Source organism: Exiguobacterium sp. s149, from assembly GCF_018618395.1.
GTDB lineage: Bacteria > Bacillota > Bacilli > Exiguobacteriales > Exiguobacteriaceae > Exiguobacterium > Exiguobacterium chiriqhucha.
This window is the reverse complement of the sequence record NZ_JACSLZ010000005.1, coordinates 1-57,671: the sequence shown is the minus strand read 5'-3', so window position 1 is coordinate 57,671 and position 57,671 is coordinate 1. Positions and strand designations below refer to the sequence as shown.

Below are 57,671 nucleotides of genomic sequence, written 5' to 3'. Positions count from 1 at the left end.
GTCGCTGAATGTATGAGAGGCGTGCAGTAATGAGGGAGGGATCAGCATGATGAATAAGAAAGTAAGTATAGGCCTTGTTATTCTTTTATTTGTAATTTGGATGGTTGTCTCATTGACCCTTCCGCCCAAGCTTATTGCGAGTTCAAGTGACGGGAAGTTTGATGCGGTTTATACGGTTTCTCATTCCTTAAAAGAGACGTGGGCGGGTCAGGTGGAATGGGAGGAGTCAGACGGTGTCATCGTCAATCTATCTTTTTATGAGAACGACATCCAACTGACGGGGGATATTATGACCCATCCAATTGAGATGGATCAAAGCAACTCGTATGAATTTGCATTTTTAGGTACTGAACCGAATCCGACCAGTGTCTACACGCTACGAATTTCTGTAGAAGAAGAAGGGAAAACTCATGAGGAAATTCTGACGTTCAAACCAAGAAAACGTCTCTTTGTCCTACCCGCACTTGACTGAACTCATATATCATTCTGGAGGTTTTGATGAAAACGTACCTACAACACACCAAGAAGTTTTGGAACATCGCGTCGGTTCCGACGAGTTCGCCGTCCATTACGGAAAACTCGGGACGATTGGTAAAGTTCAAATTAAGTATTTTGAATCCGACGGTATCTGCCGCAAAGAAGCGGACAAGCTGATTCGTCAGAAACTCCGGAAAGGGTACGTCGAGACCGATACCGATTGGGACGACTTGATTTATGTCGACGACCCGGAAGTCGGTCCCGACCAACTCACCGCACATCCTCGGTTCAATGCTCATTTTCAGGAAGACTTCTACTTGGATTGTACGGATGAGTACAGTCCGTTCGGCAGTGATGAAGGCGCCGACGTGCTCGTGATGTTCGAGGACGCAATCCGAAAAGAACGGGACATCGATTTCCTCGTCGGTGCGTACGACATCGTTTCGGGCTGGATGGAGCGGGATGTATCGAGCCCTGACGACTGGGTGACATATGAATACGGATTCGACTGTGACGTCGCCGTCATGTCGAGTGCGTTCGCATCGATTAAACTGACCGGTCATCTGGACGTTTCGCTACAGGAGGAAGGCGTTGCCGCACTCGACCGTCTTATCCAGCAAGTCGAACCAGAAGACAGACCGCGGTTTAAATTGATGAGCGTGCAGTTGAGCAGTTTCCCGACCTCAATTTGAAACTTTTTTAGGGAGTGCGCCGTATACTAGAGGTAGAACGGACATATGCTCCGAATCGTTAGGGGGAAACACCAATGTCAGACATAGAAACAACACCGACAACATTCAGCGGCACATTGCCAATCGAGGCACGCACCGTGTTCCGACTGTCGAGCGCCATCTTTTATCTCATCGGGCTCGTCATCACAGGCGGCCTCGTCGCTGCCGCGCTCTATTTTGACTGGCCGACATGGTTGCAATATACGATGTACGCCTTACTCGCCATCGACCTCATTTATAGTGTGATTGATATCGTCGTCTTCCAAAAATGGAAGCAAGAGCGGTTCACGTATGATGTGAAACCACTCGAGATTCGCTTGCATCACGGCGTCATCACGACAAACGACGTGTTAATCCCGATGACGAAAGTACAATACGTCCACGCCCAACAAGGACCGCTGCTTCGAAAGTACGGTCTGCAGACGATCACCATCGGGACGGCCGCCGGGTCACATGACATCTTCGCGATTGAAGAATCGTTCGCGAAGTCGCTCCGGGAACAGATTGCGGTGTATGCCCGCATCGAGGAGGAGGATGTCATATGACAGAAGCCGCCCTCACGTGGCATCGGCTGCCGAGTCGCGTCTTGCTGTTGCGTGTCTTAGAGGTCATCAAGTCGTTCATCATCCCGCTCGTGTTGTTGTTCGTCATCAACAATGACTGGAGTTCGACGTTCGGCATCATCCTGCGCGTCGGGATTCTGCTGTTCCTCTTGCTTGATATTTTGCAGAAGTTCTTCGGCTGGCTCAACTTCCGTTATGCGCTCGACGAGAAGACGGTATATGTCATCGACGGTAACTGGATCAAGAAAGAAAAGTCATTGCCGCTCTATAAGATTCAGAGCGTCCACTCGAACAGCCCATTTTTGTACCGGCTGCTCGGTGTCGTCGAATTGACGTTCGATACGAACGCGAACAGTGACGACGCCTCGTTCAAATTGGCTGGCGTCTTCCCGAATGAGGCAAAACGGCTCGAAGACATCCTCGACCAGGTCCGTCACCGCAAGACCGAGACCGACGTACCGGTAGAAGGGGAGACGGACGTGACCGAAACACCGGTGACGATTGAAAAACCGACGAGTCGTTTATTGTACGCCCTCTCGACCCGAGAGATCATCATCGCCTCGTTGACGTCACTGTCGGTGTTCGCCATCTTCCCGGTCGCCTCGACGATCATCTCGTCCATCGATGACTTCATCAATCTCGACGGGACGTTCGATACGATCGGCGATTGGGTCGTCCACGCGTCCATCATCGCCATCGGCCTGCTCGTCCTGACGGTCCTGATATTGTCGGTCGTCATCGGCATGGTCATCAACTTCTTGAAATACGGGAACTTCCGGCTCGAACGACGCGGGGACCGCATCCGCGTTGAGAAAGGACTGCTCAACCGTTCCGCTAAAGAGATCCCATACGAGAAGATTCAAGCGGTCCGGGTCAAAGAGACGTTCATTCGGCGCTGGTTCAACATCGTCGGTGTCGAACTCGTCGCGGCCGGGACGATGGACGAGTTGAAAGACGAATCGTCAACCATCCTCCCGTTCGTGAAACGGGAGCGGGCGATGACCGTGTTGAACGAGCACTTCGACCAGTTCGTCTGGTCTGACACGCTATATCGTTTGCCGAAGCGTTCCCTCTGGGTCAAACTGCTACGCATCAGCTGGGTCGGACTTATCGTCTCGGGTGTCGTGCTGTATTTCTTCCGCGATTACGCTTGGTGGCTCATTCTGCTGTGGGCCATCATCATCGGCGGCCGCCTGTTGAGCTATATGACGACACGCTACGCCCGGAACGGTCGCTTCATCGAATTACGGACCGGTGCCTTCAACGTCACGTCGTTCTTGACGGACAAGCCGCGAATCGAACAGATTCAAGTGACGCAGACGCCGCTTCAACGCCGTTTCGATGTGTGTAACGTATTATTTTCGACTCGCGGTGTTCTAGCGTATGAGTTGATTGAAGATATCCCGAAACAAGAGGCGGAGGCCATGCTGAACTGGTTCTCCCGCTATACGGTACAGGAAGATATGAAAACACCGGGCTAACGGATAACCCAGTCAGGTGATCGACGAGCCCCCTCGCGTGTTGCGAGTGGCTCGTCTTTTTTAATCGGCTTGAGGGATCGCTCCGACATAAGCTTGAAGTTGATTCTCTTTTGTGTTCATGAAAAATCATGGCGCGTGTAGGTCACACGAGCCATGATTTTTCATGAACAGCATTGGAAGAGACTTTAGGGAGAATGATTGTGAACGTCGTTTCTCTTGGTTGACTCGTCACGTGAATCTCGCCCTCATGTAAATCGATGATGGACTTGGCGATGGCGAGACCGAGACCTGATCCGCCGGTGTAATGTGCGCGTGACTTTTCCACTCTAAAAAATCGTTCAAACACATATGGGATGTCACGTGAGGGGATGGCCTCCTCGCCGTAATTCGTCATGTTGATAAGAACCACTTCATCCGTATCTTCAATGAACGTATCGATATACGTTCCGTCACGCCCGTAACGAATCGCATTCTCGAGTATGTTTTCGAATACGCGCACGAGCTTCAACGCATCACCCTCAACGATGGGTCGTTTGGCTGAGGAACTGAATCGAGCTTCCATTTCAACTTCCGAGAGTCGTAACGTCGACTGCATGATGAGCTGATTGAGCAATTCATCGAGACGGACCTCACTTGTTTGCAGCGCGATTCGGTCGTTTTGCAGAAATGTATAGTCAAAGATATCGTTAATCAAGCCTTTCAGATGGGTCGCATTCTCATGAATGACTTGGATGTAATGACGCAACTCCACCTCGTCCCGGTAACGGTCGCTGTGAATCAAGTCAAGATAACCCGTGATTGACGTGAGCGGGGAGCGCAAATCGTGGGCGACGTTGGCCACGAGCTCGTGCTTCAAACGATCCGCTTGAACCAATTCCTGCTCCGCCTTTGCTGCACTGTCCGAGATGGCGCGAACAGTCGCCATCAACTGCTCTAGCTCTGGCGGGACAGATGGTTCAACCAAATCACGATTGGCATGGAGTTCTTCGACAAGTGAAGTCATCCGCTCAATGTGAAACTGTAAATACCGTTTACGCTCATATTGATAAATCAACACGAGACAAACGATGACCATCAGACTGTAAAACATGACGATGACACCTTCCCGGAAATACGACAACACGATGATCAGACTCTCCATAAATCGTGATGACTCCTCGAAGTACCACACGGCAGGCAGTAACAGAGCACCGCTCAGTGTGGCGACCCCAAACGCAATCAATACATACAGCAGACGTTTCCACATCGGGATGAACGTTATGACGCGCCATATATTATGTCTCAATTTTATATCCCACTCCCCACACCGTATGAATGATGACCTCATGTGGCACGACGGCATGTAATTTCTCACGGATGTTACTGATATGAACCATCACCGTCTGATTCGACCCGACGCCATGCTCTTGCCAGACAGCCTCAAATATTTCTTCAGAGCTATACACCCGGCCTTTATGTTTCGCTAGTAAATACAAAATCTCAAATTCACGTGCTGTCAATCGAATCGTCTGCTCTTGCATCATGACGGTGTGGCTGGCTCGATCGATGAGGAAGGGGCCAGCTTGTACACTTGAGGACTTGCTTGGTCGGTTATAGTTTGAACGGCGTAGCAATGCTTTAATACGTGCCATCAACTCGAGCGGATTGAACGGTTTGATGATGTAGTCATCGACTCCCGTCGTCAATCCCAATATCTTATCCATATCACCTACTTTGGCACTGACCATTAAGATCGGAATTTGGCTCGTCTGGCGCACACGCTTACAAAATTCAAGCCCATCCATCCGAGGCATCATCCAATCTAAAATGATTAAGTCAAACGATTCTTGGTTGAACAAGTCAAGCGCCATTTCCCCATCGGTTGCCATCGTCGTGTGATACCCGTCATTTTTTACATACACATCAATCAGTTCTGCGATTTGGACATCATCATCCACTAACAAGATTTTTGTCATGCTTGAAACTCCCTCGCGAATTAAAGTTGGAAATTCTGATACAAACGTCGGAACGGAGCGTATTGGACGACGAAGCGAACGAGTAAGAACCCTAAGAGCGCGCCGAACGCATTTGCCAATAAATCATTCACATCCGTGCTTCGTCCACTGCCTAGTGTCGTACGCACCAATAATTGAATCAGTTCAAGAATCAGACTAAACTGAAATCCTAATTTAAGTACTTCTTTTTTCGTGATCGACGGTTTCAAAAATGGAAGATAACAGCCGAACGGGAGGAGCATCACGATATTCAACACAAACGAATACAAGTCGATGGTCAAAATCGGAATAAAATTAATCGTTTTCCACCATGGTACTTGGTTCGCATATTTTCCTAAGTTAACGTCAATCGGGAAAAAAACGAAGTGAAGGACACCTAATAAGTATATCCCGAATGATAGAAGTAAAATGGTTTGTGTGACTTTTACATGTTTCTTGCGAAACGACCAGACGAGTAACGTGATGAGTCCGAGGATGGCGAGTGGGATGAGAACGACTCCTGATTCGATTGTGAACATAACTGAATAATTCTGATTATACATGGGAATAAACCTCCTAAGAATTTGAACTGTCTTCAGTGTAGATGGCAGATTTAAAGAATTCTTAAAGGAGTCATAAATGAAATCTAAAAAAGGCAAAGCGCTTTGCGTTGCCTCGAACTGTAGAACAATCAATCAAGAAGCTTGCTCTCGGAATAATGTCGGGCGTCCCGATATCATTCGTCACGTCAACTTCACCGTTTTCGCGTTTCTGTTGCTGAAAAATGGGAACAAGTATGGTATGATGCAAGTAGAAAGAGACCGGTGCTGGACACACCGGCCTCTGGCTTACAGGCTACCACTTTAAGAGTGGTCCCAGCCGCCACAATGGTTAGAGAATCAGAAAGTGACCCATCTCATTGCGCCGAGGGGGTCATTTTTTTGTGCGTTCAGACGTTGCACGATCGGATGTTTGGTGTAAAACCAAGTGAACGATGATCGGAGCGAGGATCGGGACGATCACATAGTCGCCGACCCAGGTCCATAGTTGTTCCATCCGCACCACCGCCTTCCTCCATTGTGGACTTGGCGGCTGACCCCACTATTGCTGCGTTAACCTGCCTCTTCATTATAGCAGATTCTCGTCAAAAAAGATGCTAAAAACAGGAACGTTTGTTCTTGTTTTATAAAATGAACCTTTCGTCCGAATAGGTCTCATGACTGGGTCCAAAGATGGATTTGAACCAATAATAGCTTGTATGTCAGAGGTCAGACAGGATATAATCAATCTCGTGTGTATAACCACATGGGTGGGTGAGGGTGCCAATAAAGGATTGATTCCTATGGCAAAACAAACAGAATGGAAAACAGAAACATACGGGGGCGTGCTAAACTTTCTGGCGACAGCATACATCCCGGCCGTTCACGCGGCAATCTTGACACAAGCCGGACTCCCGTTCGAGGGAGCGCTCGTCGGAGCGATTTTGACAAGCATCATCGGAACGTTCATTGCAGGGCTGTTCAACTTGCCGCTGCTCCTGTTACCCGGGATGGGCATCAACGCGCTATTTACGTACACGCTCGTCCTGCAGATGGGGCTGAGCTGGCAAGGTGCGCTCGCCGTCTCGTTCGTCTCAGGGGCGCTCGTCGTCCTGTTGACGGTGACGAAAGTGGCAAGGAAACTCGCGAACGCGTTCCCGCCGATCATTCATGACGGATTGACGGTCGGGCTCGGCCTGTTCCTCATCTTGATTGGGCTCGAGGCGGCGGGGATCGTCTCGGGCGGTGGCGGGGCACTGCTTCACATCGGAGACCTTGGGGAACGACCGGTACAGGTCGCGTTCCTGTCGCTCTTCGTCGCCATCCTGCTCTTCTTGAAGATGGGACCGAGCAGCTTCCTCTGGACGATCGCGTTCGGGGTCGGTTTGAGTGCCGTCATGGGAACGCTCGACTGGACCGGTGAGTTCGCGCTCACGCCGTTCTTCGAGTCGTTCGGTACCGTGTTCGGCAACGTCTCGTTCGCCGAGTCGGCGTCACCGATCTTCCTTGTCGCCGTCGGCGTGTTGACGCTCGTCTTGCTGATCGAGAACATCAGCCTGATTCAGAATCAGACGCGCGCCATCGGCAAGGATGCGGACGCACCGAAAGGGCTCGTCGCCCAAGGGTTGTCGACGATGGCCGGTGCCATGTTCGGCTCGAGCCCGACCGTCTCGACGGTCGAGGTCGCGGCCGGCATCTCGGTCGGCGCACGGGGCGGCATCGCCTCGTTCGTGACATCTGGCCTGTACGTCGTCTCACTCTTGTTGCTGCCGCTGTTCGCCATCATTCCGGTGACGGCGATCGCGCCGGTGTTGATTATCATCGGCATGATGATGTTCCAGAACGTGAAGCATCTCCCGCTCGACAATTGGGAGCATGCCTTCCCGGCGATTCTCGTCATCATCATGATTCCGTTCACGTATTCCATCGTCGATGGCATCGGGCTCGGATTCATCGCCTATACGATGATCGTCTTGTTCAAGAAGGGCTATCGGTCGCTCAGTCCGGTCGTCGGTGTCTTGACCGTATTGTTCTTAGTTTTCTTTTCTTTACCAGTCTGGCTATAAGATAGGGCGCTACCGTGTATACGGTACCGCTTTTTTTGTATGATGAAACAAAGGAGGTGTTTGAATGGATCAAGCAGGCGGATTCATTTCCATCGGGATGGCTTATCCGAGCCATTATCCGTTACCTGAACTTGCTCAAAATGTATGTGCGGAACTGTTAAGTAGCGGTGGCGAAATCATAAACGTGACATACAGTCAGGATAAGGCGGGCACTAGTTGGACGACAACGACAGGTACCGACTTTGCTCAGGTTGGGCATTACGGATCTATCCATTTACGAAGCAACTATTTTGGAGACGTGGACATGACGATGACCGTGTCCCTTCAAGAGATGGACACCTATGTCGGGATTCTCATCGATATAAAGTGGAATGATATCGTCTCACACCCTGCATCGAGACCCGTCTTCACACAGAAAATCGAACGACTGCTCGTTGACGTGTATCGCCATATGCCATTCTCGTACGCGCTTGCCGGGCACGAACTTGAGCTCGACTGGGCACCTGATGCGTTTCCGACATCAGCGGACTGGTTGGATACGTTCCCTCTTTTTATGGTCCCGTCACCACAAGGCGTGATGGTAACTTACGGTTCAATTTCAATCGACGGGATGACTCCTCAAACCAATATGAAGAGGTCTATCCCGTTATATGCATAAGTGAGGCTCAATCACGTCAATCAATCATTCCTTGATTGACGAAGCTCAGTGCTAAGCGGCCGGAACATGATACAATTTTCTTAGCTTATAACCGAAGGAGGATACTTTTATGACGAAAACCTCAGATGTCATCGACGAGTTTGCATCCTATATAGACTGGTTAAACACATTGTCGGGATTGGATGGATCGACGTGGGAAAAATCGATTGCAACCGACAAATGGTCAATCAAAGCAATCGTCCTTCACATCGCCCATTGGGACAATCATCTGTTGAACGTCATCGTCCCGGCCGTCAAGACCGGGGAAGCCATGATTTTCCCTGAATTCGACTCATTTAACGCGCGAGCGACCCAAAAAGCGAAACGGATCTCTCTGGAGAAAAGGTGCTCCGGTTAGCCAAAACGAGTCGAGGTTCGCTCATTGAAACACTGCGGTCCTTGCGTCAAGAGACGTTGACTGCGCACACGACGGCAAACGGGGCGACCCATTCTCCGCATGACGGTGTTCCGTATACGCTTGCCTATATCGTCACCGATTTCATCGAACATGACCGGCACCATCAGCAACAAGTCGACGGGGTCTTAGGGACGAAGTCTTGAAGAGACGAACGAAAATACGGGGTGTCAGACGAAGACAGAAAAGGTTACGCATGTATATCAATGATCAGACCCATTCGTTTCCGACGACGTTCCATAACGGGTATTGGCATAGCAAAATTCCGATTGATCAATCGTTCTTACTGTCAATCGAGAAGAATAGCCGAATCCAGCACGCCGTCATCGAGGCGATGTTAGAAGGGGGAACTCAGCTTGTGCGCCTTCGAGAACAGGAGAGTTACCGGGTCGTCGTCTTGATTGACCCGCCGACGCTTTGGCAATCCGAACTTCTCGTATTCGAAAGCGACGCACGACTAAAGGCGTTCATGGAACGCGATACGTCTGAGCAGACGTGGACGCGGTTGCCAGTGGACTCTGTGTGCCTACAGCGATTCATGCTTCCGGCGAACGTCGAGGTACATCGGTTCCATGAGCTGATTCAAGACGAGGATTACACACATAGCGGGGAAGTCTGGTTGCTCGTTCAATAAGCGGGCAATTTTTTTGTGAGATGAATTATAAAATTAAGTGCAACACCCAACGTGAACGTAAAAAATGATTATGGCAGTCTCGAGGTACCATATAAGCATTTAGAAGGGGCATCGATAGAAAATATGGTACAATTTAACATATATGAGAAGGGTGATTTATATAACAAAACTACTTCTTACGGAGAGAAAAAAGTATCAACATGATCAAAGCTTGATGGTTTAAAAAGAGACGGAGGACGTTCAATTGAAAAAATTGACTATCATTTTACTTTGCATTCCTTTAATTCTGTTATCAGCATGTTTGGGTGATGAAGAAAATGTAGAAATTGATAAAGAACATATTGACATGCAACCTGAGACCATGAAAATCAACCAGGATAGTGAATTGAAAATTGTTCCACTTTACACACAATATCAAAAATATTTGGAAGCATCACTTGAGACAAACGATACAGAACAGAAAAGAAAATTTTTTAAAGAATTTGTTCTTGATTACATAGAGGAGATTGGAGAAGAGGAGAAGTTCGGAACAGCAGATTTGAAAGGCAACTTTTTAATGAAATCGACATCCTATGAGCAAGAACTCCTAAATCGAATCGATATATTGATGAGCAAACATGAAGAAATTGAAGAAATGATTATAGAAACCTACACCGCTTCACATAAGGTACTTCCTAAAAAGAAAAGTACGATTTTCCTCGTACCAATCAATTCAGAATTTGCATTTATCGGTGAGTCACTGGGTGGGGTTAGTGGAAATGCATATAAAGACTCTTTTGTCTTTTATCTGAATGAAGACTTCGATAAAAATATTCTTGCTTATGCGACTGCACATGAATATCATCACTTGATTCTTCGGGACACACCAAACTTTATGATTAGTTCGATTTTAAATTCTGTCATATTAGAAGGGAAGGCAGATGCATTTGCAGATCGAATTGTTAAAGGCGTCTCACCTCCCTGGCATGAACCAATGGATGAGAAAACTAAAGAGCATGTAGCTAGCCTTGTTAATGATTATGAAATAACATTTAACGATTTTGTTGTCGGTAATGAGCAAAAGAATCTTCCTCGCTGGAGTAACTATATCTTAGGAAAAGACATCCTCGACCATTACTTAGAATCAAATCCAGAGCTCTCGATTCAAGATTGGACATTCAAAGAAGATCATGAAATCTTAGAAGGCTACAAATATCAGGAGATTCTTCAACAATGACGAAACAAGTCACATAATTCCAAAATATCGCAGTCGTGATATCTGGCTCCAATCAGTTCGCTTTATTGATTGGGGCTTTTGTTCGAAGGAAAGAACACTGAGTTGTGACTATAAAAGGTCCTAATACATTACGAGTAGAAATCAATTTCATATGAATCCGAATTTAACCGTGCTTGAAGGGAACATATGATTAATTTAAGAACTGATGAGAGCCATTGTTTTGTCCTAGAATGAAAATCACCCGAGATAAAACCATATTTGACTTGCATTTCCGATATGCTATAATCCTCCCAAACACTTTTTCCAAAAAAAGGATTAAATGGAATCGATGAATGAAAGGAGCCGTTGAATGAGATGCAGTCGGATCTACATATTCACATACGGGTCGTTACATGAGAAAAGCCAAAGTTCTGTTTGTATCAGCAGTCTTGATTTCTTTACTGGTTGTCGCACTTATTTCATTTTCAGGTCAACTTGCTTATACCTACTTCAAAGGGTTGGACATTTCAGGGAGCCCCATCACAAGTTGGGTCACGGATTGTCATGACAAGCGAAAGTTGTTTGGGATAATTGAGGTCGTCGATACGGATGTTTGGTGTGGAGATGGTAGTGACGCAGATCCCGGGCCCGGTATTTCTGAAGCAGGAGCGGTTGTTGGGCCATCAGATGATGAAGGCGGCACACCAAGGGAAGATGAGAATAACTCGTCTCCGTCATATGGTACACCATCTACAAGCGAATCCGATCGCCTTTCCCTGTTGCCTTACATTGTCAGCGCCCTCCTCCTTCTTTTGCTTGGTGTATGGATGTGGCGTAGACCCTTCCACAAAAAGGGGAGGGAAGCCGTTCCGATAGACGAGAGGATCCACTCAAGGCAAGAGACAGACGAAACGTTCGAAGAGGCAAAACGCTCCGCTCATCCGCTACCAGATTCCCCGTTGCGGCAACATTTGATTCAATTCGAACAAGCGCTACCGCAAGAAAAACGTCGACGGACGTTCGAGACGTTATCCGCCTGGGCGAGCCGCATTCAACTCGACGCCTCGCTTCGGAGCTATTTAGAGACCCGTTATGACAAAGTCGAGATCACGCCACAACGTGAAGAAGCGTTCAAACAACAGCTTGATGCCTATTTACTTCGTTTAGAAAAGGAGCCACCCTTATGACCATCAAACGCGTATTGGAACAATTGGACCAAATCTATCTCGGAAAACCTGAAATCACGCGCCTCTGCTGCACGGCGCTACTCGCGAACGGGCACATCTTGTTAGAGGACGTCCCGGGTACCGGGAAAACGTTACTTGCCAAAAGTATTGCCAAGAGTTTTGAAGCTGATTTCACGCGCATCCAATTCACGGCCGATTTGATTCCGACCGATATCATCGGTTCTGACTTCTTCAACATGCAGACACAGGCGTTCGAAAATCGGACAGGACCGATCTTTACCAACATCTTATTGATTGATGAAGTGAACCGAGCCGTCCCCCGGACACAATCCGCCTTGCTCGAGGCGATGGAAGAGCGGCAAGTCTCGATCGGCGGAGTCACGAATCAACTGCCGGAACCGTTCTTCGTCATCGCGACGCAAAACCCGATCGAATCGGCAGGGACGTTCGCCTTGCCCGACGCTCAACTCGACCGTTTCTTGATGTCCCTTCAAGTCGGATATCCTGAAGCAGGGGAGGAGCGACAGTTGATTCTTCAGACAATTTCTAAGACACGCCACATCGTTCATGCCCTCATGTCGTCCGAAACGTTTTTAGCAGCGCAGCGAGCAGTTGAGGAGGTCCGTATCCATGACGACGTCGTCACCTATCTGCTCGCCCTCATCCAAGAGACACGACTTCATCCGCTCGTCGAAGTCGGAGCCAGTCCTCGCGCGACGCTCGCCCTCGTCAAGGCGTCTCAAGCTTACGCTTATATCGAAGACCGTCAATTCGTGACCCCGGAAGATGTCCAAGCCGTCGCGACGCATGTTCTGACACACCGCTTGACGCTCACGCTCGAAGGGGACGTGAAATCGACGAAACGGGAAGTTCTCGCTGATATTTTGGAGCGAGTCGATGTACCGGTCGAGAAGGTGTGAAGATGCGACAAGTCGAAGTGAGCACACCGTCACTTTTAGACGACAAGCTATGGCCGGCCTATACCGGAATCCTACTTCTGTTCATATGGTTCCCATATGTGTGGCCGCTCGCTTATCTGTCTGGCGCAATTCTAGGATTGATGCTGATTCGGAAATGGCTGACGCAGAAAATTGTCGAAGGGACACGTTTATCGTTCCACCAGAAAGAGCAGTTGTTGTTCGTAAATGACCGTGTCTCGCTAAGAATGGAGGTGACAGGTGTCGAACGTCTCCAAGAACTCGGAATCCCGACATCGGTCCGCCTGGTCACGGGACACGGCTTGACGTTTGACGAAAATCAGCGCGTACATGTCATTCAACTTCATGAGGAATCGACCTATTCGCTTCCAATCCATGCGAAACAGCGCGGGCCCGTCCAAGTCAATGAATGTACACTTCAGTTCAGGCTCCCGTTTTGGCTTGGCACCATCTTCGTCACAGATCATACGCTTCCATCCTGGATCATACTCCCATCCATCACGAGACAGAACAGATTTAACTCACGCCTGGTACGGATGGGGGACCGACTCGTCAAACATTCACCGCTCAACGACCCGTTGATGATTCAAAGCACAAAACGGTATGAGCAAGAGCCGGTCAAACAGATTGACTGGGTCGCTACAGCCAAGACAGGAAAACTTCAGGCGAAAGTGTATCAACGCCAAAACCTCGATACGTTCACGCTCGTGCTCGACTTGAGCGGTCCGCTAGGGAATGGCCTCCATGCCCGTTACGAAGAGTTGATTCAACAGGCCGCATATCTGGTATCCTATTTAGTGAAGGAAGATTGTAAAGTCGAGCTGTTCATTAATCGGCTCGATGCTGATAATCATATCGACCACCTACGGATGAGTGACGGTGGCAAGCAGTTGCGGCTTGCGCTTGTGCGCCTCGCCTCGATTCATGAATCCGATCGATTCGTCGCTTCGAAACGGTTCAATCAAATCATCGAGCGACAGAAGCATCCGCATGCGGAACTGATTCGGATTGACGCGTCACTGCTCAAGCAGATGTCTGTCGGTTGAAAGGAGTAAAGATATGTTCCGCCTGATCAAAACATTCGCTTTAGCCGGGATCTTCACGCTCGGTGCTACGTCATCAATTGCCGCGCCGACAGAACGATCCGCGGACCGTTTCGCTGAAGAACATTTCGAGTCAATCGTCCTCGACCATATCGAAGGAGACGACCCGAGTAACTATCACTTGACGGAAAGCCGAGCCATCTCGTTCGGTCCGCTCCATGAAGTGATGATTGCCGAGAAATCCTGTTACTCGTCAGACGAGACGTGCACGTTCGTCCCTAGCGATGAGCACGTGTCGGCCGTCTTACAGGACGGAGAAGCGAGAAACGTCATCGGAACGTACGAGCAAGAGCCGGGTGTCTTCGCCTTCTCCACGTTCGGGTATGGCGACGAGTTGGGCATTGCCTTAGCTGATGTGTCCGGTACATTGGTCCATTCCGCGCGAGAGAATGCCTGGTTTGACTATGATGGAAAGACGTTGACCGCCTTGACGACCGATGCGAAACGGTTCATCGGCGGAGACACGATCACGCTCGAGATGTATCAGAAACTCTTGGTCGAGACACGTTCAAACACTCAAAGTTCCGCGGAGGATGCCCTTACTAGTGGTTCTAGTGATGTTCAGACGAAAGAGCCGAAATCCTATTGGATGCTTGGCTTTGCGTTGTTGGCGGGGCTCCCGCTCAGTTATCTTTTGTACCGGAGGCGATGGAAAAGATGAATGCGAAACGTCCGTGGTTGCATGAAGTCGATGCGGCCACGGCTTTATTTGTGCGTCGACATGCGGTGCACACGGATGAATTAGAACAAAAGACGGAGAGTTTATCACGTTCGAATGGTGGGACGTTATGGAAAGTGGACCGTTACGAATTCGACCGTGTCTATGATCAAGAGCTTGATGACGTCTATCGCTCGATCCGTCGACAAGCCGCTGACATCTTCTCGTTTCATCCAGATGATGTGCAGATTGGTGAGGGTTTTACGGATGTAGTGGTATTGCGTTACCTCGCCATGCATCCGTTCACGCGAGACGTCTATATAGATGTCTCGCCATATGAAGTTGTCGAGACGGTGTATGTCTGGATGCATCCGATTGAGGTGTGTAAACAGAGAGACCAAACCACTCGTGTGACGCTAGACGTCTCCAACATCGCGACGGAAACCGAGTTACATGAACTGTTAAAAGAACAGTTACAATTTCCTTCGCACTATGGAATGAACTGGGACGCGTTTTGGGATGTCATCACCGATGAGTACGGATTGCCGGACATCGTGGAGCTATACGGTTGGACGGAGTTTGAGCAGCGATTGCCTGAAACGGCAGACATGCTCGCGACCTATTTTAAGGATTATGACAACGAGCCGGACTTGAAACCGTGTCGAATCATCTATTATGGAACAGAGATCCTTATTTTACCGCAGTATGCGCTGAAGGAAGGGGAGGAAAATCGTCTGATCTATCGACATTTGGCCAGCGCGAAGTTCCCGTTACGCGTGGAACGGAAGACTTCGGTACGGCTACCGAAACGACATCGTTTCTCGTTTGAACGCTTAGAAGAGGAGTCTGTCACATTCGGCATCGTTCGCAAACTTGAGGAGATCGCCCCATGGCTGACGCTTTCCCGTGACAAAGAGCGCCAAGACGTCGTCACGTTCTCAAATGAAACGGATTGGCTCGTGAGTTCTTACCGTGAGGGACTGACACTCCAAGGGATGACAATTGAATCTGTTGAGTCGATTAGCACAGCGGATTACGAGACGTTCTTTCACCACGTGATACGAGGATCGTTTCCAATTGAATTGACGTTTTGTCTCGGAGGAACGTTTGGTCTAAGAGAGAAGGTCTATCGATTGACGCTATATGACACAGCATGGGAAAAGTTAATTGAAGACAAACTTCTGCCTCAACTAAAGATTCCAAGAGCAAAAGGGTTGTGGCAGCCTTTCTCTTCACCCACGTCTGTACAAACACTTGAGACGTTCCTAGGAGAATTTCATCCTCACATCTTCGGAAACTTCGTACTAGCGCATGATACACGCGACGTATATCACTTTTTCGATCATGTAAACGGTTCAATCAAGCGGTTTTAACTTCGTGAGTGGAGCTTGTGCATAGCGCGTCACAAATTATTTTGACGAATTGGAGCTGTACAAAAAAATAAGCCTATTGATATCAATCGGTTCAATGAGCAATTTGAAAAAATGTTGCAACAAAATGGATGGACGTTTGGCGGAGATTTTATTCAATCTGAAGAATAGGAGACTCTTTTGAAGACTACACAATCCATCATGTCATAAGATTATATTTGCATGGTATTTAGAGCAAAATCACATGCAGAAATCAGGTGGAGAGATGTATCGATATAGATTAAGCAAATACAATCCAGAATACCGAGATGAGTTCGGTGGCTACGAAAAAAACGAGTGGACATCAATATCCGATGTTGGAAAGTCGTTTGATGGCGTTATACTTAATTTCGAGGAATACATGAGAAGTGAAGATGCATATGTGAAGTCGGTGAACATAATTATGGATTATTGCAAGGTGACCGACCTCAAGGTTACATATATTGAGAAGAGAGGAGCTCTCTCAGCTCACGAATATCATCTACCTACTTTTCCAAAGAACCTATATGATTTAAAAACGACAGCTTTGTACAAAGGTGTGAAAAAAGGAACGGTTTTGACGGGGTGGAGAGTCGATCGTGTGATTCGATTATTGTTGAGAGAAGAGCTTTATTTACACTTAGAATCGTATCCACCAAACAAGAAAGAACAATCGCTCAAAGTTTTTGTTAGGTTTGATTATCTGATGGGGATTCATACAAATATAAATCTCAGACATTTAGAAGAGAAGCTTTTAGACATTGGCATGTATTTAGAATAAAACAAAAGTCGTTATTGTTAATTCTCTCAAAAACAATCCATACAAGGGGGTGAACCTTGAATACACTTAGAGAATTCAAATCGCTCGATAGTGAGGTTTGGCGAGTACGACTTGACGAGAGTGACGCATTCCTCGTGATTAAAGATGAGAAAAGACGAAGCGAGCTCACCGACTATCCATGGTTTTCTGAACATGAAGCTTCTCTTTTTGAGTCGAAAGAAAACGTCATTCAGGTCAGTTACCTTGTGACCCCGGACGTTCGATTGAGTCCAGAGCACTTGGCAGAGGTGTTTGAAGTCGTCGAACAGCTACTGCATCACGTCGCCCAGGCCTCGTGTGACATCATACTCACGCCTCACACTTTTCCTAGCGAATCTGATCGTTTAAACTATATTCAGAAAATGTGCACGGTCGATTCTGATGCGTATAACGATTTCACTCAATAAAGTCGTATGCGCTAAAAGAAAGTAGGAGTAACCATTGGATTATTTAGAACATCTAGAAGCCCATTGTAGAGAATTTGTCGCTGGATACGACGTCCCCGATTTACTGGAGGACCATGTCCAAATACTCAAATTGAAGGAGCCAAAACTTTTTGGCATCGTGAGCGTGGCAACACTAGGATTACATCTGCATTCCCTTCAATTCGAGGATGGATCGCTCGCCCATCAAGAACTGTTGTTTCACTTCAAACAAAAGCGTGCCGAAGATGACATCGTCCAGTTGGTGTAGCACTTAGTAACCCATGCGCTCGAGACACATCAAGCGTTCGATTTAGATGAATACTTCAGCCTGCCAAAAGGTGTGCTCAAACAATACAAGTTTTCCTCCATCTACGTGACCGCACCGTTCTACTCAGATCCATCGTTTTTAAAATATAAAGGCGAATCCCACGACGTGCTCGTCGTCTGGTTCGTCCCGATTTTCCCGTCAGAGGAACGTTTCATCGAGGAGCACGGTGCCGAAGCGTTCGACGAATTGCTTTATGAAACGGATGACGAACTGCTCGATTTGAAACGCAAACCGCTCGTCTAAACCGAATCCCTGTTAACTGACAAGCCCCCATGCGCATGCATGAGGGCTTGTTTTACATATATGGACCGTTCGCTTGGACGACGAACTGCGAATGCTCGTAGTGGTACGTGATGCGTGAGTAGTCGAACGGCTTTCCGTTCGTCAGATGAAAGATCGTCTCGATGCGAAGCGTCGGGTCATTCTTCTTTAGGTCGAGGTACCGGGCTTCGGTCTCGTCCAACCGCCCGACCTGCATGTACATGTCCGAGAAGCCGATGGTGACGCCGAGTGCGCCTTGGACGTAATCGAAAATCGAGTCGGCGACAATCTCCCGGTTCAAATACGGCACAATCGCCTTCACGTAATACGATTTCTCGTAACAGAACACCTCGCCGTCAACATAGCGGACGCGTTCGACACGATAGACGTCATCTGTCACGTCAATACCGAGGTTCGCTGCAATCGTCTCGTCGGGCTTTGTCACCGAGACGTCGAGCACATCCGATGTCAGAATGCGGCCCCCGAGGTTGCTCTTGAATCCTTGCGTCGAGAACAGGCTCATATAACCTGGGCGGTTGTGGCGCCGGACGAAGATGCCGCTCCCACGCAATTGAAAGATGATGCCTTTTCGCTCGAGCAACTCGAGCGCTTTCGTGATCGTGCTCTTACTGACGGCATATTGGCTCATCAACTGTTCGAGGACGGGCAATTTATCTCCTTGCTTCAAATCGTGTTGATTGATGTATTGTTCAATCTCTGTTGCAATCTGTTGGTATTTTAGCATGTGGTATCCTCACCTCGTATGATCTGCTTTGATTGTACCACGTCACCATTTCGTCGAGAATACAAAATGTATCGTACTTGTATAATTGTACCGGTACAATTATACTTGACGAGTATGATTCAGTACTGGAGATTTAAAGTTGAAAAGGAGGAACAACAATGAAGACATTACCAAAAGACTTTCTATGGGGCGGCGCTCTAGCCGCCCACCAATTTGAAGGCGGCTGGGACGCCGACGGCAAAGGGCCGAGCGTCGTCGACGTGTTGACGGCCGGCGCTCATGGCGTCGCGCGTCGGATCACGGACAAGGTCGAGCCGGACGAATTTTATCCGAACCATGAAGCAATCGACTTCTATCACCGTTATAAAGAAGACGTCGCGCTCTTCGCTGAGATGGGCTTGAAGTGTCTCCGCACGTCGATCGGTTGGAGCCGGATCTTCCCGAACGGGGACGATGCGGAGCCGAACGAGGCAGGGCTCCAATTTTATGACGACTTGTTCGACGAGCTGTTGAAGCACGACATCGAGCCAATCATCACGTTGTCCCACTTCGAGATGCCGCTTAACCTCGCACGTGAGTACGGCGGGTTCCGCAACCGTGCCGTCGTCGACCATTTCGTCCGCTTCGCCGAGGTGTGTTTCGATCGCTATAAAGACAAGGTCAAATATTGGATGACGTTCAACGAGATCAACAACAAGATGGACGTCAACAACCCGCTCTTCTTATGGACGAACTCTGGCGTCATCATCGAAGACGGGGAGAACGCCCGTGAAGTGATGTATCAGACGGGGCACCATGAGTTGATTGCGAGCGCGCTCGCCGTCGCGAAAGGGAAAGCGATCAACCCGGACTTCGAGATCGGGGCGATGGTATCACACGTGCCGATCTATCCGTTCTCGTCAAACCCGGACGACGTCATGCTCGCCGAAGAGATGATGCGTCAGCGTTACTTCTTCCCGGACGTGCAAGTGCGCGGGGTGTACCCGAGCTATGCCTTGAACGAGTTCGAGCGGGAAGGGTACACAATCCCGTTCCTTGACGGGGATGAGGAAATCTTGAAGAACGGGACCGTCGACTATCTCGGTTTCAGCTACTACATGTCGACGACCGTGAAGAGTGACGTTGTCGCCGACAACAGTGGTGACATCGTCAATGGCGGTCTACCGAACGGCGTCGAGAACCCATACATTAAGTCGAGCGACTGGGGATGGGCAATCGACCCGGTCGGCCTCCGCTACGTACTCAACCGGTTGTATGACCGCTATCAAATCCCGCTCTTCATCGTCGAGAACGGATTCGGGGCCGTCGATGAGATCGTCGATGGGAAGATCCATGATGCGGCCCGCATCGACTATTTGAAGGCACACATCGAGCAGTTGAAACAAGCGGTCGTCTATGACGGCGTCGACTTGATCGGTTACACACCGTGGGGCATCATCGACATCGTCTCGTTCACGACGGGTGAGATGAAGAAACGATACGGCATGATTTACGTCGACCGGGACAACGAGGGCAACGGCTCGATGGAGCGGATGAAGAAAGACTCGTTCGATTGGTACAAGCATGTGATCGAGACGAATGGTGAAGCGCTCGCGCACGAGCCTTCGAAGTAAACGACAACACCTCCTGAAGACAATTGTCTTCAGGAGGTGTTTTTCTGTGCTTATGTCGTTTTCGGTTTGACCGCCACCCACACTTCGCTATAGACGTTGTCCGACGGTCCGTCATGCTTCGTAAACGAGATACTAGGCAAGTCGGCCAACTCGTATCCCGACGTCGGCAGCCATTCGGCATACGTCTTGGCCATCGTCTCCTGGAGCGTCTCCGGGAACGGGCCGGTATTCGGGAAGACGGCCCACAGGTTCGACTCGATCGTAATCTGTTCAAGATCCTCATACGGATTATCTTGCGTCGTCGCGAAGCCAATCATGTGCGTGAGTGAACCCGTTTCGTCCAAATAGCCTTCATCGAAGTCGTACGATACGTTGAGCACTTGATTTGGATAAAGGTCCGCCAATTGATGCATCTCGCTTCGCTGTTGCGCCGTGATTGACTGCGCCAACTCGACGATGTCATGATTCACGCCTTCGAACTGAATCGGGACGCGTTTGGACACGCCGACGACCTTGAATGAAGGTTTATGTTCTAATTTGAATTCCATTGAAATTCCTCCTTTGATGTCGATGAAGAAAGTGAATTTCGGGAACGACTTTTGAATCTTGTTCTTGATCACTTCTGAAGGTAAAAAGCCACACCAGTCTCGAAACGCTCGCGAGAACCCATCGACGGATTGGTATCCATACGTATACGCCACGTCCGTGACCGATTTCCCATGAATCAAGTCCTTATTTGCTTCTGACAGCCGACGATTTCGGATGTATTCATTGAGCGTCATCCCGGCCATGTAGGAAAACATGCGTCGAAAATGATAGTCGGAGACCCCGACGATGCGTGTGATATCCTGATTCGTGATGTCTTCTGTTAGACGTTGATCGATGTGGTCCATCAATCGGTTCAATAATTCAAGCATCTACATTCCCTCCTTTCTGCATTCATCATACTTCGAACATCGTAGGGGCACTCGATAATTTCAATACGGATATCATCGGATAAAAGACATCACTGGTTGTAGCCGATGAACATCGTGAACATGAAAAGGATGACCGATGACGTCATGAGTAGAAACGCAAGCGAGCTCGCGAACGCGAGGAATCCTTTGGAAAAGTGGTGTCGTCGTTTCCAAATCCCGATGACAAACACCACGTTCAGCATGAGAAACAATGCGAGCAAGAGTAGCGGGAGGGCCCGGTCCTGCATCAATATAAGTAAGTCCATAACTAATTCCCTTTCTTTGCGGGTTTGTTAACAATGAAATCAGTGATGCTCGGTAAAGACGAGATACCAACAGTCGTATCCTTGCCAGACGCGTATCGTCCAACAAGATCCGTTCGGAAAGTCGTCAAGAGAAAACGCATGATCAAAGGTGATCTGGTGTTTGAATGTCTTGTCCCACAATGTCTGTAGTTGGTCGAGTGGCTGTTCTTCTAACTGGATCCGCCGCGAAGAATGGTGTCGGGTGATCAAACACTTGATGGCCTCAGGACCAAACACCAACCGTTCGATGAACTCCAAAGTAAGCGGTTCAACTATCTCGTGTTCCGAGACAAGCAAATTCCCTTGATAAACTTGTTCATTATTATTGTCGATATGAAACGGTGATAAGGTCAATGTGATGGTCCTTTCATTTGAACATTTTATAAATCAGGTTAGTTATCCTAATCCCTCCTATAATGAACGAGAATGGTAACGCATATCGTTTGTGATCAAGGAGGAAACAATCATGAAGAAACTACTTCGCGCGACCATCGCCGGCATCGCGTTGTTCACGCTCAGTGTCGCGCCGTCAGAAACCGTGGACGCCGCACCTAAAAAATTTAAGAATTGCACAGAACTGAATAAGACGTACAAGGGCGGGGTCGCCAAGACGAAGACGACGAAAAACAAAGGCGGCAAGACGAAGTACAAGCCGTATGTCAGCGCCACGCTGTATGAAGCAAACAAATCGAAAGACCGCGACAAAGACTTTATCGCCTGCGAACGCTAAGAGATGAGAGGACAGCGGTCCTCCGTCTCTTTTTTAGTTATTAAAGCGGTACGATATATCCCCTTCAGCATCGTAGCCAGTGATTGACTCAATCGACTCGATTTGGTCGACGAGCACGAACCAGACATCATTCCCGGCCTTCGTCTTCAACAGCTCCGGTTCGAACCGTTCCCCGTTCAACTCGACGACGACCCGGCTCGTCTCGCCATGGTTCATCCCGTAAAGGATATCGTACGGGGAACATGCTGACGTATCTCCGCATGATTGGCCGAAAGTCGACCACGTGAGACCTGCCTCGGACAGCGATTCAGATGTAATCGACCGAGCCTGATTGTCGACAGTAAGTTCAAGACCTATGCTTTGCGCAACCGGCTCGTCGCTCCATTCCTCGACGGTATAGCTGTTCGTGAAAAAGCGAAGACTCATGTCACGGTCATCAACGGAGTAGGTGAGGATCGGTTCCGCTCCCTCGGGCAACTGTAGCTGCTTCGTCGAATCAAATGTCCAGGCCACTCCGGCATATACCAACAATAAGCACACAAGAACGAGGACAATCTTTTGCTGACGGTTCATTAGAGACCGCTCGCTTTCTCAGTTTGTAAAAACTGTCGCACTTGTTCAATCGGGAACGCAGGATTCCAATGGACGAAGTGGCCACCTGTCATTCTTATGTAAGTGATCGGCAGCTCATGTCGTTGCAGGTCTAGAATGGCTGACATCGTCAATCGGGCTTCTTTGTCGTCCAGTCCGACAAAATCGCAAGGTTGGGACTTGCAGTGAACGCATGAGCTGCGGCACGTCAAGGTGATAGAAGCCGATCCGCCTCGTCCGAGCTTAGCCGAGGCGTCCAACGCACGTCGAATCTCGTCTCGTTCAAGGAGACCTGTCTGTGCGCAGAACGTCTGGAGTTGTTTCTCTTGTATCGGAGATGACACTTTGTCTGAAATAATTTTCGTCTCGATTTTCCGAACGAGTCGAGGTCCAAACAGATAATAAAATCCGCTCAGGAGCGGGACGGCAAGACCGAACACCCCATACTCTCTCAACGGAACGCGCGGGAACGCCTTATGCCCTTGGTCGAGCAAGACAAGCCGCTCCACTTGCTTTGGAAAATGCGTGGCGAAAGCGAGACCGACCGCACCGCCGAGCGAATGCGCCATCACGTGGACGGGTCCAAGTCGATGTGTGACGACGTAGTCGTTCACCCAATCCGCCAACTGTTCGGACGTCACAAGGCGATCGATACCTTCACTTCGTCCGAACCCTGGCAAATCCAGCAAATGCACCTCGAAGTCGTCGCATAGCGCCTCAGCGAGTGAACGGCCCTCTTCTCCGGTGAATCCTCCAGCCGGTAAAAATATAACGGGTGTCTTGCTTCCCATCACTTCTGCATGATAACGATTCAATTGAATCCCACCTTCCAACTCCCAATATCTGTATCTTTCCATTGTACGTGACTAGTGATTGGAACAGAAGCAGATTCTTCCAAACAGAGATACGTTTTCCTCCAAATCCGGGTATAGACTAATGACACGTGAGCAGGTTGCACTTGTCGTTTTCTCTGTCGCTGTGAGTTATCTCAACAAGGAGGAATGCGGTGTGAAATTATCGGGTAAAACGGCACTCGTCACCGGGGCCGGGTCAGGGATGGGTCGGGCCATCGCCAAACTGTTTGCCGAGGAAGGGGCACGCGTCGTCGCCGTCGACATGAACGGGGACTCGGTCGAGGCGATTGCCTCATAGATTAAAGCGAGCGGTGGGGAAGCCGTCGGTGTCTCGGGGAACGTCACGAAGCAGAAAGATATCGACAAGATGGTCGAGACGGCGACGAGCACGTTCGGTTCGCTCGATATCTTGGTGAACAACGCCGGCATCATGGACAACTTTTTGACGGTCGGCGAAGTGACGGATGAAGTGTGGGACCGCGTCATCGCCGTCAACTTGACCGGACCGATGAAATTGGCCCGGGCCGCGATTCATATTATGGACAAGCAAGAAACGGGCGGCGTCATCATCAATAACGCCTCGGTCGGTGGCCTGTTCGGGACACGGGGCGGTGCCTCGTACGTCGCCTCAAAGCACGCACTGATCGGGCTGACGAAAAACATTGCCGCCACGTATGGTACGTTCAACAAGATTCGGGCCAACGCCATCGCACCGGGCGGGGTCAATACGAATATCGGCGGCACCATCACCGCACCGAGCGAGCTCGGGATGCGGGCCATCCAAGGGGCAGGGGAGGCACCGATGGGTGAACCGGAGCAGATCGCCAAGGTCTCGTTGTTCCTCGCCTCCGATGATTCGAGTTTCGTCAATGGCGACGTCTTGAAAGCAGACGGCGGTTGGACCGCTCGTTGACGAGAAAAGCCGACACGCGCGCGTCGGCTTTTGTTATGTCTTCTGTTTGCGAAACGCGAGCGGCGTTCGATTATGTACTTTCTTGAACGTCTGGACGAAATGGCTCACGCTCGTGTAACCGAGACGTTTTGCGATCTCGGCGACCGGATCTGTCGATTGATGCAACAGACGTGCGGCCCGCTGCATCCGGACGTCTTGGACATAAGCGAGCGGCGAGGTGTCCCCCCATTTTGAAAAGTAACGGCAACATTCGGCCCGGCTCAGTCCACCGGCAGCAGCGATGTCTTCAAGCGACAGCTTCATCGTGTCGTGGTCGTGTATATAGGAAATCATGCGTTGCATGCGCGCTTGCCCATGCTGTCTCGTCACGGGCGGCCGTTGAATCCAATAGCGCCAGACCACGGCAAGCTGCAGTGTCGCATCGAGCATCGCGAAAGCCGAGTCTTTCTTTAAACTCCTGATGACTTTCTGAAGCGTCTCGAGGATGGCCTTGTCACCCGGTTCTGCCGGATGCAGCATGTGATGGCCGATCGTCTCGATGAACGGTGTGACGTATTGCTCCGCGAGCGGCGGTGCCACCAAGTCGAACGGGTCGACATGAAGCATCGTCATTTGAAACGAGTCATCTGTCCGCTCGACTTTTATGACCTGTCCGCGGTCGAGCATCAATGCCATCCCGGCCCGGAGCCTTGAACGGGTACCGTTGATCCGAATCTCGACTTGGCCTTGGGTGACCAGCCAGATTTGAAACTGTTCATTGGTCGTGAACCCGATCTCCATCGTCCGTTCGGTCCACGACTGGACATCAATCATGTTTGTTTCGACATTCATCACTACACCTCAACAATCGAACATTTATTTCGGTTTCGCACCGGGTGGAGACTTTGTTTTCTCGCCACCAAGCGTCAATTCAGACATTTCGATGACACCTTCGTTGGACAGTACGAACGAGTTTCTTCTATATAAGGACGTCAGAAGATGAACCAGCCCGTGATACCGGCGTGCACCAAGATGGCGATTGGGACACCAATCCGAAACATCGGCTTCAACGTCTTATGACGGAAGAGACGCATCGCGAGATAGGCGCCGAATGCCCCACCGATCCAGACGAGAATGAGTAACGTCCGTTCTGAAATTCGCCATTCCCCTGATTTCGCACGGCGTTTATCGAGGAAAAATGACATAAATGCTAGTAAATTAGTCACAATGTAATATAGCAGCAATAGTTCCAAAGACTAAAACCTCCTTTCTCTTCTCTATAGTATAGTCGAAAATGGCTCAACAAAGCCATTTGTATCTGGATTGTAAAAATTCAGACTCCTCTCATCCCCTTGAAAGCTTCTGTAACTGAACTGATATCACTCTCATATGAGGCTGTAACGGCAGTGAAATATACAGGTGTTACAGTAAGGGGGCGTTAGAAAAGGGAGGAATATTCTTATGAAAAAACCACTATTGACACTAACGGCACTCGCTGGCCTTAGTTTAGGAGTCGCTGCTCCAGCTTCGGCAGCATCAACACACACAGTTCAGTCTGGAGATACACTTTACCGTATCGCCGTGAACAACAACGTATCTGTAAATGATATCAAACAAGCGAACGGCTTAAACTCTAATATGATCTATCCGAATCAAGTATTGAAGCTCGCGAAGTCAGAAGCTAAAGCTTCAAGCGCTTCAAAAACGTATACAGTTAAAGCAGGCGACACGTTGTATCGCATCGCGACAAACAACGGCGTATCTGTCAACCAATTGATGACATGGAACGGTCTTAAATCAGATCTCATTTTCCCTGGTCAACAATTCTCTGTAAAAGGTGCCAACGCAGCATCGGTTGCAAACAGTGCACCAGCCGCTAAACCAAAAGCATCAACATCTGCACCAGTGACGAAACAGTCTACGTCGACAACGCAAACCCAAGCTCCGGCTTCAGGTAAGACGATGACTGTGGAAGCAACGGCTTACACGCCATACTGTGCAGGATGCTCAGGAATCACGGCAACAGGAATCGACGTCCGCTCGAACCCGAACCAAAAAGTCATCGCGGTTGACCCTTCAGTCATCCCACTCGGCTCTAAAGTTTATGTTGAAGGCTACGGCGAAGCAATTGCTGGAGATACTGGCGGCGCCATCAAAGGTAACAAGATTGACCTCTTGATGCCGACACAAGAGCAAGCGCTCAACTTCGGTCGTAAATCAGTTCAAATCACAATCTTAAACTAATCGATTTACCCCAAAAACACCGCAAGCGCGGTGTTTTTTTGTGTTGTAGACGCGGTATCTGTAAACGAGCATTTCGTTTTGCCCATCATCGGGTAAACTAGAGGATAAAGGAGGCGTCGAGATGGTCCCAACTGAAATCATCATCAGTATTCTCGGTATCGTGCTGATTGTCTTGAACGTCACGTTCGCCGTCACCATCATCTTTTTCGAGCGGCGTGACATTGGTTCGACATGGGCTTGGTTGCTCGTACTGTTTTTCATCCCACTGCTCGGTTTTTTCATCTACATCTTCTTCGGACGGTTAATCAAATCGAACAACTTTTATCAAGTCGACGAGGAACGTCGTCACGAGTACGCCAAACACGTCGACGACCAATTGACCGAGCTTGATGCACATGAGGGGCTGTTCGCTCATGACCCGCTCTTGTCAAAATATCGAAGGCTCGCCCGCTTGAACTTATCCTCCACAAATGCGCTCGTGACGTATCATAATGCGATTCAGGTCATCCATGATGGCGAGCAGAAGTTCGAGGCGTTATTCCATGACATCGAGATGGCGACGCAGGAAATCAACATCCAGTACTATATCATTCAAAATGACTCGCTCGGCCAAGCGCTCATCGAGGCACTCACGCGCCGGGCCAAGGAAGGCGTCAAAGTACGTCTGCTCTATGACGCCGTCGGCTCACGGGGATTGCGACGTTCCCATTTCAAACAGCTCCTCGCGCACGGCGGCGAGGTGAAGTCGTTCTTCCCGTCACGCCTCGGTATCAACTTCCGCGTCAACAACCGGAATCACCGAAAGCTATGTATCATTGATAGGGAAGTCGGCTATATCGGCGGTTTCAATGTCGGGAATGAATACCTCGGGACGAACCGTCAGTTTGGCTATTGGCGCGATGTGCATCTGCGGATGAGAGGGGAGGCGGTTCGTGAATTGCTCGAGCGTTTCCTCCTCGATTGGAACCGTGCCGTACCGACGAAACACCGGGCCGAGAAAGAGGACTTCCTTTGGCCGACTTCTCTACTCGAGACGTCCCGGTCACCGGTACAAATCGTCACATCTGGCCCGAACTCGTCGACCGAGCACTTGAAAAATATGCTCGTCAAGATGATCACCGAGGCGAAAGAGACGATTTACATCCAGACCCCATATTTCATCCCTGACGCTAGCTTCCTTGACGCCTGCCGTAACGCGCTCATGTCTGGGACGAAAATCCGCCTGATGATTCCGAACAAGCCGGATCACATGTTTGTCTATTGGGCGACGTATACGAATGCGGCCGAGCTCGTCCGCTACGGTGCCGAAGTATATACGTATGAAGGTGGGTTCCTCCATGCGAAGACGCTCGTCATCGATGGCGAGGTCGCCTCGATCGGCACGACGAACATCGACGCGCGTAGTTTCCGTCTCAATTTCGAGATCTCAGCGCTCGTCTATGACGAAGTCGTTGCCCAGTCTGTCATCGATGCATTCAATCGAGACCTCGCATGTGCCGACAGGTTAACGATTGAGCGTTATGAGACACGAACGAAATGGATCCGTTTCAAAGAGAGCGTGTCACGCTTGCTCAGCCCAATTCTTTAAAAAAGACCAGTCAGACCGTCCGGGAGTGCCCGGCGAACTGACTGGTCTCTTATTTTTTAAGCGTCTGGGTGACATGTCGTTCGAACGCCTCGACGATGGGTACCGGGGCTTCTTTCTCCCCGTACTCGGCGGCCTCGAGCCAGACGGCGAAGCGACTTCCTTCGCTGAATCCGATGCGTTCGAACCATTCCATGACCGTCTCTTCACGTTGGCGAGGATGGGCCTGTTCGAGCCGACGCCCGGCATCGAGCAAGCGGACGTGCCGTGGGGCCCGTGTGACGCGACGCCCGGTATCCGTTGCCTGATGACGCTGCTTCGGTACCGTGACATCCTCTTGAATCTCTTTACGGCGTTGCAAATAGATGAACAAGGCGACCAACCCGACCAAAAGGACGAGAAAAGCCAAAATCAAGAACAGCGATTGATTCGTCGCCGATTCGAGCAACGTCTCATTCGAAATCGTCTCAGCATCGATGTTCGGATTGTCCGGCACGAGAATCCGGTTGACGCGGTCGGTCGGATCCAAGTTGAACCCATCGAACCAACCCCCGATCCACACGAAGATTGGACGAATCCAGGCGACGAGGTTACCGAACAATAACTCTTTGATTGTCCTGATGACCACGGCCAGTCCGAGACCGATCGCGATGGCGACGACGAGTGTCGACAGCATCCGTTTATAGTCACGGCGGTAATATAGGCTCCGCTGCCAAAACAAGAACAAGAACGGGAAGACGATCATCGCGAGCGGCTGCGACGCCGGCGGGAACAACCAATCGACGATCAAGAAGAGCACGCTGGCGATCGCGTAACGGTCCGTCCAGTCGAGCGTCCGGATAAAGGCATGGACGTACGTGAACAAGAGCAACGTCACGCTCATCTCATAAGAAAACCAAAGGGCGGCGATGCTGAGTGCCGTCTGGACACCGAGTTGCCAGTTGCGCGGCAAGCGGAGCGTCAAGAGAAAGACGAGCGGAAACGCATGACCGACATAGAAAGCGGCGAATACCCACCAAAGTAGTCTCATCGGCCGTCACCTCCGAGCCGTAAAATCGATTGGCTGCCGCCGTATTTGGCGACTTTCCGTTCGAACAGCGACCGGGCGAGCGGGAAATCACGCTCCGATAGACAGGCGAGCGTCGTCATGACCTTGCGGAAGTGCGTCTCACCGCTCCCCGGGGCGAGATCATAAGTGATCCCTTCCTTCGTCAATGTCGGAACAATCAGCCCGTAGCTTGCGTTCTCTTTTTCGAAGTCGCGACATAGCGCTGCCGCCTGCGAGATCAACCGCTCCATCTGATGGGTAAGGGCGCGTCCGTCTTTCGTCAGCAAGTCGAGCACGACGACATATTCGTTCGCTTGGACGGGTTGCTCGGTACGGGCGAGCAGTTCGCCGGTCTTCGCATAGGCCGACCAATAAAGTTGCCGCATCGGCTGGCCGTGATATGGCGCCACCGACTGGAACGTCTCCGGGTCACGGTAGGCGCTATGTCGGACCATCTCTTCCCCTGGTAACGTCGGTGGCCGCTTCGGGATCGGATAAGGCAGGAATTCAGGGAAGACATAACCGATGCGGTCGAGCGGGTCTTCCTTATAGAGTGAGAACATACGGAGCGGGTCACGAATCTCCATACCGATTGCCTCCATGCGGATCGGGCCACGTCGAATTGCCTTGAGCGGGAGCGTATAGGCGACGGCCGCCTCACGTCCGACATAGTTCTCTTGGCGCCAGAAGGCGTGTTCCTCTGACTCGACGGTAGGATGGAGATATCCTGACAGACGGACGACACCGAGCGGGACAGGAGCAGTTGAAACCAATTTGATTGTATACGTCTCTTCATCGTTCGGGAACAGCTTCAGCTCGTCGGTCACTTCGACATGTACGTATTCAGCGAGCCGGAACAACAGCTCCGGCATGATGAGCGCATACAGGCTAAAGCCGATAATCACACTCGCGAAGAAGACGTTGCCGTATAGGGCGGTGAACACCCCGACGACGAACAAGAGCCACATATACCCGGACTCGAGGTAGCGAGGGCTGACGAGTTGCATATCACACCTCTGACGGGACCGGGATGGTCTCCAAAACAGACTTGATCAATTTGGACGGCTTCGTCTTGAGCGACGCCTCGACCGTCAAGACGATGCGGTGCCCGAGAATCGGCAAAGCGAGCGCGCGGATGTCTTCCGGTGATACGTAATCCCGTCCGTCCATATAGGCATGCGCCCGAGCCGCCATCGTGTAGGCGAGCGTCGCCCGCGGGCTCGGTCCGACCTCAATATCCCGGTGATGACGAAGCGCCTCTACGAAATCGAGGAGATAATCCTCCATCGCCTCGTGGAACAAGACGTCACGGACGGCTTGCTGCATTTCGGCAAGTTCGGTCTGTTGCAACGTGAAAGGAGCCGCACTCAAATGCTCGTTCCGAAGCAACCTGCGTTCCGACTCCCGAGACAACGGGGCGAGCGACAGTTTGAACAAGAAGCGGTCGAGTTGAGCCTGTGGCAACGGGAACGTCCCTTGCCCATCGAACGGGTTTTGCGTCGCGATGACGAAGAACGGGTCCGGTAGACGAAGCGACACCTCACCGAGCGTCACTTGTCGCTCCTGCATCGCCTCCAATAGGGCCGACTGCGTCCGTGGTGTCGTCCGGTTAATCTCATCGACGAGTAAGATTGACGTGAAAATCGGTCCAGGCCGGCGCTCGAACGTGCCCGTCGTAGGATTGAACAGCTCCATCCCTAAGATGTCACTCGGTAGCGTGTCCGGTGTACATTGCACGCGTTGGAACGCGGCCGAGACCGACGTCGCCAAGCTTCGCGCGAGAGTCGTCTTGCCGGTCCCAGGCCGGTCCTCGAGCAGAACGTGGCCCCCGGAGAGAAGGGCGATCGTCGACAGCTTAATCGCCTTCGACTGCCCAATCACTTGATCGTTTAAATGTGTCGTCCATTGTTGCACCATAATGTAAGTCCCCCGTCTATTTTCTGAATATTTATAAAAATCATAGCACACTCGCGGACTGAGATGGAACGCTAAAGAACGGTGCTGCCAAATATGTAGGTTACCATGTTCAATCCGAAGAAGACGTTTTCGTTTTCTTACGGCTCGGGAACTCGAAAATCAAGTAATACAAGACGATCATACTCGTGAATGGATTCAAGGCACTGACCCAGGCCGGCCCATCGAACAAAATATACGTAAGTGTGATGAGGACGGATGATCCGAATAATAACTTTGAGAACATAGGCGATGTCTCTCCTTTGAATCTCAATATGGAATAGGTTGACTATATCATGTCACTTCCGCAATAACTGCCCGACAAAAAAACTGACCTGCCTGTATGAGGCAAGTCAGTCATCGTTTCGGTGTATCCAAATAGCGTTCAAAATGCCGCTCCAACCAGTCCTGGAAGAACGACATGAATGTACAGATGCCCCAATAAATCAAGGCGACGACCAAGTAGACGGTCATATAATCGAATTCCCGGCCCCCGACGATTTTCGCCTTGTTGAAAATTTCCGGAACGGTGATCATGGCGGCGAGCGAACTCGCTTTAATCAAATCGAGGAACACGTTCGAAAGCGGGGGGAGGGCAATCCGAGTCGCCTGCGGCAAGATGACCCCTTTTAGCGTCAGCCACTTGTTCATCCCGAGCGAGCGGGCCGCCTCGACCTGTCCCGGATCAACGGCACGGATCGCAGCCCGGACGATTTCCGCGATATAGGCCGCCGAGTTCAGACTAAACCCGATGATTGCCGCCGTCAGCGCTGCGAACTCGATGCCGATGAATGGAAACCCTGAGTATAAGATGAACAGGATAATCAAAATCGGTACACCCCGCATGAACGAGATATAGAACGTCGATGGGAACCGAAGCAACCGGGACGGTGACAGTTTCCCAAGGGCGAGCACGAGACCGAGCAACAAGCCGAAGAACATGCTGACAAATGAGATCCAAAGCGTGTTCGGCAAGCCGCCTAGCAGATAAGGGAATGAGCGCACAGCCAAGTCGACGTCAAAAATCGCTTCCCATTTCACACCTTCGAACATGAGCGCTTAGTCCAATTCGACGATGGTCGCGTCGACGTCCGGTTCGACCGAGACGTCGGCACCGTTATAGAACGTTTCCGACAACTCTTTCACCGTGCCGTCTTCAAGCATCTCCGTAAGGACGCGGTCGATGTTCTCTTGAAGCTCTGTATTCTCCTTATCCATCAAGAACGCAACTTCCTGTGGGTTATAGGCGATATCCGGGTGGATCGTGATGTCGAACTCCGGGAAGAAGGCGAGGGCGAGCGTCTGGAGATAGTAGTCGTTCAAGATGACGTCGGTCCGTCCTGTCGAGACGTCACGGAGGTACTGGTCGTTCGTGGCGTTGTCATAGATGACTTCCTCCGCCCCGTATTGACGTGCTACGTCCATGAAGACGGTTGTCGCTTCTCCGGCGGCCTTTTTGCCTTTCAAGTCCTCAAGTGACTCGATGCCAGACAGGTCGCTCTTGCGAACGATGGCCGTCCCGTACGTGTACTTGTATGGCGTCGAGAAGGCGAACTTCTCTTTACGGTCGTCTGTGACCGAGATATCGTTTGCGGCGACGTCAACTTGTCCGTTTTGAACGCTAGTCAACATGTTGTCGAACGCCATCTCTTTGAATTGGACCTCGAGGTCAAGGCGTTTCCCGATCTCTTTCATGAGCTCGACGTCAAACCCAGTCAATGTATCGCTATCTTCTTCACGGAACGAGGCCGGATAGAGCGTACCGGCCGTACCGACCGTGAGCGTACCGTCTTTTTTGATTTCGTCCCAGCGCGAAGTTTCGGCCTGATCGGTGCTAGAATCACCACACGCCGCGAGCGGGACAGCCAGTAATAGGGATGATGCCAAACCTTTAGTCATACGTTTCATTCAAGTTCCTCCTTAAGTTATCATCTGTCTAAAAATAGCATGACATCCGCTTACAGGCAACTCCTAAGAGCGGATGAACAGCGTTAAAGTTATTTTTGAAACATAAATCCATAAAGCGCTAACATGTTGATGAATGAAGGATTCAATCGAATGACACAGTTTAGTAATTATGATGAAACAGATCAATGGATGTCGGTTTGAACAATACGGTTTAAGTAAAAATATCATCGTGTTGATCAGCCGACTCCGACGCATGTGAATTTTAATAATTCATGTATGATAGATAGTAAAGGCTTATTCGTAACATATTAAAATGAGGAGAGCGGGGGGCAAATGGAAAAATGGGAGAGATGGACAGTCAATCCAGAGATACCGGCCAAACTATATCTGCAGGCTCTAATTGATGATAAAGACGGATTAAGACTCGTGTTTATGGATACGCATGAGAACACGTATACATTCTTGTTTGACGGACTAGTGCTGTCGTATCGACATACAGACGAAGGAACGCTTATTAGAACGCTAGAACATTTATACAAACATTATGACACTGATTTTTTTAGCAATTGGACACTCTTTCAAGTGACCGATTCCAGCTATTTAAAATGGCTAGCTGAAGAATCAACAAACATTTACGAAGCGGTTTATAATATTCAGCATTACGTTTTCTTGACATCATACGATGTAATTGAAGTGTTGTCGACAAATCCACCGACTCTGATTTTATGACGGTCACTGTATGGCTAGTCTGGTGAGACCATTTGGTTTTGGGATGGAGCGGTCATTACATATGAAGGGAGAAAGATGCAATGGAAGAAGAACCGAACATCTCGATCAAAGCGTTAGATGAGTATTCCATCAGCGTCGTAAACGAAGCCAATAATGCGTTTCCAGTCATCGGGAAAATCATCCCGAGCTTTTGTGACGGGGTTTGGATGTATGAGGAACAGTTATATGAGAAAGCCCATGAGACGAGCTTCCCGGACGATTCACTAGACTGGCATGAATACATCAACAGTGAGGACAAACAAGTATTCTTGGCATTCGACGAGACGACATGTATTGGACAAATCCGTGTGGTGAAAGACTGGAACCGTTTTGCTTATATCGAGAACATCGCGATCCGTGGCAGCTATCGCAACAGCGGGCTTGGGCATTTGCTGATGCAAGTTGCAGAGACGTGGGCAAAAAAACAGTCGTTGCTTGGATTGTCACTCGAAGCGCAGAACGATAACGTGATCGCGTGTCGATTTTATGCGAAAGAAGGGTTCGCGCTCGGCGGTGTCGATACTCTCAAACACACCGGCAATCCGAACATCGACATGACGTTGTATTGGTACAAGATTTTCTGATTTTTTTCGAGAGGAGAGATGTCACATCTGACATCGATTTTCTCTGTTTTTCTTCTAGTTAACATAACATATATTATCGGAAGAGAGGAAGCCCAAAAGCTTCTTCTCTTTTCTACTTAAATTCAATTAACACAAAAAAGTTTTCAAAAATTAATCATTCATTCATTAATAGCCGATTGTAAAATTAAGCTAGACAATTGAAAAAGCCATTCGTGGTACACTCACAATGTATTTTCCGACCAAAGAAAAACATAGGAGTGATCACGAATGACCTACACCCATCTTACCACGGATGAACTGGTGATGATAGAATCCTACCACCGCCAAAATATACCTGTAGCGATCATTGCTAAGTTGATGAACCGTTCCAGGCAGCCAATCTACAACGTCATCAATTTCCTGAAATCAGGACATACAGCGCTCGACTTCTACACGCAATACAAGAAAAATAAGAAACGCTGCGGCCGGCGGAAGATTGTCCTGCCGAAGAAACAAGTGGCCTATGTTCAAGACAAGGTGGCGCAGGGCTGGACGCCGGATGTCATTGTCGGCCGGGCAGAAACGGCCATCGATTGTTCCGCGCGCACCATCTATCGCATGTTCAAAAATCAGGTCTTTGACGCCGCCACGCTGCCGATGAAAGGAAAACGGAAACCCAATGGACACCAGGAACGCCGGGGAAAACAGGCGTTCAAACGCCATATTTCCGAACGGGAAGCCGACAACCCGTCGTTCAAAAAAGAGTTCGGGCATATCGAAGGCGACACCATTGTGGGTGCCCGCCACAAAAGTGCGGTGATCACGCTGGTCGAACGGCTGACGAAAGTCATCATCGCCCTGAAGCCTGCAGGACGCAAGGCTTGCGATATTGAAACTGCGTTGAACCAGTGGTTCCAAGGGGTCCCGAGAAATCTGTTCAAATCCATCACGTTTGATTGCGGCAAGGAATTCTCCAATTGGAAACCGTTGTGCAACCGGCACGACGTCTCGATTTACTTTGCGGATCCCGGCACGCCTTCTCAGCGCGCCTTGAATGAAAACTCCAACGGGCTCCTGCGGAAAGACGGCTTGGCAAAGGAAATGGACTTCAACCAGGTGGATCAAACATTCATTTCGTCGGTGGCCGACAAGCGGAATAACATCCCAAGAAAGTCACTGAATTACCGCACACCGTTGGAGGCATTTTTGAGTCACCTGAATGGAGTCGATCTGTCTAGCTTAAATTGACAAACGGAACCTCCAATATGTTTTAGATTCTTTCGTTATTTATAAAAAGATGGTATTTATAAAAGTCAAAGTCTTCTTTTTTATTATAGCAGTCTAGTTTAGATGCGAAAAAACTATATTTATCCGCCCTTTTTATTTCTGAAAAAGTCGAGGAACGACACTACGTTTCGTGACGCAGACTTCGAACAACCGCCAGGGCGTTAGTCTATCGATTGTTCGACGTGAATGATTGCCTCGAACGGCACATGGATGATCCCTTCCCTTTGATTGGCCAGCTCGACGGTCCGCTCCATGTAGTTCGTCCGGTGCACGAATCCTCTGAATCGTTTCATCTCCCGCTTCTCCACATATTTTACCTCTACCAAATCTCCGCTGAAGATCGCGTCGTTCAGCACATTCTCATAGACCGATAGGACCTGTTCATCGATATCTGGCATCTCAATTTTTTGAATCTCTTTATAGTATTTCGTCAGTAGCGCCTTGTGCTCGGGCATGAGGAATGGGATCCATTTCAATTCGCCCCGATCGCGATACATCGTCATAATAATTACCCCTCTCAATAAAACGAACGTTTGTTCTTATTTTATACCCGATTTGTCCCGTTTGAACAGCCTTTTTCGTGATTGGTAATCCGTGCGTCCTGTTTCCGTACTCTAGCTCGCTGGTCTTCGGTGCAAGGGACGTCAAAAAAATGACGCGCCCTCAGGCCGTCTTCCTTCGCTTTAGGCTCAAAGCGAGGCTTTTCGCTCGTTGGCTCCGGAAGCCTGTCCCTCCGTTTGCTCTACGCATTTTTTTGAGGCTCTCCCTGCGGTCGCCCTTGCACCGTCTCCCGACGCTCGCTTCGTTCCCGTCAACAGGACGCACAACGGTGTTCGTTCTGAGCTCGGCTTATCCGAAAGGGGACAAACCATCATGGAACTTACATCCATCATCGAGGTCATTCGTATCAAACAAGAGATTCGCGAGGAGATGGTCGCTCTCGAGCACGCCATCATCCAATCACCGGACAGTGCCCGACAAATCGGTTCCTCGTTCATCGGGGACGACGACCGTGAAGTGTTCCTCGTCATCATGCTCAACACAAAGAACCGGGTCATCGGCGTCCACCGGGCACACGTCGGGAGCGTCAACTCGAGTGTCGTCCACCCACGGGAGGTCTTCAAATGCGCCATCTTGAACAACGCCTCGTGCCTCATCGTCTGTCATCAGCACCCGAGCGGGGACCCGACGCCGAGCCGGGAGGACATCCTCGTCTCCGAACGGTTACATGAGGCGGGGGACCTCATCGGCATCCCGGTGCTCGACCATCTCATCCTCGGAGCGGACGAGTCGTACGTCAGCATGAAACAGCGAGGTTACATGGGTTGAACGGAATGGAGTGGGGCCGGGGGACCGGTCCCGGTCCGTCCGGGAAGGGCAAGGACGAAAAACGTACGTTTTTCTTTGACGGGATGGGCGACTCGCGTTGCTCTCGCCTGGATCCGTGGGGCGGGATCCGGGAAAAGGTCCGTTTTCGTATAACGAAAACGAGATGGTTCGTGTGTGAAAATTGGACGTTGTTTTGGTCTGTCTCATAAGAAGATTGTTTGATGAAATGGTAGAAGTGACAACATAGTTTGTTTATTGAAAATGACCATGATTTCTAAACAAGCCCTAGGGCTTGTTTGAAACAACACCAGGGCTTACGTGAAATAAGCCGAGATGTTGATTGCGTGGATGCGAGGTATCATGAGGCTATCAACAGGAGAGGATGATTCAGATGGACAGCTACCAACTAGATCAACAGACGATGGACGAGATGACGGAGGTATTGCTTCGACGCCTTCCGGACCGGCTCCAAGAAGATTTTGACGACTTAAAACTTGTGAGCATGGATCTTCTTTGTGATGTGAAGGAAGGAGAACGCTTGACCCACCTCACCGTCTTTTTCAATACCAATATGATTCGACGGAATCGTCGTACATAAGAACAAAAATATTTGTATACATGTATACATGTAGATTTGTATACGCGTATACATGTATACATTTTTTAAAGTCTTCATTTCTGTAGGTTCATGAACAAGGACTGAACTGGCTCTGGACGGGGAATCGTTTTAGAGAGGACCAGAAGGGGGGAGACGTGATGGACGAGCGGATACTTGATGACTATGCGTTCGATGGATTGGATCCGTTCGTCCGGACCGTGTTCTCGGAACTGATGGAACATCCCGAGTGGATGCGTGTTGTCGACAAGGAACATTGCGTCGAGAAGGTCGTCCGGTTTGATGACGGACGGAACTCGCCTTACTTCCGGGTGGTGATCTATCTGGATGCAGAAGAGCGTCCGATTAAGATCGTATATCTATATGGGACATGGGTGGTGGGGAAGGGAGACGTCAGTTTTGTGGTCTCAGAGCTCTCCAAGGGTGTATTCGAATATGAGGTGATGCATGTCCAGTGGCTCATCAAGTATCGCTTCGAGGATTGGGGCGTGTCTGAAGACGGGGCATGGGAGAAGGAATGGTAATCCGGGCTCATGCGTGAGCGTCTAACGCCTTATGGCGAAGTCGCTCATCGCACCGCTGCCCCCCTGACGGCCCGATAACAAGAGCTGCTGGCTCACCGCCGCATCTCTATGTTCCTGGCCCTTTCTAACGGGAGGCACGGAGCGTAAGGGCAACGTCAAAAGCAAGAGCGTGGGCGCGTCTAACGCCACGCGGAGTGGCATTCGAATCTAGGACAGGCCCAAATCGCGGACGCAATTCTCGACAGGATCGTACACGACTCCTATAAAATCCTGGTCGATGGCGAAACCTCAATGAGGGAACACCACGGGCTAGGGATAAGCTAAGATCTTGGCCATCGATGAGTCGATGGCCTTTTTCTTCATATTGACTCGCTCAGTCGTCCGCACTAGTGGCTCTCTGTATCCGCAATACTCAGCAGGACAAAAAACGCATCCTTCGAGTTTTTGAGGATGCGTTTGAGCAATGTGACTCTATTTGACTCGCGTTTATATTCCTACATATAAGCATACAACTGATGGTAGTTTCCAAGGTGGAGCGACGGAATGGACGTATCAGACATTGGAGCGGAAAGGATATATCATAAAATTGGTATTTTTCGAGCATATATCACAAGGTTGATGTTGTCGCGCGATTCAATAAAAACGAGTTTTTTCATCATGGATTAGCTCGTCTATATTATTAATTGTAATAATTAAAATTTATTATTTTACTAATATTTCGTTTTTGGGCATAGAATGATAGCTTCTTGCTGTCGTATGTGAATATATAAAGTATTTACCGGGCTCTTCAAAAATATAAGAAATTACATACAGTCCGTCTTGTTGATAATTGGCTTCAATTTTTTCGTGTTGGCTTTCCTCTTGGCCTTCTTTCCATATCTCGAATTCAACTTTATCCGCATCGTCTACTTTCTCGTTTCCTTGAGAAACAGTTGCTATAAGTTCAATAACTTCGTTTGCTTTTACTATTTCAGGATCTGTTTTAAATTGTACATCAATTAATTCTGGAATCACTTCAGGTCCATTATTGCTTACTGTACTTCCACAACCAGATAATACTAACAAAACAATCAACAGTGAAAAAAACCTTGCCATCTTTTTTCTCTCCTTTAAACGATTTAATATTAACATACACGAAAATGTGATGTATTGATTATTACATTAAAAGTGACCTGATCATGCAATCTTATTAGCTATCGAGCATAGACCCCATGTCACTTTTAAGGTTCAAGACTTTATAGAGCGTCGTATGCTCGATTGGTTTACTTTTCTATATAAAAAATAAAGAAATGTACATTTTATATATTAAGTTCAATTTTATATATTAAGTTCAAAAGATATTAATTGAACTTAATCCAAAAAGTTGGATCATGAAATAGATCATCTGGTGACTTCGACAACCTAGGTTTGAATTTGGACCTTCATATCCGTAAATTTATCATCGACCGTTAGACACGGCCTTAGTAACCTAAGGTTCGTCTCGACGTATATTGCCAGTTGAAGGTCATCAAAGGAGAGAAGAGTCTGTACTTCAAGATTGAATCGATTAAAGATTGTCTACCCATCCATATCGTTTTTAATATCTACATAGTGAATGTGTATGTCGCACCTGAGATTGTATTCCCCAGGCACTCGTAGGGGGGTGGGGGCACGAACGAAAGCTCATCCTAACTTTCTGAAGTTTTTCTTGCGAGTCAGTTAGCGTTTGGTCACCGAGACTTTAAAAGCTTTCGGACATAAAAATCGCCCCATAAAAATTAGATTATCAGGTCCAACTTTTACGGGGCATCTAATATTCTGTGGTCTAAATATTAAGTGATTTACTGAAGTAATTATATAGTGTTAAACAATTTCGCCTCTGAAATTCAGAAAAATTGGGATGGGTTGACTGTATTCCCTGCACTTGTAGCTGAGTACGAATAGTTTCCTCGATGGACTTCAAAGTGTAAATGAGAACCGGTCGAATTTCCGGTACTCCCCATCGCACCGATGTTCTGTCCTCGGGTCACACGTTGTCCGGCGGAAACGGACAATGAGCTCATGTGAGCATAAAGGGTAGTCCAAACTTGACCGCCTATGACATGCGTAATGATGACATGATTTCCATAAGGTCCACCCCAGCCTGCTCGAGTTACAGTTCCTGTTTGAGCAGCCATAATAGGAGTTCCTACTGGTCCAGCTGTATCTAGTGCATTATGGAAGCTGTAGCCATTGGCCCCGCCTGCTGGACCCCATCCTTGGGTTACGATACCTGAGGTTGGACGTTGAAAAACTCCGCCACTTGTTGGAGAAGCGAGTGAATCCGTAGTCTTTGAAGTGTTTACCACTTTCTCAGAGTTTGGTGATTTTTCGAGAGAGGCTTTATTCTCGCTGATTTCATTTTTTTCGGCACTTTTTGCTTCTGCAGCTTTACGCGCAGCCTCTTTGGTACGAATTTTAGCTTGTTCTTCAAGCCTTTGGGCTTCAATCTCTGCTTGAATTGATTTTTCTTGTTCTTGAAGCGTCGATTCCATTTGTTGCAAGCTTACCAATTTAGATGTGAACTGGATTTTTTCGGCCTCTAATTTTTTTATTTGAGCAGCCCGCACTTTAATTTTGCCGTTCAATTTTTTCTGACTATTCTCTAGCTCTTCTTTTTGACTAATAAGCTTATCTTTTTCAGTGTCCAATTCAGCTTTAGCAATTTGAAGCTTATTTTTTGTTGATTGATATTCTTTGAAAAGTTCTTGATCATTTTCTTGAATCGTCCCTGCGGTGATCATGCGTGAAACCAGATCACCAAAGTCTTTTGAACCAAAAATAAATTCAGCCCAGTTTATAGAAGAACCACCGTTTTTTTGCATCGTGACCATGCGTTCTTCCATCAATGTCTTTTGAGAGCTCATTTTTTTCTGGAATTCTTTAATTTGAGTTTGAATCTGAGCAATTTTCTTTTGGGTTGTCCGAATTTCAGCCTTCTTCTGGGTGACCTCATTGATAATATCCTGTAACTCGGATTCCAAGTCATTCAGTTTCTGTTCTTCGAGTGTGATATCTTGTTCACGCTGCTGAATTGACGTATTAGCTTTACGTTGCTCTGTAGAATTTTGCGCTTGCTTCTGCTGGATATTTTTTTGTTTTTCAGTCAAGTTTAAAGCGTAAGAAGGGGATGCGCTTTGAACTAACATAACACCAAGTAAAGTTGAAGCTATAATTTTTTTCATGGTAAACAATGTTGTTGCCTCCGTAACTTATCTCTATTATAAAAAATGCGTTGCTGGATAAAAGTATTCGTATCATGATTAAAACTCGAACCGGAATCATTGTATCAATATTACTTCACCATCTATATTTCTATTTCTTTTCATTTCTATGTCAGTTGTTCTTTTGAGTTTATTGTCATTCGAGTATATCAAGAGAAATACTTATAATGCCATTTTGATGAGGAAATGAATGATGACCACTGAATTTAGGACATTTTGTCTCAAATTCAGTGGTCAAATCGTTTGTTAGTATTTGTTTGGTGTTTATTTAGTAGTAACTCTTCATAAATTTATCAATTCCTTTGGCGGTTGCTTTGATCATGTTACTTCCCGACATATAGGAGCGATCTACTGAGTTAGCAATAAAGCCATATTCGATGAGAGTAGAAGGTACCGTGTTTCTTCCTACCACATAGACATCTTGTCGCTTAACGCCTCGATTTTTAAAATCTGGAACGTTCATGGCGATTTCTTGATTAATTACTTCACCTAATCTGCGGCTAGCGTTCGCATATGGATTTGTGGTGTACGCGCTAGAAGTAGGGACGAGTGCTTCATGACCTGTAGCGAAAGAAGGTGAAGAATTAATGTGGACGCTTATGAAAGCGTCAGCATCAAGCCTTTCTGATAGATTGGTCCGCTCAACAAGTGACAAGTATCTATCATTTGAGCGCGTTAGTTTCACTTCATAAAGCTCATAGTTTTTCTTTAGTTCGTCGGCCACACGATTAGCAATGTTTAGGGTGAGTACTTTTTCTTGAACTGTACCGTTTGAAGTCACTGCACCAGCATCTCCCCCACCGTGTCCAGCGTCAATTAAAATCACGTGTTTGTTAGCTGGAATCACCGGTGATTTTATAGGAGTTTTTCCGGTAAATGGTTGCACAAAACCAGATGATACGTAACCGACTTGATTGTTATATCGCACCTTGTACCAACTGGCGCTTTTCGATATGACAGAAATCGAAGTGCCTGAGGGAATTGTTGTCAAAATAGATCCGTAACGACTCGCTTGGTTACGTAAATTAAGATTTTCGATAGTAATATATGTTGGATAAGTGGATAAAGAATCCCCCGGTGCCACTTGCACTATATAATGTCGAGCAGGTGTGAATCCTGTAATACCGTTATACATAACTTTTAACCAAGAACCCGTTGTGCCCGATTTTCCTAGTACAGTCACTTCAGTAGATGCTGGAATCGTAATAAGGACCTTTGAGTTCACTAAAGACATGCTTGAGCGAATCTCGGTCGTTTGCTTACTTCGTGACTTCATAGCCGAGGGCGATATGGTTACATACTGACTTGCCACATAGCCTTGAGTCCCATTGTATGATACTTTATACCAAGGGCCTGAGGCAGCATGGTACATTAGTGGGCTGGACTTTGGGATAGTCATTAAAACGGGTGATTTGACAGATGGGCCCTTACGCAGATTTAGTGAAGTTTTAGTTTTATATATTGTGTTTATTGAACTGACTGAATTTTTAGGTATAGGTTTTGGCGTCACGTACTTCGTTGAGACATAACCGATTTTTGAATTAAATGAAACTTTAAACCAGGATTTATCTTCTCCATATACACCTATCTTCTTAATGGTTTTTCCTTTTGGAATCGTCAAAAGGACTTTGCTTTTTGAAGAGAACGAGGAACGCAAATTCAAATTTTCAGTTGTTATGAATAGAGATTCCTCTGCATGTACGACGTTTAGGACGTTAACACTAGTTAAAAGCTTAAAGGGATAGAAAAAAGAAGTTAATAAAGCCAAGGAAATTACTAAGCTTATTCGAAATTTATGTTTAGACTTCATAATAGACTCCTCATATGTAGTTTTTTTGGTTGTAAAGACCCATGAATGGTTTTTTACTATCTGTATGGTACTTATCCTTTAAATATTAGTCATTCTATGCAACGATTATTGGCTTTCGTCTATCTACAGTTAAAAGTTTTCTTGCCCTGTTTTAAAATGCACTATTATTAAGGGGAATAGACGTATTTTAAGAAATAAATTGGCCCTCCTTTCATCTGCATAAAAGTTTAGTTGCATGAATGTGTTAGAATGTAACTTGTTTGACTCATAGATTTCGTTTTTAGAAGTCCATGGATTCAATGTTGAAAAACTAAGGATACTCTAGTATTTTTAGCTATAATTCTGATAAAAGAAATAACGAATTTATAAAAGAGGTGAATTGTTTTGAAAACTAATCAACTATTGACTATTTTTACATCCGTATTAGTAATTGCAGTCTTAGCTTTTTTATTTTTAAATGATCAAAGTTCCGAAAAATCAAAGACTAAAATTGTTCAAGATGAAAAGATATCAGTTAATAATCAACCTACAATAGGTAAAAAGGAAGCGCCGATATCAATTGTAGAATTCGGAGACTATAAATGCCCTTCGTGTAAAGAGTGGGGTGAAACAATCTATCCTCAACTTGTAAAAGATTACATTGAAAGTGGGAAAGCTTCCTTTAGTTACATTAATGTTTTGTTTCACGGAGATGAGTCCACTTTAGCTGCCCTTGCATCAGAATCTGTTTACAAAAATCACCCAGAATCATTTTGGCAATTTCACAAAGCTATTTATGAAGCTCAACCTGACGTGCAAATACACGATAATCCATGGGTTACGGTGGAGAAAATGGAAGAGATTGCGACGAAGACTGTCCCTTCTCTAGATTTAAATAAATTTAGAGAAGACCTATCAAGTCGTTCTTCTAGATTAGAATCAGTTAAAATGGATGCGGCGCTCGTAGAAAAATACAATGTTACACTGACCCCGACGATTGCAGTTAATGGGGTCATCCTTGAAAATCCATTCGACTATACCTCTATAAAAAAACAAATTGAAAAGGAGCTAACCCAATGAGCGCTTCAGTAATAAACCGATATGGACTGTACCTCGCCTGGGTTGTTTCAATTACTGCAGTACTTGGAAGTCTATATTTTAGCGAAATTCGTGGTTTTATACCTTGTGAACTCTGTTGGATTCAACGTATCTTTATGTACCCAATAGCTTTGATTCTTGCAATTGCAGTTTTCAGAGAAGATAGCTCAATCAAATTTTATGTTCTCCCTTTATCAATAATCGGATTCTGTATCTCTTTTTACCACTATCTTGTACAAAAGGTGCCCGGCTTTTCGGAAGTCAGACCATGTGAACAAGGAGTTTCCTGTAATGCACAGTACATTGACTGGATGGGTTTTATCACAATTCCGTTTTTAGCGTTGACCGCCTTTTTTCTGATTACAGTCATTCTTGGACGAATCAGTACCAAACAGTAGTTTTTGATTTGGATTTGAAAAATGAAGAACTAATTGTATCAAATTGGTATGCTTACTAAAAAACAGCTTTGATTTAGAAAAACATGAAAAGCTTTTTGAAGTTGGAAAATAGATTAGACAATACCCAGTAAATAATTCAATTGACGTTTTCTTAAAACGTTAGTGTACTATATTGATTTTTTGAAAAAGCGTGACTACCTATCGAGTATGAGATCTAACTAGCTCTCTAATAGGTAGTTTTTGTATGGCTAAAAATAAGAAATAATCGCAAAACCAGAGAAAGTATCTCAAATCTTCAAGTATGTAGAGCTGATAGAATAAATGTTTTTTAAATTAAGTGTTGACGGCACAGCAAAAGTCTAATAAGTTATATATGAACATATGAACATGTATAGTTATCATGAGCGGAGGTACTGACTTATGGATGAACCGATTGAAGATACTACAGAAAATGAAATAGAAATAGGGGCGCAGATTGACGATGAGACTCTATTTATTGTATCTCAGACGTTCAAGGCACTTAGTGACCCGACAAGAATTAAAATATTAACCCTGCTATGCACAAAGGAACATTCGGTCAACGGAATAGCTGATCTTCTTAACTTAAGTCAATCAAACGTGTCTCATCAGCTACGTTTTTTAAAAAATCTTCGACTTGTCAAGTTTAGAAGAGAAGGAACTACTCTATTTTATTCAGAAGATGATCACCATGTCATGAACTTACTAAGACAGGCGATTGAGCATGCGAAACACCACTAAATATAGTAAGGAGAGTTAATCTTATGGCACATAATCATGCACATGATCATTCTCATACCTCTAACAAAAAGATTTTGATCATTTCATTCTTTATTATTTCGGCATACATGGTTGTAGAGGCGATTGGAGGGTACCTTACAAATAGCTTAGCACTTTTAGCGGACGCAGGTCACATGCTTAGTGATGCGGCTTCGCTCGCTATTGCATTACTTGCCTTTAAATTAGGTGAACAAATAGCGAACAATCGTAAAACGTTCGGATATAGACGCTTCGAGATTCTAGCAGCTGTTTTAAACGGGGTCACACTCATACTGATTTCCATATATATCTTTTATGAGGCCATCAATCGATTTATTCAACCACCTGAGGTCGCATCCGTAGGAATGTTAATTGTTAGCAGTATTGGCCTTGCTATAAACCTTCTTGTTGGATGGATTATGTTAAGAGGTGCAGACGTAGAACATAATTTGAATATGCGAGGTGCTTATCTACATGTTGTAAGCGATACGTTGGGTTCAGTCGGTGCAATACTGGCAGCGCTTCTTATCATGGCATTTGGATGGAACTGGGCAGATCCGCTCGCAGGAATCATTGTAGCGGGACTTGTTTTACGAAGTGGTTATTTCGTGACGAAATCCGGATTGAACGTATTAATGGAAGGTGCACCACAAAACGTTGATGTCGAAAAGGTTCTTCAAGTCATTCACAACAAGGAGGGGGTACGGAGTATACACGACTTTCATCTTTGGAGTATCACAAGTGGAATGAATGCACTCTCATGTCATGTTGTCGTTGATGGTAATTTACAAATCTATGACAGTGAGAATCTACTTCAAGAAATTGAACACGATTTAGCACATCTGAACGTTCAACACTCTACGATTCAATTCGAAACTCTTTCTCATCCTCACAGCGATGAATTGCTTTGCAAACTGAAGGTAGGGGAAGTAGTACATCAACATTAAAAAAATCACCTGTTGAGTAGGATTGACAATCAAGAGGAGGAGACAGCAATGCTGATTTTGGATAATAGTTACTTAATTTTGAGCATGTATAGAAACTCGATTTTTGGCAACGGAGTTTTGATAGATGATTGAATATATTTCTTCGTTAGAACCCCTTACTCAAGCATTGCTGGGTACTTTATTCACTTGGGGGATGACGGCGCTTGGTGCCGCGTTAGTGTTTATGACAAAATCAATGAATCAAAAGCTAATGGATGGGATGCTCGGTTTTGCTGGAGGAGTAATGATTGCCGCTAGTTTTTGGTCATTACTCTCACCTGCAATTGAGATGGCGGAACAAGATTCTCTTCCGGCGTGGTTACCAGCTGCAATCGGTTTCTTACTTGGAGGATTCTTTTTATCAGGTGTTGATAAAGTGATTCCACATCTGCATCCCACTTCACCGATGGATGAGGCTGAGGGTATAAACCCTAAGAAGAGAAAGCGGAGCACGTTACTGGTGTTAGCAATAACATTGCATAATATTCCAGAGGGACTTGCCATAGGCGTTGCATTTGGAGCAGTTGCAGCAGGATTCCCTTCATCATCAATCACGGGAGCTATCGCGCTGGCAATCGGAATCGGCATACAAAATTTCCCTGAGGGTGCTGCTGTGTCAATGCCATTGAGACGAGATGGATTATCTCGTCGTAAAAGTTTTTTCTATGGCCAGTTATCTGGTATGGTTGAACCGTTCGCGGCGTTGGTAGGAGTAGTAGCAGTACTCATAATGGAGCCTTTACTTCCGTTTGCGCTAAGCTTTGCTGCAGGAGCAATGATTTTTGTTGTAGTGGAGGAGGTAGTCCCAGGATCTCAAGAAAATGGAAACAAGGACTTGGCTTCTGTTTGTTTAATGTTTGGCTTTACAATCATGATGATTTTAGATGTGGCTTTAGGCTAAAATAATTATTTTTTTAATGGTTATCACTTTATTTTTTGACTGATATATATTCAAGATACTAACTATATTCGGAAGTGTAAATAATGAGCCTTAATTATATTTACTTTCAGTCGGTATTTTTACTGTTGGATAAATAAAAATACTAGAAGAAAAAATATAAAACCTCTTGCCCTGGCAATTAAAATCGTGGAGTTATCTATTTCATTCTGAAATTTCCTGAAAATTTTGGGGGTGATTTTGATAGAGAAGGAAAGCAAATTCGGAATTCAAGTGCTAGAGAAGGTGGAAGCCCACCAAGTCAGTATATACATCATTTTTTTGATGTTGGCAGTAATCTTTGGTCTATTGAATACAGAAGCTGTATATCTCGATATTTTTATTTCTCCCCTTTTAGGAGTTTTGATGTATGGGATGTTCGTTCAAATTCCGTTTCTGAAATCGAATGGATCTGCTACAAACATGAGGTTTGTGGTAGCTCTTTTATTAGGAAATTTTGTTGCCGTTCCTTTAATAGTTTAGGTTTTGGTTATCATATTTCTTCAAGATTCATCACTAATGCTGGGGGTGTATTTGGTGTTGTTAACACCGTGCATCGACTATGTGATTGTTTTTACAAAGATGGGAAAGGGAAACGAATCAATATTGTTAAAAGTAACACCGATTCTTTTAATTTTACAGACGATACTCTTACCCATATATTTATTCGTATTATTAGGAGAAAAGGCTATTAGTATCGTTAGGATGGGTCCATTTCTAGATGCATTTCTATTTTTGATTTTTATACCGCTTCTATTAGCGATAATGACACAATTGTGTTCTAAAAAGAGTTCTTTAGGTAATCGTATCATGAAAATGCCGCCATGGATTCCCGTTCCATTTATGTCTTTTGTACTTTTTGTGGTAGTTGCCTCTCAAATTAGGGAAGTGTATAGTGACCTCGGGACATTAATAGATGTAATACCAGTTTATATTTTATTTCTACTTATCATACCATGGGTGTCAAAGTCCCTTGGTAAGTTGTTCAAACTAGATATTGCTTCAAGAAGAGCAATTACATTTAGTATGGGAACAAGGAATTCACTTGTAGTTCTTCCATTAGCATCTATATTACCAGAGCCCCTATCAACACAAGTAGCTGTAGTGATCATTTTACAGACCGTTACCGAATTGTTCGGAGAAGTCTTATATATAAAATTAGTGCCTAAATGGTTCTAACAAATTAGATACATGTATTTAATTTCGCTTTCAAAAATTACGTCCTTCGATTGTTTATTAAAATATTAAGAACTGCGCTTAAGTTCTCAAGTATGCGTTGTTTACAATCAATAGGCAAAGAAATTTATTATATTGCAGAACGCTAGAGACCAGTATTATTCTAACAACTAACCTTTTTAAGGATGGACTACCAAGTGAGGAGAGATCGAACAATGGCGAGTACTGATAAGGCATCAAAAAATATCAAACTAGCATTTATAATTAATCTTGTTTTCTCGATTGGTGAATTTATCGGGGGATTTTTGATTAATAGTGTTGCAATCATGTCGGACGCCATATAATGGACCCAAGATTTCAGACACGAAAAAGGAGATGTTAAGGTAGGTATATGAAACGAAAAAGATATACACCCGAATTCAAAACTCAAGTTGTGTTGGAAATCTTGAAGGAAGAAAAAACAATGAGCCAGATTGCTTCCGAACATGGCATCCATGTGAACCAGCTGCATAAGTGGAAAACACATTTCCTGTCAGAGATGCCACAAGTGTTCAAGAAACAGAACAAGGACCAAGAGAAGATGAGAGCCGACTATGAAGAGAAACTGGAAAATCTCTATGCAGAAGTCGGAAAGTTAACCACGCAGCTGTCGTGGATCAAAAAAAAATCTGGCATCTACCACGATTAGACAGGAACGGGTAGAGATGATGGAATGGGGAAACAGTAAACTTCCTGTTTCCCAACAGGCCGATCTGCTTGGGCTCAATCGTTCCAGCCTTTATTACAGGCCGGTTGCCCCTTCGCCTGAAGAGGTTGCCATCAAGCATAGGATTGATGAGATCTACACCAAATATCCGTTCTACGGGTCACGCAGGATTGCCGAAGTATTGAAAAATGAAGAGGTGAATATCAACCGCAAGAGGGTCCAGCGTCACATGCGCGAGATGGGCATACAGGCTCTCTATCCAGGCCCCAATCTGAGTAAACGCAACCTGCAGCATCGCATTTATCCATACCTACTGAAAGGGGTGAACATTACCCGTCCCAACCAGGCTTGGGGCATTGATATCACGTATATCCGCCTGCAGGATAGCTGGATGTATTTGGCAGCCATCATCGATTGGCACTCCCGGTATATCATCAGCTGGGAACTGGACCAGACACTGGAAATAGGTTTTGTCCTGGATGCCGTCCGGCGGGCTTTCACGATCGGGCAGCCGGACATCTTCAACAGTGACCAGGGTAGCCACTTCACCAGTTCCAAATATATCCACCTCCTGAAGGAACAGCCTGCCGTCCAAATCAGCATGGACAGCAAGGGTCGGGCACTGGATAACATCATGATCGAACGTTTCTGGCGGAGCCTCAAGTACGAAGAGGTCTATCTGAAGGACTACGGGACACCAAGAGAAGCGAGACAGAACATCCGTGACTACATGGAATTCTATAACTGGGAACGTCCCCACCAGTCATTGGGTTATAGGACACCGGCATCCATCTATTTTCAGTAGGTTACTGTCCTTGCCATCTCGGAGCAATTATCTTTCCCATCCCAGGACCTGTCAAGGGAAAATACGCCCTTGACAGAACCTGGCATAGGAAAGGCTGGGTCTGCAAGATGGGACAAGGACAAGAAGAATGACTGTTTTCACCTTATTATTATAAAATTAGTGTTTTGACAATGGGATCCACTTTACCATTCACGATTTAGGTGATGCTCTTGCATTGGGCCTGTCCTGGTTCTTACAAAAATTTTCGAACAAAAAACCCGATCATAACTTCACTTTTGGATATAATCGTTTTTCCCTTTTAGGAGCATTAATAAATGCGACAATATTAATAATTGGATCTGTATATATTTTTACTCAAGCAATTCCTCTACTGTTTGAACCGGAGCATTCTAATGCACAAGGAATGATTTGGTTTGCAATTTTTGGTGTGCTTTTAAATGGTTTTGCGGCATTCCGTCTACACAAAGGAAAATCAGTAAATGAGGGAGTACTATCTTGGCACCTTTTAGAAGATGTTTTAGGTTGGATTGCCGTTCTTGTAGTAGGGATAGTTTTACTCTTCAAGGATATACATATACTTGACCCCATCCTATCAATTGCTATTGCGTTGTTTATATTAGTGAATGTGTTTCGTAATTTAGTTAAAACAATGAAAATACTTTTAGGTGCTGTCCCTGATGGTATTGACATCGATGAGGTGAAGCAAAAGATTGAAGGTATTGAAGAAGTGATTTCTGTTCAAAACCTATATGTCTGGTCAATTGATGGCGAAGATAACGCCATGAATTTACACTTAATAGTAGAAGAGATGAATCTAAAGGATTCAACTATTGTTAAACAAAAAGTCAAAGAAGTGACTTCAAAACTAGATATTAAACATTCTACAATAGAGTTAGAATCAAAAAAACACAACTAAAGAAATAAGTCATCCTTGCACCAAATCCACACTGAGGTTCGACATATGAGTAAAAATTCTATACTTCATACCGTCTGATACCAATAAATACTTTTCTACGTGCAAGGAAACTGAATATCGAATGAGGGTATATTTAGAAACCCCCTCATTCGTTTTTTTTTTGAACACTATCGAAATTTCGTCTCTTAAAATAGGATGTATTCGAATGAATGAATGATTCCAAAACGAACGTTCAAATATTTAGATTTAATTGTCATAGTTTAGTAGACCTATCGACCGGATTTTCTTTCCATACTTCGGAGAATATTCCGGTCAATGAATAAGGTTCGGCCTCGATTAAAACTGTCTGATGATAAAAAAGCTGACAATGAAACCTAAAAAGATGACTCGGGAACAATACCGAAGTCATCTTAAAGCCGTCTTAAAAAACAGAGATCATTTATTTTTATCATACCCAGTACAAATTCGAGGATATAAAAATGAATATTTTTGTTTTTTTATTCTTTGACATTCATCAGTCTTAAACTGTTCAGTGCTACCAGAAGAGTTGCCCCCATATCGGACATAATAGCTATCCATAGGGTGAGCCAGCCTGGGATGACCAAGAGTAATGCAATCGCTTTGATACTGATAGCGAACGCGATGTTCACTTTGATAATATTTAGGGATTTTCGGCTCAATTTTATCGTAAACGGTAGTTTGCTCAAATCGTCGCCCATCAGGGCGACATCTGCTGTTTCCAAAGCGGTATCCGTTCCAGCACCACCCATGGCAATTCCAACAGTAGAGGCAGCGAGTGCCGGAGCGTCATTTACGCCGTCCCCGACCATCGCGACATTGTCGTACTCAGCTCGCAAGCGTTTAATGACATTTAATTTATCCTCTGGCATCAATTCTGCCTGGATTTCGTTGACGCCAACTTGCTGGCCGATAGCTTTGCCTGTCCCTTTGTTGTCACCCGTCAGCATAATTGTCTTTTTAATACCCATATCATGTAGTTTCCGGATGATTTCTTTGCTGGATTCCCGGACTTCGTCGGCTACGGCGATAACCGCCAATATGCTTTGTTTCGTTCCGATAATCATCGAAGTCTTACCTTGCTGTTGCAGAGCCGTTACGGTTTGGTCCAGATTATTATCAATACTTTCAACACCTAGCTCGTTAAAGAGAAGCGGGCTTCCGATAAAGTAGGTGGTGCCGTCTATCGTTCCTTTAATGCCTTTTCCTGTGATGGAAGAGAAGTCCTCAACTCTGATAGAGGTGTAAGGTATGTTTTCCTCGTCCGCTTTTTTCATGATGGCAGAGGCCAACGGATGCTGAGAACGATATTCCAATGCCGTCACGATAGAAAGCAGTTCTCTCTCGTTTACCTGCTTGTTCGTGATTTTAAAGTCTGTGACGACAGGTACACCTTTGGTCAGGGTACCGGTTTTGTCAAATGCAATAGCTTTCAGCGCGCCCATTTCTTCCAGGTATACGCCGCCTTTAATCAAGACCCCTTTTTTGGCAGCATTACCGATGGCGGAAACAATCGAAATCGGCGTCGAAATGACTAAGGCACACGGGCAACCCACTATTAGAACCGCCAATCCTTGATAGACCCAGGTTTCCCAGCTGGCATCTCACGTGCGGCCTATTACAAATGGTTGAACCGCACCGTATCGGTGCGTCAAGAAGAGAACGAGAAGCTCCTGGAGGACATTCGTCTACTCTATGACCAGGCGAACCGTACATACGGCTACCGTCGGGTCACGATGACAATCAATCGGCTACGCAGGCAACAAGGTCTGTCCACGTTCAATGAAAAGCAAGTCTATCGCCTGATGCATATCCATGGGATCCAATCGATCATCCGCGGGAAGCGGAAGAGACATAAGAAGTCGATGCCACAGCATGTGGCCGAGAACCTGATGAACCGAGAATTCGGTGCGTCTCGGCCGGACGAGAAATGGTGCACCGACGTCACCGAGTTCAAATATGGTACCGGGAAGAAGGCGTATCTGAGCGCGATCATCGACCTGTACGACGGATCGATCGTCGCCTATCGTATCGGAAGGTCCAACAACAACGGGATCGTCTTCCAGACGATGATGCCAGCCATCGCGGGGCTCCGTCCAGGAGCGCGTCCGATGATCCATAGTGACCGAGGGCTCCAATATACCTCGAGAGGGTTCAAACGTATGGTGAAAGACGCAGGACTAATCGGCAACATGTCCTGAGTTGGTCGTTGTCTCGACAACGCCCCGATCGAGAGTTTTTGGGGCACTTTGAAAGTCGAGATGTACTACTTGCGTGAGTTCCAGGTCTATAGCGAACTCACGTCGGCCATCGAGACCTACATATCGTTCTACAACCATGGTCTACTCTAGAAACGACTAAACGGCTTGAGCCCTGTCGAATACAGGTCTCAAGCCGTTTAGATTGGTTTTCATTATTTGCCCTGTCTACTTGACGGGGAGCGGTTCAAATCGCAAAGGGCGATTTGGTTTGTCAATAGCCTGACTAATCGGGCGAATGGTGTTTTTGTGTTCAAAAATGAGACCATACCCTTATTCTTCTCCCGATTTTTTTGAAGTTTTCCCACCGTCTGCTTGCATGTTTTACGCGGTCTATATCCAATTGCTTGAATCTTATCGAATGTATAGGTCACTTTTTACTTGATAATTGGGAGCAATGATTTTCTTTTTTTGCGGCAATGGCTAATCTTACACGGGAATTGCGATTGTCTACATTCTGTTTTATGGCGTGGTAGACTTCTCCGTCTATGCCTTGTAATAAAACTATGTAAATCATTTCTAATAAATTATCGGTATGGACCTAAGGAACGGAGTCATCAAGGTGAACCCATGTCACATTGTCGAAGTTCAGCATGCGTTTAATGTGATCGCCACCCCATAAGAATTCGTTTCTGCACAGATGGCACCAAACCTTAGAACGACAATAGGTAGACCTTTGTCATTATAAGCGGATAGGGTTTGTTCAGAAAGGATTTTAGTGGAGATATGTTTCTGGGTGGTCATATGCGAGGGTGTAGACGTCAAGTTGAATTTGACACTTTTTGCTCGTTTGCCTTTTACACTTCTGCCGAAAACAATGATTTCCGGTTCCTCATCCGATGACTGTCGTCATCACTATGTATGATTTCGACGCGATGGAGTAAGCGGTCCAGTATCGCAGTCGTGATGCCCTGGTCCCCGATCAATTCGCCCCATTGATCGGGGCTTTTGTTCGAGGTCAGGATGATCGAGCTGCGCTCATAAAGGTGATTGACAAGATGGAAGAAGAGATTGGCTTCTCGTTGGTCCATCGCCATGTACATCAAGTCATCGATGATGACCAGGTCCGAATCTCGCAACCTTTTTAACTGGATCTTCGACTTGCTTGAGAACTCTTCACTTTTTAATAGTTGGACGAGTTCGCCCATCGTGACGAAGTATACCTTGAACCCGTGGTTGACCGCCTCGATTCCCAGCCCCACAGCCAAAAACGTCTTTCCGACGCCCGGAGGGCCCAAGAGGATCAGGTTGTACTGTTGTTCGAGCCAGTTGAGTTGTTTCAACTGCTTCAGCTGTCGGGCGGTTAGTGCGGTCTGTTCCACTAAATTGAACTCCGAGAGGGATTTGATGAACGGGAATCGGGCCCACTTCATTCGTCTTTCCAAACTTTTAGCGTCTCGTTTTGCGCGTTCATGGTTCGTGATGGCACTTAGAAATTCGATATACGTCCAGGAGGCCATTTCGGCCTCTCTCAAAATCTGTGGGAGGGCGTCAGCCGTCTCGGCGAGACGAAGCTGCCGAAAGTCCTGTTGTAACTCGGAAACGCTTTGACTCATTTTGCCGTCACCCCTTTCAGGATGTCGGTGTAGGCTTGGATCGGCCTCGTTGCGACCTGTATCCCGGATTTCTTCGGACGTTCGGTATCGGGTTTTGTATCACACCCATCGTCCGCGAGGATCGCGAGATAGTGGACCACGTCCCGGAAATCGTTGGCGCTGAACAGACTCTCTTGCGAACACTTTTCCAGTGCTATCGTTAAGTGATTAGGATACATGGTCGCGACGTCCCTAATGATGTTGAACTGGTCACGTCGGTATCTCGGGTAACGCTTTGAGAGCTACCCAGATAATCGGACGCCGCCCCTCTGTCCTCGAAATAGGTGAGGACCTGTTGCTTCAGTTCTTCGATTCCTTTGGAACGATCCCGAAGGTGGTCACGGCTTTGAATCAGTTTTCCGCTCTCTTTGCTGACCCGGTGGTCTGCGATCACTTCTCCCTCGGGAGATTCGCGAATCAATAACCGTTCCTGTTCGGTCACCTCGAGGAACACCACCTTCTTCTTGACCGATGAGTAGGTCCCGATTGGGACGGTGTAACGGTTTGAGCGATAACGGATTGTGTTGTCCTTGCTGACGTTCCTTGCTATACTTTCGGTACGGATACTTTCGAAAGAGAGTAGCGATAAGACCGGTTGTAAGTGTTGTTTTTCGACGGAGAACACTTCAGCTGGTCTTTTTTTCGTTGTCTGATGGACGTTATGATTTCCAGTCCTCTCCAACCATCTCATGGAACGGTGGTTCCAATCCTCGATATGCCGGTACACTCGGCTGTCCGCAAAGTTCCGTTTGATGTACTTCACGACGTTCTCGATCATACCCTTCGACTCCGGGTCGGCCCTGCGACATAAATGAATCTTGAACTTCCGTTCGTTCACGTAGGCTTGAAACTCATTGGTCAATAGGACGTCACCTGCGTTCTCGTTGATTGCGATGAGGTGATCCTGGTCGTAGACGATTTCAGAAGGGCGCCCACCATAAAATTGGAACGCATTTTCGTGGCAGTGAATGGTGTCCTTGGTGGTGAACGGTCGTTCTCTCCATTCGGCATATTTCATCCGAGAGTGCGTAAGTAAGAACGCGATGAAATAAAGCTTTATCATTTTTCCATCTTTAGTCCGTTGTCTGGTCTCACCCCAGTCCACCTGTATTTGCTTGCCCATCGGTTGTTCTGGGATGGCCTCGTAATGGCGGACGACCCTTTTCTTTTCGATCTGATAGATTTCTCGGATTTCATTCACGTATGTCCTGACCGTGCTCGATCCGACCGACAGGTCGGGATATCTTTCAAGTAACCAGTCATGTACTTGTGCGCTGCTCAAATGCAGATACTACTCCAACCATGCAATGATCCAGTCTCGGTAGGCATCGAGCTTCTTCTTTCGTGAACAGGCTTTCTCGTCAAATTCATGTAGGGCATCTTCATATGTCATCTTCAGGTACTTATATACCGTCGGTCTCGATATTTTTAGTGCTGTGCGATTTGAGCCACTTTCATGTTTTGCTGATACATTTGATGAATCTTGATATGTAACACTAACTTTTCCTCCAAATCCATTCCCTCCAGATAAAATAGCCTCAACTACTCTATCGGAGTTCTGTTCTGATTTTTCGGCAATAGTGTAAAATCGTATCGAGCAAAAACTGTCAATTTTATTCTAGCGTTCACAGAGGGATGAAGAATCGTCTAGGTATAGTGAACTCGAGACATAATTTCACTAGGAAAGACACTCTTTTTTGAATGAAGATTGTCTGAGCTTGTTCACGAGTTGATGCGACGTCATCGTCATCTTTTCCATGACATGAAGTAAAGTTGAGAAAAAACAAGGTCGATTTCGTGGAAACAGATAGCGCTTTCGTTATAATGAAAGACGAATCGATATAAATAGAGGTGAGACATAATGAAACAGAATAAACTATTGGTCATCGCGACGCTCTTCGCGGTCGCCTTGGTGGCCGTCGTGGTCGTCCTGATGAATCAACCGACCGAACAAGCCGAAACGGCGGCACCGGCGACGACAGAACACGTGTCGACGGAAGGCCAGCCGACGCTCGGCGATGCGGACGCACCCGTCTCGGTCGTGGAGTTCGGGGATTATAAATGCCCGTCTTGTAAACAGTGGGGCGAAACGGTCTATCCGAAGTTGAAGGAAGACTATATCGACACCGGAAAAATCAGTTTCAGCTACATCAACGTCCTGTTCCACGGACAAGAGTCGATTTTGGCATCGCTCGCTTCAGAGTCGGTGTATGAACAAGACCCGGACGCGTTCTGGGATTTCCATAAGGCGCTCTACGACGCGCAACCGGCGAGTCAGCAGCACGACGAGGCATGGGTCACGGTCGAGCGGTTGACAGAGATTGCGAGCGAGACGACATCGGTCGACGTGGCGAAGCTCGAGGACGATTTGAGTGAAAACTCGACGGTGCTCGAACAGGTGAGTCTCGATGACGGGCTTGTCAAAGAGCACGGTGTCCAGTTCACGCCATCGATCATGATTAACGGCGTCATGCTCGAAGACCCGTTCGACTACGAGACGATTGAGCGATTGATTGAGCAAGGCACGCCATGAAGCATTCATTCTTGACCCGTTATGGTCTGTATCTCGCTTGGCTCGTC

General features: G+C 47.0%; 57 protein-coding genes and 6 pseudogenes. 40 read left to right on the top strand and 23 right to left on the bottom strand.

Annotation, left to right across the window (positions count from 1 at the left end; all coding sequences use genetic code 11):
* The first annotated feature begins 46 nt into the window (after positions 1–46).
* The 4 genes from KNP81_RS08515 (at position 47) to KNP81_RS08500 (ending at position 3,252) form a co-directional block, all read left to right on the top strand.
* On the top strand, positions 47–472 hold the full coding sequence (locus tag KNP81_RS08515) for a hypothetical protein (protein ID WP_214719611.1): 426 nt from the start codon (positions 47–49) through the stop codon (positions 470–472).
* A 58-nt stretch (positions 473–530) separates the two neighbouring features.
* Positions 531–1,169: a WGR domain-containing protein gene (locus KNP81_RS08510; protein WP_214719610.1), complete on the top strand. Its 639-nt coding sequence runs from the start codon at positions 531–533 to the stop codon at positions 1,167–1,169.
* Between the two features lie 74 nt (positions 1,170–1,243).
* Positions 1,244–1,753 (top strand): PH domain-containing protein, encoded by a 510-nt coding sequence (locus KNP81_RS08505; protein ID WP_214719609.1) that lies wholly within the window; start codon positions 1,244–1,246, stop codon positions 1,751–1,753.
* On the top strand, positions 1,750–3,252 hold the full coding sequence (locus KNP81_RS08500) for a PH domain-containing protein (RefSeq protein WP_214719608.1): 1,503 nt from the start codon (positions 1,750–1,752) through the stop codon (positions 3,250–3,252). The genes KNP81_RS08505 and KNP81_RS08500 overlap by 4 nt, the downstream gene beginning before the upstream one ends.
* A 142-nt stretch (positions 3,253–3,394) precedes the next feature.
* Here KNP81_RS08500 and KNP81_RS08495 read toward each other — a convergent pair whose 3' ends face one another.
* The 3 genes from KNP81_RS08495 to KNP81_RS08485 are packed head-to-tail and all read right to left on the bottom strand — an operon-like array spanning position 3,395 to position 5,788.
* Positions 3,395–4,537, bottom strand: coding sequence for a sensor histidine kinase (locus KNP81_RS08495; protein WP_251130317.1), 1,143 nt, complete (start codon positions 4,535–4,537; stop codon positions 3,395–3,397).
* Positions 4,527–5,207, bottom strand: coding sequence for a response regulator transcription factor (locus KNP81_RS08490; RefSeq protein WP_214690918.1), 681 nt, complete (start codon positions 5,205–5,207; stop codon positions 4,527–4,529). The genes KNP81_RS08495 and KNP81_RS08490 overlap by 11 nt, the downstream gene beginning before the upstream one ends.
* A 20-nt stretch (positions 5,208–5,227) precedes the next feature.
* Entirely contained in the window at positions 5,228–5,788 is a 561-nt protein-coding gene (locus KNP81_RS08485; protein WP_214719606.1) for a VanZ family protein, read from the bottom strand.
* A 779-nt stretch (positions 5,789–6,567) separates the two neighbouring features.
* On the opposite strand from KNP81_RS08485, the gene KNP81_RS08480 reads away from it, so the two are divergent.
* From KNP81_RS08480 to KNP81_RS08420, 14 genes are all read left to right on the top strand, one after another.
* Positions 6,568–7,830, top strand: coding sequence for an NCS2 family permease (locus KNP81_RS08480; RefSeq protein ID WP_214707809.1), 1,263 nt, complete (start codon positions 6,568–6,570; stop codon positions 7,828–7,830).
* Between the two features lie 64 nt (positions 7,831–7,894).
* Positions 7,895–8,488 (top strand): Imm64 family immunity protein, encoded by a 594-nt coding sequence (locus tag KNP81_RS08475; RefSeq protein ID WP_214719605.1) that lies wholly within the window; start codon positions 7,895–7,897, stop codon positions 8,486–8,488.
* A gap of 109 nt (positions 8,489–8,597) precedes the next feature.
* Positions 8,598–8,885 carry a hypothetical protein gene (locus KNP81_RS15265; RefSeq protein WP_251128925.1) on the top strand — a complete coding sequence of 96 codons (288 nt, stop codon included), beginning with the start codon at positions 8,598–8,600 and terminating at the stop codon, positions 8,883–8,885.
* Positions 8,873–9,088 (top strand): hypothetical protein, encoded by a 216-nt coding sequence (locus KNP81_RS15260; protein WP_251130316.1) that lies wholly within the window; start codon positions 8,873–8,875, stop codon positions 9,086–9,088. The genes KNP81_RS15265 and KNP81_RS15260 overlap by 13 nt, the downstream gene beginning before the upstream one ends.
* Before the next feature lie 50 nt (positions 9,089–9,138).
* A complete protein-coding gene (locus KNP81_RS08465; RefSeq protein WP_214719604.1) occupies positions 9,139–9,576 on the top strand; it encodes a DUF3916 domain-containing protein in 438 nt (145 codons plus the stop codon).
* A 244-nt stretch (positions 9,577–9,820) separates the two neighbouring features.
* Positions 9,821–10,792 (top strand): DUF2268 domain-containing putative Zn-dependent protease, encoded by a 972-nt coding sequence (locus KNP81_RS08460; RefSeq protein ID WP_214719603.1) that lies wholly within the window; start codon positions 9,821–9,823, stop codon positions 10,790–10,792.
* 392 nt (positions 10,793–11,184) lie between these two features.
* Complete coding sequence (locus KNP81_RS08455) at positions 11,185–11,958, top strand: hypothetical protein (RefSeq protein ID WP_251130315.1); 774 nt, start codon at positions 11,185–11,187, stop codon at positions 11,956–11,958.
* The gene (locus tag KNP81_RS08450) at positions 11,955–12,878 is read left to right on the top strand and encodes an AAA family ATPase (protein WP_214719602.1); all 924 of its coding nucleotides are present in this window, start codon (positions 11,955–11,957) and stop codon (positions 12,876–12,878) included. Before KNP81_RS08455 ends, KNP81_RS08450 begins: the two co-directional genes overlap by 4 nt.
* A 2-nt stretch (positions 12,879–12,880) precedes the next feature.
* Positions 12,881–13,942: a DUF58 domain-containing protein gene (locus KNP81_RS08445; protein ID WP_251128922.1), complete on the top strand. Its 1,062-nt coding sequence runs from the start codon at positions 12,881–12,883 to the stop codon at positions 13,940–13,942.
* 13 nt (positions 13,943–13,955) lie between these two features.
* Positions 13,956–14,660: a hypothetical protein gene (locus tag KNP81_RS08440; protein WP_214719601.1), complete on the top strand. Its 705-nt coding sequence runs from the start codon at positions 13,956–13,958 to the stop codon at positions 14,658–14,660.
* The gene (locus KNP81_RS08435) at positions 14,648–16,030 is read left to right on the top strand and encodes a barstar family protein (RefSeq protein ID WP_214719600.1); all 1,383 of its coding nucleotides are present in this window, start codon (positions 14,648–14,650) and stop codon (positions 16,028–16,030) included. Before KNP81_RS08440 ends, KNP81_RS08435 begins: the two co-directional genes overlap by 13 nt.
* 241 nt (positions 16,031–16,271) lie before the next feature.
* Positions 16,272–16,826 carry a hypothetical protein gene (locus KNP81_RS08430; RefSeq protein ID WP_214719599.1) on the top strand — a complete coding sequence of 185 codons (555 nt, stop codon included), beginning with the start codon at positions 16,272–16,274 and terminating at the stop codon, positions 16,824–16,826.
* 56 nt (positions 16,827–16,882) lie between these two features.
* Positions 16,883–17,272, top strand: coding sequence for a hypothetical protein (locus KNP81_RS08425; RefSeq protein ID WP_214719598.1), 390 nt, complete (start codon positions 16,883–16,885; stop codon positions 17,270–17,272).
* Positions 17,273–17,630: 358 nt separating this feature from the next.
* Entirely contained in the window at positions 17,631–17,861 is a 231-nt protein-coding gene (locus tag KNP81_RS08420) for a suppressor of fused domain protein (protein ID WP_214719597.1), read from the top strand.
* Between the two features lie 52 nt (positions 17,862–17,913).
* Here KNP81_RS08420 and KNP81_RS08415 read toward each other — a convergent pair whose 3' ends face one another.
* Positions 17,914–18,624: a GntR family transcriptional regulator gene (locus KNP81_RS08415; protein ID WP_214719596.1), complete on the bottom strand. Its 711-nt coding sequence runs from the start codon at positions 18,622–18,624 to the stop codon at positions 17,914–17,916.
* A 158-nt stretch (positions 18,625–18,782) separates the two neighbouring features.
* On the opposite strand from KNP81_RS08415, the gene bglA reads away from it, so the two are divergent.
* On the top strand, positions 18,783–20,237 hold the full coding sequence (gene bglA, locus KNP81_RS08410; RefSeq protein WP_214719595.1) for a 6-phospho-beta-glucosidase: 1,455 nt from the start codon (positions 18,783–18,785) through the stop codon (positions 20,235–20,237).
* Positions 20,238–20,287: 50 nt separating this feature from the next.
* On the opposite strand, the gene KNP81_RS08405 is transcribed toward bglA, so the two are convergent.
* The gene (locus KNP81_RS08405) at positions 20,288–21,154 is read right to left on the bottom strand and encodes an AraC family transcriptional regulator (RefSeq protein WP_214719594.1); all 867 of its coding nucleotides are present in this window, start codon (positions 21,152–21,154) and stop codon (positions 20,288–20,290) included.
* 89 nt (positions 21,155–21,243) lie between these two features.
* Positions 21,244–21,459 (bottom strand): hypothetical protein, encoded by a 216-nt coding sequence (locus tag KNP81_RS08400; RefSeq protein ID WP_214719593.1) that lies wholly within the window; start codon positions 21,457–21,459, stop codon positions 21,244–21,246.
* 505 nt (positions 21,460–21,964) lie between these two features.
* Here KNP81_RS08400 and KNP81_RS08395 point away from each other — a divergent pair.
* On the top strand, positions 21,965–22,228 hold the full coding sequence (locus KNP81_RS08395; RefSeq protein WP_113926645.1) for an excalibur calcium-binding domain-containing protein: 264 nt from the start codon (positions 21,965–21,967) through the stop codon (positions 22,226–22,228).
* Positions 22,229–22,261: 33 nt separating this feature from the next.
* Here the strand turns inward: KNP81_RS08395 and KNP81_RS08390 are convergent, their stop codons facing one another.
* Both KNP81_RS08390 and KNP81_RS08385 read right to left on the bottom strand, forming a co-directional pair.
* Positions 22,262–22,801 (bottom strand): hypothetical protein, encoded by a 540-nt coding sequence (locus tag KNP81_RS08390; protein WP_214719592.1) that lies wholly within the window; start codon positions 22,799–22,801, stop codon positions 22,262–22,264.
* Positions 22,801–23,634: an alpha/beta fold hydrolase gene (locus KNP81_RS08385; protein WP_214719591.1), complete on the bottom strand. Its 834-nt coding sequence runs from the start codon at positions 23,632–23,634 to the stop codon at positions 22,801–22,803. Before KNP81_RS08385 ends, KNP81_RS08390 begins: the two co-directional genes overlap by 1 nt.
* 193 nt (positions 23,635–23,827) lie before the next feature.
* On the opposite strand from KNP81_RS08385, the pseudogene KNP81_RS08380 reads away from it, so the two are divergent.
* A pseudogene (locus tag KNP81_RS08380) lies at positions 23,828–24,586 on the top strand (glucose 1-dehydrogenase).
* A gap of 33 nt (positions 24,587–24,619) precedes the next feature.
* Here the strand turns inward: KNP81_RS08380 and KNP81_RS08375 are convergent.
* Together KNP81_RS08375 and KNP81_RS08370 are read right to left on the bottom strand one after the other, a co-directional pair.
* On the bottom strand, positions 24,620–25,417 hold the full coding sequence (locus KNP81_RS08375) for an AraC family transcriptional regulator (protein WP_214719590.1): 798 nt from the start codon (positions 25,415–25,417) through the stop codon (positions 24,620–24,622).
* A gap of 140 nt (positions 25,418–25,557) precedes the next feature.
* On the bottom strand, positions 25,558–25,818 hold the full coding sequence (locus KNP81_RS08370) for a DUF1294 domain-containing protein (RefSeq protein ID WP_021067450.1): 261 nt from the start codon (positions 25,816–25,818) through the stop codon (positions 25,558–25,560).
* Between the two features lie 208 nt (positions 25,819–26,026).
* Here KNP81_RS08370 and KNP81_RS08365 point away from each other — a divergent pair, with 208 nt between their 5' ends.
* On the top strand, positions 26,027–26,809 hold the full coding sequence (locus tag KNP81_RS08365; protein WP_214719589.1) for a LysM peptidoglycan-binding and 3D domain-containing protein: 783 nt from the start codon (positions 26,027–26,029) through the stop codon (positions 26,807–26,809).
* A 121-nt stretch (positions 26,810–26,930) separates the two neighbouring features.
* A complete protein-coding gene (gene cls / locus KNP81_RS08360) occupies positions 26,931–28,397 on the top strand; it encodes a cardiolipin synthase (protein WP_214719588.1) in 1,467 nt (488 codons plus the stop codon).
* A gap of 49 nt (positions 28,398–28,446) precedes the next feature.
* On the opposite strand, the gene KNP81_RS08355 is transcribed toward cls, so the two are convergent.
* The 6 genes from KNP81_RS08355 to KNP81_RS08330 all read right to left on the bottom strand — a co-directional run bounded on the left by KNP81_RS08355 (position 28,447) and on the right by KNP81_RS08330 (position 33,303).
* Positions 28,447–29,424, bottom strand: coding sequence for a hypothetical protein (locus tag KNP81_RS08355; protein WP_214719587.1), 978 nt, complete (start codon positions 29,422–29,424; stop codon positions 28,447–28,449).
* Positions 29,421–30,449, bottom strand: coding sequence for a DUF58 domain-containing protein (locus tag KNP81_RS08350; protein WP_214719586.1), 1,029 nt, complete (start codon positions 30,447–30,449; stop codon positions 29,421–29,423). The genes KNP81_RS08355 and KNP81_RS08350 overlap by 4 nt, the downstream gene beginning before the upstream one ends.
* Position 30,450: 1 nt before the next feature.
* Positions 30,451–31,359, bottom strand: coding sequence for an AAA family ATPase (locus tag KNP81_RS08345; RefSeq protein WP_214719585.1), 909 nt, complete (start codon positions 31,357–31,359; stop codon positions 30,451–30,453).
* A gap of 109 nt (positions 31,360–31,468) precedes the next feature.
* Positions 31,469–31,642, bottom strand: a complete 174-nt coding sequence (locus KNP81_RS08340; RefSeq protein ID WP_214719584.1) for a hypothetical protein — start codon at positions 31,640–31,642, stop codon at positions 31,469–31,471.
* A 110-nt stretch (positions 31,643–31,752) separates the two neighbouring features.
* On the bottom strand, positions 31,753–32,448 hold the full coding sequence (locus KNP81_RS08335) for an amino acid ABC transporter permease (protein ID WP_021067457.1): 696 nt from the start codon (positions 32,446–32,448) through the stop codon (positions 31,753–31,755).
* Between the two features lie 6 nt (positions 32,449–32,454).
* The gene (locus KNP81_RS08330; RefSeq protein ID WP_214719583.1) at positions 32,455–33,303 is read right to left on the bottom strand and encodes a transporter substrate-binding domain-containing protein; all 849 of its coding nucleotides are present in this window, start codon (positions 33,301–33,303) and stop codon (positions 32,455–32,457) included.
* Between the two features lie 333 nt (positions 33,304–33,636).
* On the opposite strand from KNP81_RS08330, the gene KNP81_RS08325 reads away from it, so the two are divergent.
* From KNP81_RS08325 to KNP81_RS08315, 3 genes are all read left to right on the top strand, one after another.
* Complete coding sequence (locus KNP81_RS08325; protein WP_214719582.1) at positions 33,637–34,032, top strand: hypothetical protein; 396 nt, start codon at positions 33,637–33,639, stop codon at positions 34,030–34,032.
* Positions 34,033–34,112: 80 nt separating this feature from the next.
* Complete coding sequence (locus tag KNP81_RS08320; protein ID WP_214719581.1) at positions 34,113–34,655, top strand: GNAT family N-acetyltransferase; 543 nt, start codon at positions 34,113–34,115, stop codon at positions 34,653–34,655.
* 267 nt (positions 34,656–34,922) lie between these two features.
* Complete coding sequence (locus KNP81_RS08315) at positions 34,923–35,882, top strand: IS30 family transposase (RefSeq protein ID WP_114167461.1); 960 nt, start codon at positions 34,923–34,925, stop codon at positions 35,880–35,882.
* Positions 35,883–36,082: 200 nt separating this feature from the next.
* Here KNP81_RS08315 and KNP81_RS08310 read toward each other — a convergent pair whose 3' ends face one another.
* Complete coding sequence (locus KNP81_RS08310; protein WP_029595514.1) at positions 36,083–36,424, bottom strand: YolD-like family protein; 342 nt, start codon at positions 36,422–36,424, stop codon at positions 36,083–36,085.
* Positions 36,425–36,794: 370 nt separating this feature from the next.
* Here KNP81_RS08310 and KNP81_RS08305 point away from each other — a divergent pair, with 370 nt between their 5' ends.
* The 4 genes and pseudogenes from KNP81_RS08305 to KNP81_RS08290 form a co-directional block, all read left to right on the top strand.
* On the top strand, positions 36,795–37,250 hold the full coding sequence (locus tag KNP81_RS08305) for a JAB domain-containing protein (RefSeq protein ID WP_035385670.1): 456 nt from the start codon (positions 36,795–36,797) through the stop codon (positions 37,248–37,250).
* Between the two features lie 391 nt (positions 37,251–37,641).
* A complete protein-coding gene (locus tag KNP81_RS08300; RefSeq protein WP_029596469.1) occupies positions 37,642–37,848 on the top strand; it encodes a hypothetical protein in 207 nt (68 codons plus the stop codon).
* Positions 37,849–38,006: 158 nt separating this feature from the next.
* Entirely contained in the window at positions 38,007–38,390 is a 384-nt protein-coding gene (locus KNP81_RS08295) for a hypothetical protein (protein WP_214719580.1), read from the top strand.
* 195 nt (positions 38,391–38,585) lie between these two features.
* Positions 38,586–38,714: pseudogene (locus KNP81_RS08290) on the top strand (ATP-binding protein); the annotation flags it as partial.
* Positions 38,715–39,092: 378 nt separating this feature from the next.
* Here the strand turns inward: KNP81_RS08290 and KNP81_RS08285 are convergent.
* From KNP81_RS08285 to KNP81_RS08275, 3 genes are all read right to left on the bottom strand, one after another.
* The gene (locus tag KNP81_RS08285; protein ID WP_029336184.1) at positions 39,093–39,485 is read right to left on the bottom strand and encodes a FixH family protein; all 393 of its coding nucleotides are present in this window, start codon (positions 39,483–39,485) and stop codon (positions 39,093–39,095) included.
* 770 nt (positions 39,486–40,255) lie between these two features.
* A complete protein-coding gene (locus KNP81_RS08280) occupies positions 40,256–41,593 on the bottom strand; it encodes a murein hydrolase activator EnvC family protein (protein WP_029336183.1) in 1,338 nt (445 codons plus the stop codon).
* Positions 41,594–41,900: 307 nt separating this feature from the next.
* On the bottom strand, positions 41,901–43,442 hold the full coding sequence (locus tag KNP81_RS08275) for an N-acetylmuramoyl-L-alanine amidase (RefSeq protein ID WP_081828362.1): 1,542 nt from the start codon (positions 43,440–43,442) through the stop codon (positions 41,901–41,903).
* A 384-nt stretch (positions 43,443–43,826) separates the two neighbouring features.
* Between KNP81_RS08275 and KNP81_RS08270 the strand changes: the two genes are divergently transcribed.
* From KNP81_RS08270 to KNP81_RS08235, 8 genes and pseudogenes are all read left to right on the top strand, one after another.
* On the top strand, positions 43,827–44,501 hold the full coding sequence (locus tag KNP81_RS08270) for a thioredoxin domain-containing protein (RefSeq protein ID WP_029595508.1): 675 nt from the start codon (positions 43,827–43,829) through the stop codon (positions 44,499–44,501).
* Entirely contained in the window at positions 44,498–44,917 is a 420-nt protein-coding gene (locus KNP81_RS08265; RefSeq protein WP_029336179.1) for a disulfide oxidoreductase, read from the top strand. Before KNP81_RS08270 ends, KNP81_RS08265 begins: the two co-directional genes overlap by 4 nt.
* Positions 44,918–45,337: 420 nt before the next feature.
* Entirely contained in the window at positions 45,338–45,676 is a 339-nt protein-coding gene (locus tag KNP81_RS08260) for an ArsR/SmtB family transcription factor (protein ID WP_029336177.1), read from the top strand.
* Between the two features lie 23 nt (positions 45,677–45,699).
* The gene (locus KNP81_RS08255) at positions 45,700–46,641 is read left to right on the top strand and encodes a cation diffusion facilitator family transporter (protein WP_029336176.1); all 942 of its coding nucleotides are present in this window, start codon (positions 45,700–45,702) and stop codon (positions 46,639–46,641) included.
* Between the two features lie 124 nt (positions 46,642–46,765).
* A complete protein-coding gene (locus KNP81_RS08250; RefSeq protein WP_029336175.1) occupies positions 46,766–47,581 on the top strand; it encodes a ZIP family metal transporter in 816 nt (271 codons plus the stop codon).
* A 321-nt stretch (positions 47,582–47,902) separates the two neighbouring features.
* Positions 47,903–48,796, top strand: a pseudogene (locus tag KNP81_RS08245) (arsenic resistance protein).
* A 388-nt stretch (positions 48,797–49,184) separates the two neighbouring features.
* Positions 49,185–50,304, top strand: a protein-coding gene (locus KNP81_RS08240) for an IS3 family transposase (protein WP_131472581.1) whose coding sequence is annotated in 2 segments (ribosomal slippage) — positions 49,185–49,453 and positions 49,452–50,304 — 1,122 coding nt in all. Because the reading frame shifts where the segments join, the coding sequence is not laid out codon by codon here.
* Between the two features lie 175 nt (positions 50,305–50,479).
* The gene (locus KNP81_RS08235; protein ID WP_353048082.1) at positions 50,480–51,220 is read left to right on the top strand and encodes a cation diffusion facilitator family transporter; all 741 of its coding nucleotides are present in this window, start codon (positions 50,480–50,482) and stop codon (positions 51,218–51,220) included.
* A gap of 497 nt (positions 51,221–51,717) precedes the next feature.
* Here KNP81_RS08235 and KNP81_RS08230 read toward each other — a convergent pair.
* A pseudogene (locus tag KNP81_RS08230) lies at positions 51,718–52,842 on the bottom strand (heavy metal translocating P-type ATPase); the annotation flags it as partial.
* On the opposite strand from KNP81_RS08230, the pseudogene KNP81_RS08225 reads away from it, so the two are divergent.
* Positions 52,834–53,589 (top strand): annotated as a pseudogene (locus KNP81_RS08225) (IS3 family transposase); the annotation flags it as partial. The pseudogenes KNP81_RS08230 and KNP81_RS08225 sit on opposite strands and share 9 nt — an antisense overlap.
* A gap of 704 nt (positions 53,590–54,293) precedes the next feature.
* Here the strand turns inward: KNP81_RS08225 and istB are convergent.
* Positions 54,294–55,052, bottom strand: a complete 759-nt coding sequence (gene istB, locus KNP81_RS08220; RefSeq protein WP_214719578.1) for an IS21-like element helper ATPase IstB — start codon at positions 55,050–55,052, stop codon at positions 54,294–54,296.
* Positions 55,049–56,588, bottom strand: a pseudogene (gene istA, locus KNP81_RS08215) (IS21 family transposase). The gene istB and the pseudogene istA overlap by 4 nt, the downstream one beginning before the upstream one ends.
* Before the next feature lie 364 nt (positions 56,589–56,952).
* Between istA and KNP81_RS08210 the strand changes: the two are divergent.
* Positions 56,953–57,624 (top strand): DsbA family protein, encoded by a 672-nt coding sequence (locus KNP81_RS08210; protein WP_214689672.1) that lies wholly within the window; start codon positions 56,953–56,955, stop codon positions 57,622–57,624.
* Positions 57,625–57,671: the final 47 nt, after the last annotated feature.

Bases quoted from the DNA above. Each gene is read 5' to 3' on its own strand.
- KNP81_RS08515 (WP_214719611.1), top strand. From the start codon at position 47: ATGATGAATAAGAAAGTAAGTATAGGCCTTGTTATTCTTTTATTTGTA.
- KNP81_RS08505 (WP_214719609.1), top strand. From the start codon at position 1,244: ATGTCAGACATAGAAACAACACCGACAACATTCAGCGGCACATTGCCA.
- KNP81_RS08500 (WP_214719608.1), top strand. From the start codon at position 1,750: ATGACAGAAGCCGCCCTCACGTGGCATCGGCTGCCGAGTCGCGTCTTG.
- KNP81_RS08490 (WP_214690918.1), bottom strand. From the start codon at position 5,207: ATGACAAAAATCTTGTTAGTGGATGATGATGTCCAAATCGCAGAACTG.
- KNP81_RS08485 (WP_214719606.1), bottom strand. From the start codon at position 5,788: ATGTATAATCAGAATTATTCAGTTATGTTCACAATCGAATCAGGAGTC.
- KNP81_RS08480 (WP_214707809.1), top strand. From the start codon at position 6,568: ATGGCAAAACAAACAGAATGGAAAACAGAAACATACGGGGGCGTGCTA.
- KNP81_RS08475 (WP_214719605.1), top strand. From the start codon at position 7,895: ATGGATCAAGCAGGCGGATTCATTTCCATCGGGATGGCTTATCCGAGC.
- KNP81_RS15265 (WP_251128925.1), top strand. From the start codon at position 8,598: ATGACGAAAACCTCAGATGTCATCGACGAGTTTGCATCCTATATAGAC.
- KNP81_RS08465 (WP_214719604.1), top strand. From the start codon at position 9,139: ATGTATATCAATGATCAGACCCATTCGTTTCCGACGACGTTCCATAAC.
- KNP81_RS08455 (WP_251130315.1), top strand. From the start codon at position 11,185: ATGAGAAAAGCCAAAGTTCTGTTTGTATCAGCAGTCTTGATTTCTTTA.
- KNP81_RS08450 (WP_214719602.1), top strand. From the start codon at position 11,955: ATGACCATCAAACGCGTATTGGAACAATTGGACCAAATCTATCTCGGA.
- KNP81_RS08445 (WP_251128922.1), top strand. From the start codon at position 12,881: ATGCGACAAGTCGAAGTGAGCACACCGTCACTTTTAGACGACAAGCTA.
- KNP81_RS08440 (WP_214719601.1), top strand. From the start codon at position 13,956: ATGTTCCGCCTGATCAAAACATTCGCTTTAGCCGGGATCTTCACGCTC.
- KNP81_RS08435 (WP_214719600.1), top strand. From the start codon at position 14,648: ATGGAAAAGATGAATGCGAAACGTCCGTGGTTGCATGAAGTCGATGCG.
- KNP81_RS08430 (WP_214719599.1), top strand. From the start codon at position 16,272: ATGCAGAAATCAGGTGGAGAGATGTATCGATATAGATTAAGCAAATAC.
- KNP81_RS08415 (WP_214719596.1), bottom strand. From the start codon at position 18,624: ATGCTAAAATACCAACAGATTGCAACAGAGATTGAACAATACATCAAT.
- bglA (WP_214719595.1), top strand. From the start codon at position 18,783: ATGAAGACATTACCAAAAGACTTTCTATGGGGCGGCGCTCTAGCCGCC.
- KNP81_RS08405 (WP_214719594.1), bottom strand. From the start codon at position 21,154: ATGCTTGAATTATTGAACCGATTGATGGACCACATCGATCAACGTCTA.
- KNP81_RS08400 (WP_214719593.1), bottom strand. From the start codon at position 21,459: ATGGACTTACTTATATTGATGCAGGACCGGGCCCTCCCGCTACTCTTG.
- KNP81_RS08395 (WP_113926645.1), top strand. From the start codon at position 21,965: ATGAAGAAACTACTTCGCGCGACCATCGCCGGCATCGCGTTGTTCACG.
- KNP81_RS08390 (WP_214719592.1), bottom strand. From the start codon at position 22,801: ATGAACCGTCAGCAAAAGATTGTCCTCGTTCTTGTGTGCTTATTGTTG.
- KNP81_RS08375 (WP_214719590.1), bottom strand. From the start codon at position 25,417: ATGAATGTCGAAACAAACATGATTGATGTCCAGTCGTGGACCGAACGG.
- KNP81_RS08365 (WP_214719589.1), top strand. From the start codon at position 26,027: ATGAAAAAACCACTATTGACACTAACGGCACTCGCTGGCCTTAGTTTA.
- cls (WP_214719588.1), top strand. From the start codon at position 26,931: ATGGTCCCAACTGAAATCATCATCAGTATTCTCGGTATCGTGCTGATT.
- KNP81_RS08355 (WP_214719587.1), bottom strand. From the start codon at position 29,424: ATGAGACTACTTTGGTGGGTATTCGCCGCTTTCTATGTCGGTCATGCG.
- KNP81_RS08350 (WP_214719586.1), bottom strand. From the start codon at position 30,449: ATGCAACTCGTCAGCCCTCGCTACCTCGAGTCCGGGTATATGTGGCTC.
- KNP81_RS08345 (WP_214719585.1), bottom strand. From the start codon at position 31,359: ATGGTGCAACAATGGACGACACATTTAAACGATCAAGTGATTGGGCAG.
- KNP81_RS08340 (WP_214719584.1), bottom strand. From the start codon at position 31,642: ATGTTCTCAAAGTTATTATTCGGATCATCCGTCCTCATCACACTTACG.
- KNP81_RS08335 (WP_021067457.1), bottom strand. From the start codon at position 32,448: ATGTTCGAAGGTGTGAAATGGGAAGCGATTTTTGACGTCGACTTGGCT.
- KNP81_RS08330 (WP_214719583.1), bottom strand. From the start codon at position 33,303: ATGAAACGTATGACTAAAGGTTTGGCATCATCCCTATTACTGGCTGTC.
- KNP81_RS08325 (WP_214719582.1), top strand. From the start codon at position 33,637: ATGGAAAAATGGGAGAGATGGACAGTCAATCCAGAGATACCGGCCAAA.
- KNP81_RS08320 (WP_214719581.1), top strand. From the start codon at position 34,113: ATGGAAGAAGAACCGAACATCTCGATCAAAGCGTTAGATGAGTATTCC.
- KNP81_RS08315 (WP_114167461.1), top strand. From the start codon at position 34,923: ATGACCTACACCCATCTTACCACGGATGAACTGGTGATGATAGAATCC.
- KNP81_RS08310 (WP_029595514.1), bottom strand. From the start codon at position 36,424: ATGACGATGTATCGCGATCGGGGCGAATTGAAATGGATCCCATTCCTC.
- KNP81_RS08305 (WP_035385670.1), top strand. From the start codon at position 36,795: ATGGAACTTACATCCATCATCGAGGTCATTCGTATCAAACAAGAGATT.
- KNP81_RS08300 (WP_029596469.1), top strand. From the start codon at position 37,642: ATGGACAGCTACCAACTAGATCAACAGACGATGGACGAGATGACGGAG.
- KNP81_RS08295 (WP_214719580.1), top strand. From the start codon at position 38,007: ATGGACGAGCGGATACTTGATGACTATGCGTTCGATGGATTGGATCCG.
- KNP81_RS08285 (WP_029336184.1), bottom strand. From the start codon at position 39,485: ATGGCAAGGTTTTTTTCACTGTTGATTGTTTTGTTAGTATTATCTGGT.
- KNP81_RS08280 (WP_029336183.1), bottom strand. From the start codon at position 41,593: ATGAAAAAAATTATAGCTTCAACTTTACTTGGTGTTATGTTAGTTCAA.
- KNP81_RS08275 (WP_081828362.1), bottom strand. From the start codon at position 43,442: ATGAAGTCTAAACATAAATTTCGAATAAGCTTAGTAATTTCCTTGGCT.
- KNP81_RS08265 (WP_029336179.1), top strand. From the start codon at position 44,498: ATGAGCGCTTCAGTAATAAACCGATATGGACTGTACCTCGCCTGGGTT.
- KNP81_RS08260 (WP_029336177.1), top strand. From the start codon at position 45,338: ATGGATGAACCGATTGAAGATACTACAGAAAATGAAATAGAAATAGGG.
- KNP81_RS08255 (WP_029336176.1), top strand. From the start codon at position 45,700: ATGGCACATAATCATGCACATGATCATTCTCATACCTCTAACAAAAAG.
- KNP81_RS08250 (WP_029336175.1), top strand. From the start codon at position 46,766: ATGATTGAATATATTTCTTCGTTAGAACCCCTTACTCAAGCATTGCTG.
- istB (WP_214719578.1), bottom strand. From the start codon at position 55,052: ATGAGTCAAAGCGTTTCCGAGTTACAACAGGACTTTCGGCAGCTTCGT.
- KNP81_RS08210 (WP_214689672.1), top strand. From the start codon at position 56,953: ATGAAACAGAATAAACTATTGGTCATCGCGACGCTCTTCGCGGTCGCC.